Here is a 49,800-nt window from a genome sequence, read left to right as displayed (position 1 = left end):
CCGTTGACGTAAAGCCTGATTGTACTCAGACCAGTTCGTTGTTTTGTATCGGCTTTTTGATTCTGTATTCATCTAACATGTATGGGGATGAAATTTATTTATGCAACAAAGCCCCCACGATCGAGCGCAGAGAAGTTTGTACAAGATTTTGAATCGCCCAAGTATAGTTTTCGATACCATACACGGCTTTTTCAGGTGTGGTCAGATTGATATAAGCAACGGCATTCATCACTAACACTGCATTATCACGTGTGATCACTTCTTGTGATGGAATATCTAAGACAATATCTTTCGTCGTGATTTTATATGCAACTTCATCTACATATGGAATCACAAAATTGAGACCTGGATTCAACGTGGTATGGTATTTACCAAGACGTTGAACAATCCATTTATAACCTTGGGGAACAATTCGAACCCCTTTAAAAATGGTTATACCAACAAAAGCGAAGAGCGCTAAAACAACAATAGTACCGACAGACATTAGAAACCCTCTTTATGTTTATGAAGTGCTATGCGGTTGAACAACTAAATCATTACCCATGATATCAATAACACGAACACGATCTCCGACTTTTACAGGAGCTGTGCTTCGACAGTTCCACTCATCAGAGCCGAGTACAGGCATTGGAAAACGCACCACGATTTGACTGTGATCCAGTCCAGTTTGGATGACCATCCCCACTTGACCAATGGTTGCTTCACGGGATAAGCCCGCTTTGGTCTTATCAATTGAGAGTGGTTTTATAAATTTAAACCAAAGAATCGTACATAAAATCGATAAAATCCCCCAAGTGATCACTTGAGTGGTAAAGCCCATCATTGGGAAAAGCCAAAGTAAAATACACACCATCACTGCTGCTATACCAAACCATAGTGCAGCAAATGCAGGTAATACTAATTCTGAAAGAATTAACAAAATACCTAATACCAACCAGTGCCAAGGCTCAACTACAAATTCCATAGATTTGCTCGTATCGTTAAACGGTAAATAGAGGTGAAAAAATATTCACCTCTAGCACTGTAACAGATGATTATCTTTATGAATATATAAAGATAATGAATGTGTTTTAGAATTTTGGCCGAGGGGCAGGTTTAAATGCTGCAGGGGATTTTTTGAAGTTAGTAATTGCAGCTCGGATCGCTGTGATCTTGGCTTGAGCCGCTTTTTCACCTTCTAAGATAGCTTGGTTACTTGATTTTAGATCGAGTACACCGAGATGACCGACTTTCGGCTGAATCACGACAGTAGCTTGATTAAGTTCTTCGTTAATACTTTGCTGACCCATGATATTAATCGTCTGATCTAGTAATCCCCACATATTCATTGGTTTATCACCTGTAGGACGCGCAGAAATATCAACCGCGATTACGATATCAGCACCCATATCTTTCGCTGTTTTTACAGGAATAGGGCTGACTAAACCACCGTCGACATATTTGGTACCACCGATGACCGTTGGCACAAAGACATTTGGAATACTACATGATGCACGTACAGCTTGACCTGCATTGCCTTTAATAAATTCAGCTTTCTTGCCGTTGTCTAAACGAGTTGCTACAGCAGCAAAACGTATTGGGAATTTCTCAATCGGTTTGTTGGCAACTTGACTGTTGACATAATTCTGAAGTTTTTGCCCCATGATAAAACCTTGGCTATTTAAGGTGAGATCACGGATGTCAGACTCTTGTAGTTTTAATGCAAGACTTTGCATCTGATAAGGCGTTTGCCCACTTGCATAAATGCTACCAACAAAGCTGCCAGCACTGGTGCCGGTCACAATTTTAGCTTTAATGCCATGTGACTCAAGGACTTTGATGACGCCAATATGTGAAAAGCCTTTAGCACCGCCACCGCCTAATGCTAGAGCAATCACGGGCTCACGTGCTTTTAAGGTTGAAGTTGGTGGCGTTTTTTTTGCAACTTGATCACAACCAAATAATGTCAAGCTAACAAGTGCTAAACAGGAGAGTTGAGCAATTTTCATATCAAAAGGAGATAAAATCGACGAAAAGATGGGCACATCTCAGCAGATTTGCCCTCGATTTTCTAGTTTTTTTTCACAAGTTTTTGTAATGGCTCTGCTAACCAATTTGGATTTTTGGGAGAAAAATGTCCTTGGTAAAAACCCATAATTTTTTCAAGATCTTGTTGATAATGACCTGTTGGCGTAAAGGCACCTAAGCAGTAAATCGTTTTGTGGTCATAATCAAAAGAAAACATCACAATCGGAATGCCTGCTGCATGTGCAATATGGTAGAAACCACTTTTCATTTTTTCGGCTTTTTTACGCGTACCTTCAGGTGCCATTCCGACCCAGATTCGATCGCACTTTTGAATTTCCGCAACGACCTGTTCAGTCAAACCATTGGTACTGTCACGATGCACAGGGATTAATCCCGCCCAGTTGAGAAGGGGCTTAAATGGAGGCTTAAATAGTGTATCTTTGCCTAGAACCGTAATCTTGAGCCCCAAACCGCCAATCGCAAGAAAACCGTACCACCCATCAATATTAGACGTATGTGGTGAGATAATAGCGACTGCTTTGGGTAAGTTTGGAATTTCACCAACCACTTTCCAACCTTGACTTAGAAAGAGTTTCTTACACAATGCACGGCTATAACTGGTTCCTCTTTGTGGTACTAGAGGCGGTAATTCAGGAAAATGTTGTGACATAGGTTCAGAAAAATAATGACAACTTTAATCATCTTAAACTCTCACTATCTGCATCGCATTGGCAAAAAATGAGATTTTAATGTGTCGGTTTTGAGAGGATTAGATAGTTGAACTTACAAAGAAATACTTTAGGAACAGCCTTACATGCCTAATCTTCGTCAAATCTATTTATTGCTATTTTCGTTGTATTGGGCACAAGGATTACCTGTCGGTTTTATGACACATGCTTTACCTGTGATTTTAAGATCTCAAGGTGTATCTCTGGCACATATTGGCGGTTTTGGATTATTGATGTTGCCGTGGTCGATCAAAATCTTTTGGGCTGCATATGTTGATCGTTATGCAATCTCGAATTTAGGTCACTATCGCAGTTGGATTATTCCTACTCAATTCGCTAGTGTCATTATTTTGGTGATATTGTCCTTTTTTCCAATTCATGCACTTGATCAACCTCTGTATTTATTAATCTTCTTTACTTTGCTGTTATGTTTAAATCTTACAGGTGCGACACAAGATATTGCGACGGATGCTTTAGCTGTTAATTTACTTAAAAATGATCAATTACACTGGGGTAATACCTTTCAAGTGATTGGTTCTAGGTTAGGGTTTATCATCGGTGGTGGTGTCGTACTTTGGTGCTTGGATTGGTTATATTGGCAAAAAACATTTTTATTGTTGGCGGTTTTAGTATTCCTGAATACCATTCCTATTTTATTTCATAAAGAACCTGAACGAATTAAATCGATAAATTCAAATAACAGCTCAAATCATTCAAAAATTAAGTCGATTAAACGATATCTTCATTATTTTAGCTCGTCTCCACAGTTAAAAGCATGGTTGCTAGTATTAATCACTTTTAAGATTGTTGATGGATTGACAGGGCCTATATTAAAACCACTTGCTGTTGATTTAGGTTTAACTTTTTCTCAAATTGGAGTTTATATTACAATTTTAGGTGCTGTGGCTGCATTGTTAGGTGCAGCAATTGCAGGGGTGTTGTTGAAATATCTGTCTAAGGCTTATGCCTTGATTATATTTTCTATGTTAAAAATTCTAAGTCTATTTTTCTATGTTTATTTGGGTTATGTATTTGAACATCATAAAAAAATTGATTCTTCTATAATATATGTAATCAATGCCTTTGAAGATGCATGTTCCGCGATGTTGTTGGTGGTCATGCTCAGCTTAATTATGAGTTACAGCCGTAAACACTTTGCGGGAACTGACTTTACTTTGCAGGTTTCAGTTATGGCGACAGTCAGTGGTTTATTATATTTACTAAGTGGATTACTTGGTGATTTGCTTGGATATTACTATTATTTATCTGCAATTTTTCTAATATCATTCATTTGTTTGCTACCAATTTTTAATTGGAAGAAATATGTAAATATTAATCAAGGTTGATTGCAAATTTATAAAGCTTGGATATTAAACTGTAATATTTTAAGGTAACAATCTAAGGCTTTTCGATAAATGTATATCTTCATTCAATTGTTTTTTAGCTCTATTTCTTGAGTTTAAAATGTGATGAATAATATTGTAAATCACTGACTAATAAATATTTTTTGGCGTGGATATAATAAAAAAGATAAGGTGTTAGTCTCGGCTAAAAATTAAACTTTAGTCGAAAATGGAATAAATAAATAAGATTTTAATCGTTTTGTCATATAAAGTTAATGTGTAGGATTTGTTACAAATTTAACTAGGATGGCAAAAATGAAAATCAAAATTGTAACAGCAGCAGTATTAGGTTTACTTGCAACCTCTACTTTTGCAGCACCAACAATCTACGGTGAAATCGACGCGAGTGTTGATTATTTACCAGAAAAAAATGCGACAAAATCAAACAAAGATGTTTGGGAAATTAGTTCGAACAGCACCTTTATCGGATTCAAAGGTGATGAGAAATTAACAGAGCGTTTAAGTGCTGTTTATGCTGCTGAATGGGGATTCAGTGCAGATGGTGACAGCAGTGATTGGACTCAACGTAACCGTTTTGTTGGCTTAAAAGACAGCAAGTTGGGTACAGTTAAAATTGGTAAACATGATACACCAGTCAAGCAACTCTCTAGTGTTGTAGATACTTTCAACAACTATGTTGCTAACAAAGCAGATGTAACAGGGATTTTTACTGGCGAAAACCGTATTGATAATGTAGTGATCTATGAGTCACCTGCAGTCAAAGTTCTTGATGGTGCATTTAAATTTAATGCTTTACTGGCAACAGGTGAGGCGACTGGAATTAAGCAAAGCAGTGGAGGTGCCAAAGTTGAAGGTCAGGGCTTAGGTGATGCTTGGTCAGCTTCGGTAACTTATGAAAACCCACTTTTTGTTGCGGGTCTCGGTTATGACAAAGCGATCCCAAGTACGTTCTTAGGTAAAGGTATTTTAAATGCATCTGATCCTGAAATTGCAGGCGGATCAGTGTTTGCTGCGGCAAATACAGTTCGTGCGATTGGCCGATTAAATCCAATTGAAGGTTTAGCGCTTAAAGCACTTTATCAAAGTTCAGAAGTTGAAGAAACTTCTTATGCTGATGCGGGTGATGCAACTAAATGGGCTGCAAAAGCTAAAAATATTGATGATGCACAAGGTTGGTTAGTCGGTGCTGAATATAACATTCCACAGTCTAAAAACTGGACAGTGAAAGCTCAATACAGCCAAAACGATACCAGTTTCAAAGACAACAGTGCAGACTTCAAAGCTAAACAAGTCATCGCAGGTGCGGATTATGCATTTAGTAAGCAAGTAAAAACCTATGGTTATGCTGGCTATTTAACGCTTGAGCAAGCGGATAAAAAAGACAAGCAACCTGTAGGTGGCCTAGGATTAGAATTCAAATTCTAATCTTATCTTTCTCAAAGCACTCAAAAGTTATTTGTTTTGAGTGCTTTTTTATTATTTGAATGAATTATTAAGATTTAAATAATATATGAATATTGAAAATGATTATTGTTAACTCAATTATTGTTTTAAGTTTTTGAAAAAAATAATAATATAGATAAAATTTATTAAAATTGGTTGCTGAAAAATTAATCATTTAAGTCATTTTTAAGTTTCAGCTCCTATCTTAATGTCACCCAAAATTATCATTTCTATCTATTGTGACGATGACTATGCTGCTGAAAAAACTAAGGGCAAAGCCTATTTCGCTACTCACGTTTAACCTATTGCTTTCAATTTGGTTAGGACTTTTCTTAAATTTTGCCTTTTATGAAAAGCTTCAGTTGCTTACACCTTATACAGGTATTAAAGCAGGGCTATTCGTAGCCGCTTCAGCTGTCGTCGTTGTGTCAGCCTATTTCTTTCTTTTTCAACTTTTGAACTGGAAGTGGACAGCCAAGCCTGTTGCAATTGCCATGGTATTTATTGGTGGATTTGCTTCATATGCTGTCAGCACACTAGGGGTGTTAATTACTTCTGATCAGATTCAGAATTTGATGCAAACAGATATCGCTGAAGCAAGAGATACGTGGTCCATACATTTGGTCACTTGGACACTGGGCATGACAGTATTACCAATCATTGCCATATTGATCGTAAAACTGAAATCTGAACCGATCTTGAAACAGTTGTTGAAGAAGGTCATGGCGACGATCGTATCACTAGCGATGGTGGGTGGGTTGTTGTTTGTGTTTTACGTGGATTTTGCGGCAATCTTCCGTGAAAACCGTGATTTAAAAGGAATGATCTCTCCACAAAATATGATTGCTTCTTTTGTGTCTTATTATAAAAAGAAAGCGCCTAAAGAAAATTTACCATTGGTCACTTATGGGACTGATGCAAAACTTGTAAAAGAAAATTCTGCTCGTCCGAAATTGATGGTTTTGGTGGTAGGTGAGACAGCTCGTGCTGAAAACTTTTCTTTAAATGGTTATGCGAAAAATACTAACCCGAAATTATCAAAGCAAGACATTATTAACTTCTCTCAAGTGAGTTCATGTGGTACAGCAACGGCGGTTTCAGTGCCATGTATGTTCTCTGGTATGCCTCGTAAAGATTATGATGAAGGGCTTGCCAGTCATCGAGAAGGTTTACTTGATATCGCACAACGTGCTGGCTATAAAGTCACTTGGATTGATAATAACTCTGGATGCAAGGGCGCTTGTGACCGCGTTGAGCAGTTTAAAATACCTGAACCTATCCAGCAGAAATGGTGTGAAGAAGGTGAATGTTTTGACGATCTTTTAATTGATAGTTTGAAAACATATATCGCAACTATTCCTAAAAATGACACGCAACCTCGATTGATCGTTTTACATCAAATGGGTAGTCATGGACCTGCGTATTACAAACGTGTTCCGCCACAGTTCAAAGTCTTTAAACCAACTTGTGATACCAATGCCATCCAAGGATGTAGTCAAGATGCACTGATTAATAGTTATGACAATACCTTGTTGTACACTGACTATGTGTTAGATTCATTGATTGAAACATTAAAAAATACAACGCAGTATGAGACAGGTTTGTGGTATTTATCAGATCATGGTGAATCAACTGGTGAAAGTGGTATGTATCTACATGGCGCACCATATGCGATTGCACCAAGTCAGCAAACACATGTACCGATGTTGATGTGGTTCTCTGATGCGTGGAAGCAACAAGCCAGTCGTCAAGTCCAGTGTTTAACACAGCAAAAAACTAAAGCATTAAGCCAAGACAATTTATTCCCAACTTTATTGAGCTTGCTGAATGTCAAAACGAAAGTAATTGAGCCACAAAATGACATGCTGTCTGCATGTTCAAATTCCTAAGAATGAGGAAATCATGACTAAAATCTTGATGATCGAAGATGACTTTATGATCGCAGAGTCAACCTTGACTCTATTGCGCTATCATCAGTTTGAAGTGGAGTGGGTCAATAATGGTGTGGATGGTTTAACGATGTTGACCAAACAACCATTTGACTTAGTACTGCTAGATCTAGGATTGCCTCTGATGGATGGCATGCAAATCTTAAGACAGATTCGTCAGCGATCTTCTATACCTGTTTTAATTATCTCTGCGCGTGATCAACTCCAAAATCGAGTGGATGGACTGAATCAAGGTGCTGACGATTATTTGATTAAGCCTTATGAATTCGACGAATTACTCGCACGTATTCATGCTTTGTTACGACGTGGCGGTGCTGAGAATGCACAATATAAACAACAAACTCAATTGCTCAAAAGTGGTGATTTAGTTCTAGATGTGGAACAACATTTAGCGACCTTTAAAGGGCAGCAGATTGAATTATCCAATCGTGAGTGGGCGATTTTGATTCCATTAGTCAGTCATCCCAACAAGATTTTTTCTAAAGCAAATCTAGAAGATAAGTTGTATGATTTTGACAGTGAAGTCACGAGTAATACCATCGAAGTCTATGTCCATCATTTACGAGCTAAGTTGGGTAAAGACTTTATTCGTACTATTCGTGGATTGGGCTATAGATTAGGACAAGCATAAGTATTATGAAGTTATCCAAGCAATATTCCCTCAAGAAAAGATTAATCTGGGGGACATCAGTTTTCAGTTTATTGCTTGGATGTTTATTGATTTTCACTGCTTATAAGATCGCTTTACATGAAGTTGATGAGATCCTCGATACGCAAATGCAATATATGGCTGAACGGTCTACTACTCAGCCTTTAACCACCATCACCAGTAAAATCGAATTGCATCGGACTTATCACGAGGAAGATTTACTGGTCGATATTTGGGCGTACAAAGATCAAAGTCACTTATGGCATCAAACGCATCTATTGATTCCACCAGTGAAGCAAGCTGGTTTTTATACGCAAGAAACACCACAAGGAAAATGGCGTGTTTATGTCATTCCGTTAAAAGATTATCAAATTCAGGTTAGCCAACAAGAGCAGGTACGCAAGAACTTCGCTTGGGAGTTGGCAGGCAGTATGTTTGTGCCATATGTGTTGTTACTGCCTTTCGCAATTATTATCTTAGCATTCATTATTAGTCTCAGTTTAAGACCTTTAGAAGACTTCAAGGCTGAATTGCGCAGTCGAGATTCGGATGGTTTAGCACCGATTGATAGCCAAGATTATCCGCAAGAGTTGATTCCAACCATTGAAGAAATGAATCATTTGTTTGGACGAATCCAACAGGCACAAGCTGAACAAAAGCAATTTATTGCAGATGCTGCACATGAACTCAGAACACCTGTAACGGCATTAAATCTACAAACCAAGATTTTAATGAGTCAATTCCCTGAACACGAAGCCTTAATTAATCTAAGTAAAGGATTGGCGAGGATTCAGCATCTGGTGACGCAATTACTGGCATTGGCTAAACAAGACGTAGGTTTGAATTTGATTGAGCCAAATACGGAGTTTCGCCTGAATGATGTTGCACTCAATTGCGTCGAGCAATTGGTCAACTTAGCCATGCAAAAAGAAATAGATTTGGGTTTTGAGCGTAATGATGTGATTGAAATGAATAGTTTGGAGTCAACGATTCATTCGATTATTTTTAACCTGATCGATAATGCGATTAAGTATACGCCTAATCAAGGCATCATTAATATTTCAGTCTATAGTGACCAAGACAATTTTGCATGTGTGCAAATTGAAGACAGTGGTGTTGGCATCGACCCTGAAAACTACGATAAAGTATTAAAACGTTTCTATCGTGTGCATCACCACTTAGAAGTGGGTAGCGGCTTAGGACTTTCCATCGTTGATAAAGCTATTCAACGTTTAGGCGGTACGCTGCAACTGTCTCGTAGTATTGATTTGGGTGGCTTATCCGTTTTAGTACGCTTACCAAAAATCTTAAATCATCACTGAGTCACTTTGATTTAAGCGTTGCTTTCTGCATGCTCTCGAAGATAACGCAGAAACAACACACATTTTTGGATGCGTTTACCATCATTACCGACGCGATTTACGTTGAGTCTGAGCACCCAGTTTAAGCGTTTTCCAACTTTACAAATGTTTTTATACACTTGTGGTTCAGCGAGTAGAGCTTGGTAAAGGATATAGCTTGCATCCTTCAGCTGTTCAAATTCGAAATGATAGGCCGTTGAGAAAATATATAAAATCCAATCACGGACAAAACAATCGTGCAAGCTGAGCACGGATGCAGGATCAGTTTCGAAATCAATAAAACTAAAATGTCTTTCTTGATGGACTAAAATATTACGTGCAAAAGCTTCGCTTAAATAACCACCTTGCAAATGAACATATTGAACTGCTTGAATCGCTTGGGTAAATAAAGTGGTTTTAGCTGCTAAATCATCTTTGCAGTATGCAAGTGCTTGATCTAATTGTTTAACTTTACTTTGATGTTGAGCGCCAATATCTTCCAGTAAAATCCCTTTGTCAGAATGAGCAAGCACATTAGGTGTTGATACACCGAGTTGTTTGAGCTGTTGAATACGCTGATATTCACATCGAATCGCCGCCGCGCCACCTTGATTCGGGACAGGCATAATGGCACCGAGATTGAAAATCTTGGCAAGCCATTTCAATGGCGTATATAACCATAGACCATGACGTTCAGATGCTTTTTTTAACCATACTTTACCAGTATCGAGCTTATAAGCCTGAATAGATGCTTGTTGGGTTTTTAAGGTATTGTCTAAAAAAGTCTGAAAGTCATCCATTCGCAGCAAACTATAATTAGGTGATTGTATAAGGGTGTTTGATTGCTCACTTTACCACATCAGGCAAAACTTTCGGAGTATCAATTATGTTCGAGTGTATGAGATGGCGTTGGTAGGTTAAAGCATATACAACAAGATTGATTGCAAAGCAGATCCACGCTGTCCATAAATTATGGCTGAGAAAATGAGCACCACGCATCATCTGCGCCCATCCCATCGCAAAACCAAGTAGGATACCTGCAAATAGATAAAACCATCCTCGTTTTTGTTCATCGAGTCGATAGACAAAATAACCTGTTACCAGTGCAAAGCCTGTACTAGCATGTCCACCAGGAAAACAATGTCCTGCTGTAGCAGAAAAATCCCATGTGAAGCCTGTGGTTGTTGCAGTCGTCATTGCCCAAGGACAAGCATGAGCAGCATTTGCTTTGATTAGCCCGATCACACAAGTACATAACATGCTGACCCAAAACATATAGCCATATTTCCAGCGCTTTGCTTTGAGTTTTTCAACTTTGAAAGATGCTATCCATAATAAGAAAAAACTAATGTAGACCAGCGTTAAAACCTTTTTGACATAGGTGTGATTGAGCTTTGCTAGATACCAATCGCCTTTTAGCGCAAAATCACCAAATGTACCCACCCAAGGTTGGATTAAGTACATATCTATGCTGCCCCCTACAGGAAAGACCCACCACAAAATAAAAAAACTGATTAAAAGTAAGAAACTTGTCAGCAGAAAAAATGGCGTTTTAATAATCATAGAATCAAACGTCGAAAAGTAAACAATCTATGATTTATTAAACTGTTTTAATCTTAAACAGCTCTTAAAATTGACATAAAAAAAGCGGCGTTTCCGCCGCATAAAACATTAAAACTTAAAACATTGATTCTTCAGAATTCGCTGAAATCTTATGAATCGAAAGGTCAGCACCACGATACTCATCTTCTTGAGATAAACGGATGCCCATAGTGACTTTTAAAATGCCATATACGACAAAACCACCTACCAATGCGATGGCAACACCTAAGCCAGTTCCGATGATTTGAGAAATAATCGATACTCCACCCAAACCGCCAAGCGCTTGCTGGCCAAAGATACCTGCTGCAATACCCCCAAAAGCACCACAGACACCATGTAATGGCCAAACACCCAAGACATCGTCGACTTTGAGTTTGTTTTGCGTGTAAGTAAATAGATAAACGAACATGCCACCAGCAGCCCCACCGATAACCAATGCACCGATAGGATGCACGATGTCAGAGCCAGCACAGATCGCTACTAAACCAGCCAAAGGACCATTGTGCAAGAAGCCTGGGTCATTTTTACCCATAAAGTTAGCTGCCAAAGTACCGCCAACCATCGCCATCAATGAGTTGATCGCAACTAAGCCAGAGATAGCATCAACACGTTGAGCACTCATTACGTTGAAGCCAAACCAACCTACGATCAAAATCCATGAACCTAAAGCAAGGAATGGAATAGATGAAGGAGGGTGAGCACTTACACGACCGTCATTTTTATAACGACCATTACGCGCACCTAACAAGATTACCGCAGCTAAGGCAATCCAGCCACCCATCGCGTGTACAACAACAGAACCAGCGAAATCATGGAAAGTTGCACCAAAAGAGCTTTCAAGCCATTTTTGGAAACCATAGTTTCCATTCCAAATCATTCCCTCAAAGAACGGGTAGATCAGGGCAACTAAAAGTAAAGTTGCGATCGCTTGTGAGCGCATTTTGGCACGTTCAGCAATTCCCCCAGAGACAATCGCTGGAATGGCAGCAGCAAAGGTTAATAAGAAGAAGCAACGCATCAGGTTATAACCATGATCAGCAGCTAAAACTTCACCTGCATGAAAAAAGTTTTGTCCGTAGGCAATCCAATAACCAACAAAGAAGTAGGCAATTGCGGAAATGGCAAAGTCAGTCAGAATTTTACTGAGTGCATTGACTTGGTTTTTGTGACGAACGGTGCCTAGCTCTAAAAATGCAAAGCCTGCGTGCATTGCCAAAACCAGTACTGCACCGAGCAGTAAGAAAAATAGATCTACGTTTTGCATAGTGGTGCTCAAAAAAAAGTGCTAAATTTTATTTTGGTGCAAGTATTTGATTCGTTTTTTGCACCAAAATAGATTTAGTAAATCTAAAAACTAGAGCAATCTTAAAAATGCTCATTTCTCTGTATTTTGATAAGCAAAAAACGCACCAATTTAGAAATTAAATTGTAATTTTGATGAAAAGTGGTGCATTTTTATTAAAAATAGCACAGAAATTTAAAGGTGTAGACCTAAATAGCAGCATTTCAGCGGATGTTATTTGTTTTTAATTACTTTTAGTGTAGGGCATTCTACTTGCTAATCATCATGCAAAAGACAAGCTGCTACTTTCCAATAGTGATTGTTGCTACAATTTTTATTTTTCAGGTGGATGAATATGTCCTTTGATCTCAAAGTTAGTTTCAAACAAAGGTCTGAACCATCTGCACAGCAGAAAAAGCTGAATCGCCTGATTGATCAAATAGAACAGCAAAAAATCAGCCTTGCTGCATGGCAGAATGCACAAGCTGAGATTCAACAGCACACACGGCAAAAGCTGATGCCTGTGTATAGCGAGCTGCATGAAATCCTGTTTCAGCAGTTAGATCAGCTTTGGATGCTGTTACAACAGCATGAGTTTTCCAAAGCGGATATGCAGCAACTCGATGAGAAAATCGCACAACTTGCCCGTATGTTGAAACGTTCACAAATGTTGAATGAAGTACAGCTCTCACTTGTGAAGCAGATCGATACTTTTTATCAGCAACATGCCCAGCAATCCGTTAAAAAGAATAAAAAAGTACAGTCAGCCAAGTTTGAACTTCATGAAAGCTCTAACCAAAGTTCAGAATTTGAACAAGATGACTTTGAGCAGTATGCTGCCGAGCAACAACAGGCACGAGAACAAGCTAAGCAACTGAGGCAGCAACAGAAACGTGAACAAGCTGAGCAGATGGCAACGCAGTCGCTGAAAACGGTTTATTTAAAAATTGCTGCCATGATTCACCCCGACCGTGAGCAAGATGAAACCAAGAAAGAAGAAAAAACTGAGTTGTTCCAACAGGCGAGTCAGGCTTATGAACAGCAGGATTTGTTTTATTTGCTCAAACTCCAGTTACAGCTTGAACAGAATAAAGGTATTGGGACTAAAGAGCTTAGTACCGAGCAAGTGAAGTTTTATAAACTGGCGTTGGATGCACAAAGTCAGCAGCTTGAAAGTCAAATCGAAGAAATTTTAGATTCTTTTCAGTTGGCAAAGAAAGTCAAAGCCGAGCATCTTCATATTAATGATGTTTATAAAGCGATAGATGCGGATTGTGCTGAGTTAAAGCAGCAGTTGAAGTGGGAAAAGGAACGATTAAAGCATATGAAAAAAGTGAGTGGGGTGGAGATGTTGTTAGTGCATGGGGTTTTGTAAGTCTTTAAAAGAACCTCTCCCTAACCCTCTCCTGAAAGGAGAGGGAACATCCACTAAAATATTTGCTTTCATGAAATTGGATGCTACTCCCTCTCCCTCAGGGAGAGGGCTGGGGTGAGGGTAATTAGAATGGAAAATAAAAAATGAAACTAGACCCACAATTATTAGAATTCGCAAAAACCATGCGTAGTAATGCGACAGATGCCGAAAATCTGATGTGGCAATTGCTTCGCGCTAAACGATTTATGAATCTGAAATTCCGCCGTCAGCATGTGATTGCACCATATATTGTAGATTTTTACTGTCATGAATTAGGTTTGGTCATTGAGTTAGATGGTAGTCAGCACGGTACTGATGAGGGAAAAGAATATGATGCTGAAAGAACCAAGTTTTTAGAGGCTTTGGATTTAAAAGTGGTGCGGTATTGGAATCATGATGCATTAGGTTGTACGGATGTGGTTTTGGAGGATTTATGGCGGAGATGTGCTGAATTGAAAAATACCTCACCCTAACCCTCTCCTAAGAGGAGAGGGAACTCAATTGCGAAATTCACTCAGGCATTAAATCAAATGACACTCTCTCTTCTGGGGATGAGGGCTTGAATTATAAAAAATTATTTTAGTTATTTAGATAACCTTTAGGTGACAAGTAAATGTATTATCATAAAAATTTATGTTATGTAGATAAAAATGGAAAATCTTTTCTTAGAATTGAAAGACCTTAGTCCTCAAGAAATTTTAGAACTTTTGAATAAAAGAAAATTAAACGGTAGTTCAAAAAAAGGCGAAATTTGGGAAATCACAAATGAGATCAAACCAATTGATTTATTTTGCTATTTATCAGCAAAATATGGTGATCCCAATGGAATTTTAACAATATTAAAAAATGATGATTCAGATAATTTAATTCATTGGGATTGGATGTTAGATTCCCCTAAAGGACTAGTTCATATTCAAGGACATAATTTCAGAACAGAAATACATGTCAGTGGTGAAGTTATCGAGTCAGGACTAAATAAGTTCGACTTCATTAGCCAAATCAAAGCAGATTTTAAAAATTATGGACAAGGCATATCCATAACTAAAAAGTCATTGGAAAAATGGACTGAATTTATTAATCCATATTATCGTATTAAGTCTACGATTGAACAAAGTTTTATAAAGTTAAATGAGCTGAATTTAGACTTAGAGCAAGATCGTATAGATTTAAAGATCACTCAAAATCAATTGGAGTTTGAGGAAGTTAAAGAAAGATGGACACAAACACTTCAAAAATATGATTTTGCAGTTGGGCAAGTTTTTGGTTTAAGAGCTATGTTGCCTGTTATGGCAGAATCTTTTGTAAATTTCTTATTATTTATATTAGTTAAGTCTGAAATTAAATCAAATGACAGACTCTATCAAACTACTCTTAGACAGCCTATAGATATTAGAGTTCAATCATTACATTTAAATTGTAATGGATTTTCATCTAATGTTGATTATACAACAGAGGAGTGTAAAAAGTTTCATACTCTGATGAATGAAAGAAATGATCTGCTTCATGGTAACGTAAATATCAATAAGCAGGCATTTGGAAATGTATATTTTGATAAAAAAATGCCTATTTTTGATCAATATGAAGATTTTTGGGAAAAAAGTATAGGCGTATCAATTCGAACAATGAATATTACGTCTATTTATGATGAATATGAAGTTGTGAAAAATTTTATAAATTATATTTTGAGCAAATTAGATATAAAAATTAGACCACAAATAGAACATCTTCTAGATACTGCTAGATTAGGATTCAATGAAAAAACTAAACGTGTTGGAATACTATTTCCTCCTTATTTAGTAGATATGAGAGTTCCGTTAGCTAAAAAGAAAAAGAGCTGAATAATCAGCTCTTTTTATGTGATGGCTTAAAGCGCTGCAATTTGCTCCATACTTGCTTTAATTTTGCTTAACTGATCAGCAAACTCAGCCAATTTAACCTTTTCACCTTCAACTACAGCTGCTGGTGCTTTAGCGACAAAACCTTCGTTGGCAAGTTTAGTTGCGATTTGGTCATGCTGCTTTTGAACCTTATCCAAGTCCTTCTGCAAACGACCCAATTCAGCTTTAGGATCAATCAAGCCTTTCATTGGTACAAATACAGATGCATGGCTTACAACGCTAGAGCATGAAAGAGGTGGCTCTTGCTCATTGGTCAAGAACTCAATGCTTTCAACTTTTGCGAGTGCTTTGAACAACGCTTCGATACGGATGATTTGCTCACGTTCTGCATCAGAAATATTCTTAAGCAATACGGGTAATAAACGTGCATTACCTAAGCCCATTTCACCACGAATATTACGCACCGCACCGATCAAACCTTGTAACCACTGCATATCTGCTTCCGCTTGATCATTGATCTTCGCTTGTTCAGGAACAGGGTATTGCGCAGTCATAATCGTCGCACCACCTTTGCCTAACATCGGCGCAAGGGTTTGCCAGATTTCTTCTGTCAAATACGGCATTAACGGATGAGCCAAACGTAAAGATGCTTCCATTACCGCAAGAAGTACACGGCGAACTTCAGCTTTACGCTCTTCAGATACATTCGCATCATTCAGAACAGGCTTGGTTAACTCCACGTACCAGTCGCAGTATTCATTCCAAATAAAGTCATAGATCGCTTGTGCTGCAAGGTCTAAACGATATGTTGCAAATGCTTGATGTACCGCAGCTTCAGCTTTTTGCAAACGGCTGATGATCCATTGTTCTGGAAGTTCCCAAAGATCAGGACGTGCTTCTTGACCAACAGTTTGACCTTCAACATTCATCAGAACGAAACGAGTAGCGTTCCAGATTTTGTTACAGAAGTTACGGTAGCCTTCAACACGTTTTAAGTCGAACTTGATGTCACGTCCCGTGTTTGCAAGCGCACAGAAGGTGAAACGTACTGCGTCCGTACCATAAGCATTGATGCCTTCTGGGAATTCTTTGCGCGTTGATTTCTCAATCTTCGCAGCATCTTTTGGATTCATTAAGCCAGTGGTACGTTTCGAAACAAGGCTTTCTAAATCAATACCGTCGATCAAATCTAATGGGTCAAGGACGTTACCCTTAGACTTCGACATTTTCTGACCTTCACCATCACGTACTAAGCCGTGAACGTAAACCGTCTTGAATGGAACTTGTGATGAACCATCTTCATTCTTCATGAAGTGCATGGTCATCATGATCATACGTGCAACCCAGAAGAAGATAATGTCAAAACCAGTCACCAACACATCTGTTGGATGGAAGGTTTTAAGGAAATCATTTGCTGCATCTTTTTGTGCGTCGCCAGTCCAACCTAAAGTTGAGAATGTCCACAGTGCAGATGAGAACCATGTGTCCAAAACGTCTTCGTCTTGTTTCAGTTCTACGTTAGCAGCGATGTTGTTTTTGCTACGAACTTCTTCTTCGTTGCGACCCACGTAAATGTTGCCTTCTGCATCATACCAAGCAGGGATACGGTGACCCCACCAGAGTTGACGAGAGATACACCAATCTTGAATATCACGCATCCAAGACATATACATGTTGGTGTATTGCTCAGGAACAAATTTGATACGACCATCTTGAACCGCTTCAATTGCAGGCTCAGCAAGTGGTGCAATTTTCACATACCATTGGTCTGTCAATAATGGCTCAACGATCACACCTGAACGGTCACCGCGTGGTGCTTTTAAGTCATACGGTTGGATTTGATCTAACCAGCCTTCAGCTTCTGCTTGTTCAACCAATTTCTTACGTGCTGCAAAACGCTCTAAACCGATATAGTCAGCAGGTGCAGGAAGCAGTTGTGAAATTTGCTCGCCTGCTTTAGCGATGTATTCAAACTCTGCCAAAACTTCTGCATTTTTGTTGAAGATATTGATAATCGCTAGACCACAACGTTTACCTACTTCATAGTCATTGAAGTCATGCGCAGGCGTGATTTTTACACAGCCTGTACCGAAGTCTTTTTCAACGTATTCATCTGCAACAACTGGAACTAAACGACCTGTGATCGGTAGAACAATGTTTTTACCGATAAGGTGTGCATAGCGTTCATCTTCAGGATGTACCGCTACGGCTGTATCACCCAATAATGTTTCAGGACGTGTCGTTGCAACCACAAGGTAGTCATTGCCATCTTTGGTTTTAAGCGATTTGTCTTGAAAGAAATATTTAAAGTGCCACAACGAGCCTTTTTCTTCTTTGCTTTCAACTTCAAGATCAGACAGGGCAGTTTGTAGTTTTGGATCCCAATTCACCAAACGTTTACCACGATAGATCAAACCATCTTCGTGAAGTTTAACAAACACTTCTTTCACAGCATTGGATAAACCTTCATCCATCGTGAAGCGTTCACGTGACCAATCGACTGATGAGCCTAAACGACGGATTTGACGTGTAATTGTTCCGCCTGATTGTTCTTTCCATTCCCAAACTTTGTCGATGAACTTTTCACGACCTAAGTCATGGCGGTTAATCCCTTGTAGACCAAGTTGACGCTCCACAACCATCTGCGTTGCAATTCCCGCATGGTCGGTTCCAGGTTGCCATAAGGTATTTTTACCCATCATACGGTTATAACGAGTCAGTGCATCCATGATGGCATTGTTAAAGCCATGACCCATGTGCAAGCTACCCGTAACGTTTGGTGGTGGAATCATGATACAGAATGATTCACCTTGACCTGATGGTTTGAAATAACCGTTTTGTTCCCAGATTTGATACCACTTCTTTTCGATCTCGGTTGGATCGTAAGTTGTTGCGATATTTTGAGCAGATTGAGCGTCAGTCATAGTACAGAAGATCAAAATAGAATAAAAAATTGCATCTATTGTAGCAAAAAATCCTCGCTTCTGTAGGCATTTCGGTCATGCGGATCTGTTTCAAAACTAAGCAGATGCATTCTTATTTAGATCGATCCATCCAAGTGATCAACTTGTTATGTGTCATCATGGATTAGACTTACTTTTTCAGCTTAAAAATAAATTGTATGTCTCCGAATGAGAGTAGATATGATGCAGTACGTGCTTAATTCAGAAAGCCGACGAAATGCGTTGGTTTTTTTAGACAAAAACGTTAAATTTATGTGTACTGGATCACATAAATAAAAAATGTAGATGCATAAAACAACAATATAAAAATGCGAACATAATAGGGATAACGGGTATGAGCTATTCAATTTTGTTGAAAATTGACCAAGGTACACATGGACGATTCGAAGCTATTCGTCAGCAGTTAAATCTAGGGATCAAAGAAAGTCAGTCACGTGTATTGGGTGAGGTTCTTTCAGAAATTGCATGTGATATCGTCGAGCAAGTTTTTTCTGTGTTATTGATTCAAAATCGTCAACCAACATTGCTTTCACAAAAATACACTGCTGAATCTGAGAAGGTGATTCAGCAAATTATTGCTGCTGTGCGTAAATATATGCCGTGGTCAATCGCATTATTTAGCAATGAACGTTTATGTCCTTTTGTGAATTATTTTTCGGATATGATCAAATATCACGATGAACAGGTCTATGTATCCTATCCAATTGATCGTGGGTTGGTTCAACAGGTACATTCGTTAGCCAATCGACTTCATAATAATGAAATTCATGACATGGTTGATGTTTTTCAGACCTTGATTCAAATCGTGGATTCAGGGGTGACGAATCTTGTTCGAGAGCCAAAGAAATGTTTGAATTTCAACATGATGATTGATAAAACTTTAAATGGTGTTATCAATATGACCGCACATTTGAGTTATAAGCGATTGGAAAAAATGAGTGATCAAGTCGATAGCAGTGCAGCATCAGATTGTGTGAATCACTTTTTGGCATTTATGCATGTCGATAGCGAACAGAATATGCTAAATTCAGCGAGTACAAAGCCAAAAATGATATAAAAACAGATTGATGGATAAAAAAGAGGCTTCTAAATAGCCTCTTTTTTTATTAAGAAGTCTAAGAATTAGGGTTATTAGAATGAATACCGCTGTTTATCTTAATATTCACACAGATACTTATGCTCGATTTGCTCATATTCGAGATCAACTCTTGCAGGGAAGCAAGGAAAGTCAGGCAAATGCTTTGGGGAATGTGTTGTCTGAAATGGCCTGTGAGGTGATCGAACAGGTATTTATGGTGTTGTTGCAGGAAAATCAACATTATTCACAAACAGGTGAATCTGAAAAAGTAATTCAGCAAATCTTGGAAGCAATACGTAAATACATGCCATGGTCAGTTTCTTTCTTTGGTAATGATCGCTTAGTTCCTTTGGTTGAATATCTGTCGAAAACTTTTCAGCTTGAAGATCAATGGATCTATATGACTTATCCAATTAGTCAACAGCTCGAAAACCAAATCAAAGCATCTAGTCAGAAGTTAGCACAAGGGGATCAGGCTGAAATTTCCAATGCCTTGAAATTATTAACTGATGTAATTGATGTTGGTGTAACACACTTAATTCGTGAGCCGAAAAAGTGTTTGAAATTTAATTTTGTGGTCGATAAAACTTTAAATGGTGTGATCAATATGACCACGCATTTGGGATATAAGCGTCTTGAGAAACTTGGGACTCAACTTGATCAGGATGTAGCGTCTAAATATGTTGATTATTTTCTGAATTTCATGCGACACCAAGCATAGAGGAAACCGATATGGCGAAGTTAAAAAGTCTTGCGGATAAAGTAGTTTGGATTACAGGTGCTTCATCAGGTCTAGGTAAAGCTTTAGCACGAGAGTGCGCACTTCAAGGTGCTCAAGTGGTACTGACCTCACGTCGCTATGATGAATTGGAGTCTGTTCGTGTTGGCTTACTCAAGCCTGAACAACATCTTTCGATTGCAGCAGACATTACGGATGAATCACAAGTACGTCATGCCTATGAACAAGTTCTCGCGTGTAAAGGACGTATTGATTGGTTGATCAATAATGCAGGTTTAAGTCAACGTGCATTGATTCAAGATACGACTATGCAAACTGAACGTGCGATCATGGAAGTAGATTATTTTTCACAAGTATTTTTTACCAAAACTGTGTTACCAACCCTGTTAAAGCAAAAATCTGGACGGGTTGTTTTTGTATCGAGCGTTGCGGGTCTATTAGGTACCCAATATCGAGCAAGTTATTCTGCGGCGAAAGCAGCGATTCACATGTGGGCTAATAGTTTACGTGCTGAGGTTGCGAAAGAAGGTGTGGAAGTTTCTGTTGTCTTCCCTGGTTTTGTGAAAACCAATGTTTCGTTTAATGCTTTAAATGGTGAAGGTAAACCACAAGGACATCAGGATGAAGCGATTGAAAATGGACTTGAAGCCGATGTATTTGCTGAAAGGGTGGTGAGTTCATTAATGGCAGGTGATGAATATATTGTTGTTGGCGGGAAAAAAGAACAACTCGGAGTATTGGTCTCTCGCTTATCACCAAGCTTGTTATATAAAATGATTCGTAAAACACGAGTTAAATGATAGTGCAAACACCTAAGAAAGCCGTTTTTAATTGGAGTGGCGGAAAAGATTCTGCCCTCGCACTTTATACTGTCTTACAGCAAAAACAATTCGAAGTGGTTGCTTTGTTGACCACAGTCAATGAAGAAACGGAATTGTCATCTATGCATGCGATTCCATTTTCATTATTGATGAAACAAGCTGAAAGTATAGGTATTCCACTTTACCCTGTATTTTTACCCAAGAACCTACCTGTTTATGAGCAGCGCATGTTAGATGCTGCTCAGCATTTCAAGGCGCAGGGGGTAGAACACTTTATTTTTGGTGATATTTATCTCAGTGACGTGCGCAAATATCGAGAAGACCGTTTACATCCTTTAGGAATTGAAGTGGTCGAGCCAATCTGGAATCTTGATTCAACTGAAGTGATGCAAAACTTTTTGGATTCAGGCATTAGAACTAAAATCATCGTCACAGATGCCAGTAAATTGGATCGTTCTTTTATTGGTCAAGATATAGATGCAGCATTGATAGAACGGATGCCTGAGGATGTCGATATCTGCGGAGAAAATGGCGAATACCATACTTTTGCTTATGCTGGAAAATTGTTCAAACAACCCGTTGAATTTGAGATTGTAGAAACTCGTCAAATGTCTTATGACTTTAAATTAGAGAATGGGGAAGAAAAAACCTATCACTATTGGCAAGCGATTTTTGCAGAGTAACTGAGTTGTCCTGATGCAGCATGTGCAACAGGACATAAGTCTTCAAGATGGCTGATAGATCGCTGTTCCATATGCAAACACTTCAACCATCCCACCTTGCATACCGAGTTCAGTCGTGCTGAGACGAACCCCCATGATATGGCTAGCACCGATTGCATGTGCTTCTTGTTTGAGTCGAATGATTGCTTCACGGCGTGCTCGTTCAACAATACTTTCATAACTGGTCAGACGACCACCTAGAAAATTTCTAATCGTCGCAAGCACATATTTAAAGTAGTCATGTGAAATGACGACATTGCTACTTACCAGTTGTCCATTTGATTGAGTTTCGACGAATCGATTGCTATCAATGCGAATATGAGCAAATTGTTTTTCTTTTTCATCTAATTCACGCAGATGTTTTTGTTCGATATGACGACCAAATCCCCAACCTACAGTGAACAGAATTAAGAAAAGAACGATTTGTAAAATTAAACCATCCATATATTTGCCTATGCACTAAATGGGTCTGGAAGTGTGGGTGCTTTAGGATGAACAATAACCGCAGTGCCGTAAACAAAAAGTTCTGATGCACCTTGTGCGATATTTGATGTCGAGAAACGAATACCGACGATAGCATTTGCACCCAAAGCACGTGCTTTATCGATCATACGTTGTGTCGCTTCTTGGCGAGATTCTTCAAGCAACTCTGTATAGCCAGTTAGTTCACCGCCGACAATATTTTTTAATCCTGCCATAAGATCTCGACCAACATGTTTACTGCGTACCGTACTGCCGTAAACGACATCTAGCTGACGTAAAATCTCGTGACCAGGAACTGATTCTAAACTGCTTAATAACATAGCGTTTTTCTAAGTCTTTAATATTTCAGTATTGAAGATAAGAAATATTCTGCATGCATGCAATAAAAAAGCTCACCGAAGTGAGCTTTTTTATGACAAAGTTTTTTATTATTGAGCGCTATTTTTTTCAGCGCTAGATGGTTGGCGTGCAATCGTCTCAGTTGAAGACGCTTTGAGTCCTCCACCTAAGGTTTTATAAAGCTCAACCTGATTATTTAAATCAGCTTGTTGCAATAATAATAAGCCTTGTTCTGCTGAATATGCTGAACGCTGAGCATCTAACACCGTTAAGTAGCTATCAATACCAGCACGGAAACGAGCATTAGATAGTTTATAAGTGGTGTTGGTGGCATCAACTAAGCGGCGTTGAGCACTCAAACGATCACCAATATTGGCACGAGTTGCTAAAGCATCATTCACTTCACGGAATGCAGATTGGACTGACTTTTCATAATTTGAAAGAGCAATCTTCTGATCTGTTTCAGAAATTTTGACATTCGCACGACGTGTACCCCAATCAAAGATTGGCATATCGATGCTCGGACCAATTGACCAAAGTGCGTTACCAGATTTAAACAAATCACTTAAATCCGTTGATGCATAACCTGCTGAACCCGTCAAACTAATCGTTGGGAATAGTCGTGCTTTCGCAGCACCTATATTTGCACCCGCAGCACTCAGTTGATACTCAGCCACTTTGACGTCAGGACGATTATTCAACAAGTCACTTGGTAAGCCTGCTGTCAACACATTCTTTTGTGTGATACGAGCAACTTGTTGTTTTGGTAACAGGTTCTCAGGAACTGGTTGACCGACCAATAAATTCAACAAGTTTTGAGCTTGTGCAATCTGGGTTTTGTAGTTAGCTACATCGTTACGTGCAGTTTCAACTGAAATCTGAGCTTGACGCACAGGAATTTCACTATCAATTCCGACATCGAAACGCTTTTTGTTCAAGTTAAATGACTCTTGCTGTGCTTTGAGCGTTTGCTCTGCAAGTTTGAGTTGTGCACTGGCGAATGAATAATTCAACCATGCTTGTGTCACTTGTCCAATTAAGCTGATCTGAGTCGCATCACGTGAACTTTGTGTCGCAAGATAACTATCTAAAGCAGCGTCTTTCAAGCTACGAACTCGACCCCAGAAATCTAACTCGTAAGCCGTTAAACCTAAGCCAACTTGGTAAGTCGAGTAGGGGTTGTTTGGATCACGAGATGGCGTGACTTGGCGAACCGCACTACCACTTGCCCCAATCGTTGGTAATTGGTTGTTTTCTGAAATTTGGTACTGCTGTTGCGCTTTTTGAATATTCAACGCCGCTGTACGCAAGTCACGGTTATTGGCAAGTGACATATCAATCACTTGTAATAAACGAGGGTCCGCAAAGAAGTCTTTGTAGCCTTGTTCTGCGATAGAAGTTCCAGAAGCATTACTATATGACGCAAAGCTTTCAGGAATCGCTGTGTTCACAACAGGCTCTGGCCCACGCATGCTTTGGCAGGCAGCCAAAGACAGCGCGAGTGCAGAGATTGCAATGCCACGACTGGAAATAGACCAAACAGTTTGCATCACGATCAATGCTCCTGAGTATTTAAAGTTTTAGGTTTGTACTTAATGATACTACGAATCCACACGAAGAATACAGGGATGAAGAAGATACCTAAAAGTGTTGAAGAAATTACGCCACCCAGTACACCATAACCAACAGAATGTTGACTACCTGCACCCGCACCACTTGCAAGGGCTAATGGTAAAACACCAAATCCGAATGCAAGTGTAGTCATGATAATCGGACGTAAACGCATTTTTGCAGCATGTAATGTTGCTTCAAATAACTCTTCGCCTTTTTCTTGCAGCTCTTTTGCAAACTCTACGATCAAGATCGCATTTTTTGCAGAAAGACCAATCACGGCTACGATTGCGACTTGGAAATAAATGTTAAAGGATAAGTTTGGATCACCTTTAATCACCATTCCTAACCATGTCATCGTGAAAGCACCAATAATACCTAGTGGTACAACCAACAATACCGAAATTGGAATCGCCCAGCTTTCATACAATGCTGAAAGACACAGGAAAACGATTAATAATGAAAGAATGAGTAATGGAACTGTTTGGTTACCAGAATCACGCTCTTCCAAAGATAAGCCTGTCCATTCATAGTCGAAACCTTGTAAGCCCATCGATGGTAACTTACCAATGATTTCTTCCATTGCTAACATCGCGTCACCTGAGCTGACACCTGGTGCAGGAGAACCCTGAATGTTCACAGAAGATACGCCGTTGTAACGTTCTAAACGTGGTGAACCATACGTCCATTCACCTTTAGCAAAAGCTGAGAATGGAACCATTTCACCTTTGTTATTACGTACATACCATTTGTTTAGGTCTTCAGGCATCATGCGGGTATCTGCTTCACCTTGAACATAAACTTTTTTCACACGACCACGATCAACGAAGTCATTGATATAAGAACCACCCCAAGCCATGCTCATGGTGCTGTTAATATCACTAATACTCACACCCATTGCACCAGCTTGCGCTTGGTCAACTGTGATTTTGTACTGAGGAGTATCCTCTTGACCATTCGGACGTACACCTGCAAGACGTTTGTCCTGTGATGCCATACCTAAAATAGCGTTACGAGCAGCGATCAGTTTTTCATGACCTTGACCACTTACATCTTTCAACTGAATATCAAAACCAGATGATACGCCCAATTCAGGCATTGCAGGAAGCTGTAATGGCATGATGTAAGATGCATCTTTTACGATCATGTTCAATGCCATACCACGTTGAATGATGGCACCAATTTGTGATTCAGGTGTTGTACGCTCGCTCCAGTCTTTCAATTTGATAAAAGCAAGACCAGCATTTTGACCAACCCCTGTAAATGAGAATCCAGACACAGTAAAGATCGACTCTACATGCTCTTTTTCCTTATTTAAGAAGTAATCAGTCATAGTGGTGATGACTTTATCTGTTCTTTCAAGACTTGCACTCGGTGGTAATTGAACAAGTGTCATAACTACACCTTGGTCTTCTTCAGGTAAGAAAGACGAAGGCAACATCTTGTATAAACCAACTAAAGCAGCAATAACAACGATATAAATGACTCCAGAGAACAACTTATGATGGGTCATACGGTTGACACCACCTTGATATTTCTCTGAAAGTTTTTCGAACCCACTATTAAAACCACGGAAGAAACGCGCAAAGATACTGTTGCTTTGTTCTTTGTTTGGATCGTGTTGTTTTAATAACGTTGCACAAAGGGCGGGGGTAAATGTTAACGCAACGATCAAAGATAAAATCATTGCCGTTACTAAAGTGATAGAGAATTGACGGTAAATTACACCAGTTGTCCCCCCGAAGAAGGCCATTGGTACGAATACCGCCGTTAATACACTAGTGATACCAATCAAAGCACCAGAAATTTGACCCATCGACTTTTCAGTAGCAGGTACAGGTTCAAGGTGTTCTTCTTGCATCACACGTTCGACGTTCTCGACGACTACAATCGCATCATCGACCAACAGACCAATCGCAAGTACCATCGCAAACATGGTGAGCGTGTTGATTGAGAAGCCGAAAATATTGATCACCGCAAAAGTTCCCAATACAACTACAGGGACTGCAAGTGTCGGAATGATCGTTGCACGCCAGTTCTGTAAGAACAGGAACATGACGATAAATACAAGAACAACAGCTTCAATCAGTGTGTGTACTACACTTTCAATCGAAAGCTTAATGAATGGTGTCGTATCGTAAGCAAGTTTATCTTTTAAACCACTTGGATAGTTAACACGTAATTCTGATAAACGTTTTTCAACTGCAGCAGCTGTATCTAGCGCATTTGCACCCGTCGCAAGTTTAATCGCGACACCACCTGCAGGATTACCATTGAACTTAGAGTCAAACTGATAGTTGTCAGAACCTAACTCAACGCGTGCAACATCACTTAAACGCACTTGTGCGCCATCAGCCGCATTTTTTAGGAAAATGTTTTTAAACTGCTCTGGAGTCTGCAACATACTTTGTGCATTTACCGTCGCATTTAAAACTTGTCCTTGAACTGCTGGAGCACCACCTAATTGACCTACGGCAACTTGAGCATTTTGTGAACGTATAGCTGCTGCAACATCTGAAGGTGTGAGATTAAAACTAGTAAGTTTTGCTGGATCTAACCAAATACGCATTGCATAAGAACCACCAAAGACAGTCACTTCACCTACACCTGCAACACGACTTAGTGGCTCAGAGATGTTTGAATTGACGTAATCTTTAATATCTGATGCTGACAAGCTGCCATCAGGTGAGTAGAAAGCAACGACCTGCATAAAGCTTGCACCAGACTTGGTCACTCTCACACCTTGACGTTGAACATCTTCTGGTAAAAGAGCAGTTGCTGATTGCAATTTATTTTGAACTTGAACTTGAGCGATATCAGGATCAATGCCTTGTTCGAAGTTTAAGTTGATCGATGCTTGACCATTACCCGCACTGTTTGAAGAGATATAACGTAAACCATCCAAACCATTCATTTGCTGTTCAATGATTTGAGTAACCGTATTCTCAACAGTCTGAGCTGAAGCACCTGGATATGTTGCAGAAATTGTCACCGTGGGCGGTGCAATTGTTGGGTATTGTGCAACTGGCATTTTGGTGAGGGTGAGAATACCCGCCAGCATAATAACCAGTGCAATCACCCATGCAAAAATTGGGCGATGAATAAAAAATTGAGCCATGCAATCTACCCCTTAAACTTGTGAAGTAGCTTTTTGTTCAGTTTTTGAAGAGTCAGCTTGTTTTTGTTCATTTGCTTTAGGGGCAGCATTTTGACCTTGTGATGCTTGAGGTTGGTAAGGCTTAGCCTTAACTTCTTGACCTTCTTTTACCTTTGCAACACCATCCACAATAACTTTATCACCAGCTTTTAAACCATCAGTAATAATCCAGTCTTGACCTTGAACCCCTGCTGTCGTCACTGGTCGAGTCTCTACAGCACCTTTCGCATTTACGACCATAGCAATTGCTTGCCCTGTAGGTAAGCGAGTTACAGCTGCTTGTGGAATCAGATATGCATTAGGTAGAACTGCTTGAGAAATTTTTGCAGTTGCGTACATACCAGGTAATAACAAGTGATTTGGATTTGGGAAAACGGCACGTAAAGTCACTGATCCTGTTTCAGGGTTAACACTTGCACCAGAGAATGCGAGTTGTCCTTCGATAGGATAATCTGAACCATCTTCAAGTGTGAGTTTGACGCGAGTATTATTACTACTATCTAAACTACCTTTACTCAACTGCTGACGTAAACGGAGCATTTCAGCACTTGATTGATTGATATCTACATAGATTGGATCAAGTTGTTGGATTGTCACCAACGGATCTGCTTGGTTTGCAGTAACTAAAGCACCTGAAGTTACCGAAGAACGACTAGATTGCCCTGAGATAGGTGCGCGAACAGTTGAATAACCTAAAGTAATTTCAGCATTTTTCAATGCTGCCTGAGCTGCAGCTACATCTGCTTCAGCCAATTTTACTTGAGCATTAATATCATCATATTCTTGTTTAGAAACGGCGTTAGTACCAACCAATTGGCGATAACGATTTTCTTTCACACGCAATGCATTTAAATTAGCTTGCTGACGCAATAAAGCTGCACGAGCATTGTCAGCAGTTGCACGGTTGGTATTAGCATTTATTTGATAAAGCGCTTGACCTGCTTCGACATAACTGCCTTCAGCAAATAAACGCTTTAAAATAACGCCACCCGTTTGTGGACGAACTTCTGATATTTGATACGCAGAAGTGCGCCCAGAAAGTTCAACATTTTGTTCAACACTTTGTGGTTGAGCAACGATAACACCAACTTCTGGAGGCGGCATTTTTTGAGCAGCAGCAGCTTGCTGTTCATCTTTAGGGTCTTTGCTACAACCAACAAGCGCAATGCTTGTTGCTAATGCGCAAGCAGTGAGGGCAGGTGCCCAAAGCTTAGCCGACATCATTGTTCCACCTCAATTTAGATTTTTTATCTAAAAACAAATTGTTGCTGAAATTGCTTTGATACAGCCAAAACCAAAGCAACGAAGTCAAAATCAACCCAATACCCCAACCAGCCAATACATCAGTTGGGTAATGAACCCCTGCATAAACTCTAGATATCCCCATGATTATTAACCATAAAACAGATACTAAAACGATACTGGAACGATATTTGTGCTGTTGTGATAGCAACAGAACTAAACTCGATAGGGTTGCAGCATACAGGCTATGGGCACTTGGGAAGGATGCTCCATAACTTTGAACTAAATGATAAAACGCCAATGGTCTTGGTCGATCAATGCCCCATTTCAGAAGCCAACCAATCACAATGCTACCGATCACGCTCAGGGCGACAAATATGGCCTTTTTATAGTTTTTCTTTCGAATTTGATGGATACAAAAAAACGACGTTAAAACCAGTAAAAAGGGCATGCCTCCTAGGCGAGAAAACAGAACGGCTACGTGGTTAAGCGCAAACGAACGGTGTTCAAATAGCATTTGAACACCTCTAAGGTCTAAATTTGATATGCTTGGAGAAAACAGCCCAATCACACCGATTATCAAAAAAATGCAACCAATACAAAGCAGTAGGTACGGCATGCGAACCTCATTATTTGCTTAACCATTGTTCAGGGTTATATAATGTTTGAAAGTGTACTTGCGAGTACACTTTTGGTCAAGTCTTGAAATTTTATGATAATTTCATTTTCAGATTTTTTTAAGGTTCAGTAAAAAAACATAACAAAAATTGATTAATGTCTCACTTTTTGTTCACTTGATGCATCATCATCTACTTCGATTGGTTGTTTAGGTGGCCAAAAGAAATCACTTGGTCGTGTTAAGAAGTGGGTGAGTACCAATTTTGCTAATGGTTTCCATTGTGCGAAACGTACTCGACGAGCGCGCAAAGCAACAATAATAGTCAAAGTAAAGCTAACAAATAAGTTGGTTAAACCAATGAGCATGACTCCAAGGAACGATACAAGGATTAAACCAATATCAGGTGATCCGCTAATAGTCATTAAGCCTTGTATAAAATTTGCAGATGCAAAGGCAATGTGACGAATATCTAGTGGTAAGCCTAGAATAAAACCAATCGTCTCCATACTTCCAAGCATGATACCGAACAAGAAGTTACCAGCTAAAGCACCTAAGTTGGTTTCGATATAATTAGCAAACTTATCCAGTCTTTCTTGTCCCATTAAACGTTTCAAACGGAGATGCTGTTTTAAACGAGGACCTACCTTTCTATATACGGCTAGGTTATCGAAATAGCCTGCAAGTAAACCTGATAAAAATAAGCACACACCAGCAATTGCTGCATGTGGAACGGCCAAAGAAGTGAATGGATTTAAGGAGTGCAGTGTTTTACTTGCTTTTACAGGTGAAAGCAAAGGTTCATGTAAGTTGTATTGCCATAAGAAAGTAATAAGTGCAGCTACTGGAATCGCAATCGAGATATTGCCGAGGATAGCCACAAATTGAGTACGAATAATATTAATAATTAAAGCTGCGAGTTCTGCAATTTGTGCGGTTTTACTGCCTTTTTGATGTTGTACTGTTGCTGCGAGAGCAGCAGCTGTCATTGCTGGTTGTTTAGTTGCAACTGTGAAATGCAGCACATGAATCAGCATAAAACCCAACGCATAGTTCATGCTATATAGGAATGCATGTCCAAATGGAGCCAAGACCAAACGCGCTGTTAGTATTTTTAAGGTTGCCATGGTCGCAATAATTGCACCTGCACCCGCAGCAGCCTTATACATTCCCCAAAAGCCAGCTTTGTCAGTACTTACATAATGTTCGCCTGTCTTACTTGCATTCTCAGTAACCTGTAACGCAATTAACTCACTGGTAGAACTGAGTAAGTGACGCACACTTTTTTCATCATAATCCGCTTGAGTTAGATCTGTGATTAACTCACCCAATGATCGGTATCGAATTTCATTTTTGCTGACCAATAAACTAAGCAATAATTCAATTCGATCAAGTGCTTGTTCCAAAAGCGAGAGTAAATAAGTCAAACTGATGCTTACACCAATACGCTTGGTTGCTCTGCGGATTTTGAGTACAACTTCGCGACATTGATCCAGCATAACAAATGCTTGTGATGCATCAGGAGGCGGGAGAACTACAATGCTATCTTGATCTTCGATCTGCTTTTTATACTTCTCAATAAATTCGACAATTTCTCGGTTTTGAACCAGAAAAGGAGATTCGTATTCAATAATGTCAGGTAAGGCATTAATAAACTCAGGATATAAGCCAATGCCACTGATTCGATATGAAAGAACAGTAATCGCTTTTATTAATTCATTTTTAGAATAGAGTTTTTCTTTACTATTGCTATGACTTTCACTGATTAGGCTAAATAAACGAATCCAATCTTGCGTATCAATTAAAGCTAACCAATCGCTATCAGTTTCTTGGTGAAAAACTTTACCAACCAATGTTCTGAGTTGCTGACCATCTTCAATTAATGGAAGAAAATGAGCGCCTAATCTTTGGCTTAACTGGTTCCAAAAGCCATCCAAAGAGAGAATGCCACTGTCGGCATACAAACTAATTTGTTTATATTGGCTAATCAGACGTAATAAAAAGTTTTGAAGCAAAATGGAGGATGCAGGAGTGAGTAATAAAATCCTAACCAATGCATCAATACGTGATTTTACTTCATTTGCATCGTTAGGATCAGCTGGTCGTAGACGATTGACCAGTTCAATAATTAGGTTTTCGTCAAGAGCAGCTTGAGGTAGTTCAAGCTGTTCCTGCATTTTTAAAAATAAATCAGATAAATTTAAATGCATAGGCAATTAGAACATCATTGGAGTCGGTGTAAGGCCATTAAGGTCAAATTGATCAGTGCTTGTCGATATTCATTATCAGGTAAGGCTTTTAAAGCCTCTAATGCGCCATCCGTTTCTTGTTGGGCACGCTTTTGGCAATATTCGATTGCGCCCGAGTTATGCACGATTTGAATAACTTTATCTAGATGCTCGATACCACCAGTGGCGATACTACGACGGATAATCTCATGTTCTTCACCTGTCGAATGAGCTAATGCTGAAATTAACGGTAAAGTAGGTTTACCTTCCATCAAATCATCACCAATATTTTTACCTAATGTTTCAGCATCAGATGTGTAATCCAAAATATCATCAATAATTTGAAAGGCATTTCCAAAATGACCAGCGAAGCGACGAAGAGGTTCACGGTACTCTTCTGTACCTGCCAAAATAGCGGCGCCTTCAGTAGCAAGTTCAAACAAACGAGATGTTTTACCATGAATAATGCGTAAATATGTTTCTTCGGTTGTTTCGGGTTGATGCTGAGATTGAAGTTGTAAAACTTCACCTTCAGCAATTTCACATGTGCCCGTAGAGAAATCTTTTAATAGCGTAATGTTATTTAAATCAACCAATAGATCAAATGAACGTGCTATTAAGAAATCCCCCACCAAAACAGCAGTTTGATTGTTCCACGTTGCATTTGCGGTTGGGCGACCACGGCGGAGGTTTGATTCATCGACTACATCATCATGCACTAAAGTTGCGGTATGAAGCATTTCAATGATGGCAGCTAAATGTTGTGCTTGCTGCATATTTGCCAATCCACAAGCTTTTGCAGCCAGTAAGCACATGATTGGACGCATACGCTTCCCACCAGCTTCTACGACGTGTTTGCTTACAGACATGACTAAGCCAACTTTAGAGCTAATTCCTTCATTGATCAGGTAATCCATCGCAGCAAAATCTGTCGCAACAGGGGAAAGAACGTCTTGCTTAAAATCGATAACCATATGAAGAAAAACCTCGTATAGGTGGGTAGTGCGCTAAGTGTATCAATTAATCTGTTGCTAAACAGTTATACAGGCTGTGTAATCCGTCATTTAAAACATTATGATGAGTTTTTTGGTCTTAATTTAGACAGAAAAAAGAGCTTGCCCACCAAACATCATTACTTTACTTATGACTTTGTAAAAACACAGTTTGTTATTGTCGCAATTTGTTTTTAAAAATGTATTGCAAATCACAGAAAGAATCAATCAAAACTGTAGAACTTCAATCTAATTGATTTTATTAGAAAATCTAAAAATTGATTGAATCTATTTGCATTTGTATAAAATGACTTGTTGTTTGATCAAATTTCACTTAAAATTTGTCCCCTTATATAACCCCAGTGGCGTTCGTCTTAAGATCGATATGTCCCTTTATCGGCACGACGACACGGGCAAGTTGGAGTACATTATGTACGCAGTAATCCAAAGCGGTGGTAAACAGCACCGTGTTGTTGAGGGTGAAACCCTTAAAGTAGAATTATTGAAAGCTGAAACTGGCGCGACTATTACGTTTGATGACGTATTAATGGTTGTTAACGGTGACAACATTCAAATCGGTGCTCCAGTTGTAGCTGGCGCAAAAGTAACTGCAGAAGTAGTTGGCCATGGTCGTCACGACAAAATCCGCATCATCAAAATGCGTCGTCGTAAACACTACCGTAAGCAACAAGGTCACCGTCAATGGTTTACCGAGTTGAAAATTACTGGTATCGCAGGCTAACACGAGGAGTAAATAGACATGGCAACTAAAAAAGCCGGTGGATCGACGAAGAACGGTCGTGATTCGAATCCTAAGATGTTAGGTGTTAAAGTTTACGGTGGTCAAACTGTAACTGCTGGTAACATCATCGTTCGTCAACGTGGTACAGAGTTCCACGCTGGTGCAAATGTTGGTATGGGCCGTGACCATACTTTATTTGCTACTGCTGACGGCGTAGTAAAATTTGAAGTGAAAGGTCAATTTGGCCGTCGCTATGTAACTGTTGAAGCGTAAGTTTTAATAGTTCAGAAAAACCCGCTTTTAGCGGGTTTTTTTATCGGTATACATTTTATAAGGTGTTTAATTAGAATAGTGTCCGAATTTTCCTGTCTTAATATCATCATAAGCCTGTAAAATTTCATCATAACTATTCATGACGAAAGGACCTTGTCCATTAATTGGTTCGTTTAAGGGTTGTGCTGATAAAAATAATAAATCACAGTTTTCTAGAGCGTTGATTTGAACGCCAGTTCCTAAGCTCGACATGACAGCCATCGCTTGTTCTTCGAGAGATTCTTCATCAGAAGAAAACTGTACTTTACCTTTACGCAAATAGATCAAGGTTGTCGTACCCTCGGCAGCAGGTAATGTAATTTGTTGGTCTTTCACAAGATGTATGTCAAAGACATTCATCGCAGTAAATGTTTTTGCGATTCCAGTTGTTTGATTTAACTCACCAGCAACTACGCGAATATAGCTAGTTTGATCATCGAGAATAATTTTAGGGATATCTTCATTTAATAAACTTTGATAGCGAGGGGCAGACATTTTGTCTTTGGCAGGTAAATTTACCCAGAGTTGTACCATTTCAAAGGGACCACCACTTTCACGAAACTCGGAACTAAACTGTTCTATGTGCTGTATTCCAGAGGCAGCAGTCATCCATTGAACATCACCTCGTTTGATCAAGCCACCGCCACCTGTGGAGTCTTTATGTTGTAATTCACCTGCAAATACAAAGGTCACGGTTTCAAAACCGCGATGTGGATGTTCATTTACGCCTTTCTTTTTGCTTTTAGCTTCGAGTTTTCCTGGTCCTAAATGATCAAGCAGTAGAAAGGGCGATGTTGTATTACCAAGTTCATGGTAAGAGAATACTGAAAGCGCAGGGTAAAAGTCGCCAATAGCGAATCGAGTGTCATTTCGATGGATGAATGCAAGACTTTTCATAGTTTATGCTTATTTTATAAATTCTAGTAAGACTATCAAAAAGTTGATTCAGGTCTAGTCTATTCTTTATTAATAATTTCTATATCAAAAAATTTAGTTACATGATTGATTTTAAAATCTTGTCAAATTGTGGATTTGCATCCTTACAATTTCTACATAAAGACCGCATCTTCATACATAATGCTGAACTTTGCGACACGAAATACACAAAACCTGTGCTTTTCTTCATTTTTTTAATGATCAAAAACAGTAAGATGTCGTCATAACAGTAGAAATCTGATAGAAGGTTCATTTTATGAATTTCGTAAAAAAAATGGCATATGCTGCAACAATTGGTGCAATGACACTGGCTCCAGTTGTGAGTACACAGTTATCTGCTGCACCAACAGCAGCATCTGCTCAGCAAGCAACCTCAAGTTTGGTGAAGCAGTTATCTGGCTTGCAACGTTTAACAGCAGATTTTGAACAAACTACAAAAGTTACGAACAGTAAGCCGAGCAAAAATAAAAGCTTAACTGCACAACATATGAATCAAACTTTCAAAGGTACAATGAAAGTAGAACGTCCTGGAAAGTTTTATTGGGAAACGACTAGCCCAGCGAAGCAGACCATTGTGACCACAGGTAAGCTTGTTTGGATTTATGATCCAGATTTACAACAAGCTGTTCGTCAGAGTTTAGATGATCAAATTGCCAATACACCAGCATTATTGTTATCAGGCAATACCAATCAGATCATGCAGTCTTATCGTGTGACGCAGCCTGACCGCACTAAACTATATTACACTTTGTATCCAAAACAAGAGGACAGTGCTTTCCAAAGCATGACCATTAGTTTTGGTGCAAATAAAGCACCAAACCTTATGATTTTACAGGATTCTTTAGGTCAAACGACTTATGTACGATTCAGTAACATTAAAGTCAATCCAAAGATCCCTGCATCAGTATTTAATTTTGCACCACCTAAAGGTACAGATATTATTGATCAGTAATCAGTTAAAAAAAGCCGCATATTTGCGGCTTTTTCTTGTCTGAAAGATACATTTTTAAATTTTATATCCTTACAAGGCTTTGTATAGTGAAGAAAAACATCAGAGACTTGCATGACGATGAATACTTCACAATTATCAAAACTTATTCCAATTCTTATAGTTGTTGCTTTAGTCGGATGCCAACCTAAACAAGAGTCATCCAAAGAAACTGCAAAATTAGACATACCATTAATTCAAGCAAAAGTAATTCCAGTTAAGCTTCCCAAGCAAAAAGTTTGTTTGGAGGATGGTTGTACCAATTATGATTTGCAAACCGTCGAAACCAATCAAAAATGGATCGATGAATATTTTGTCAATCGTATGAAAAAAGCTGAGCCGAATGCTTTTGCTAATCTTCCTGATCAGAAAGTTAAAGTTCCTGCAGATGAACCTTCATTGAGTGAGAGTAGTACATACATTCGTTTTATAGGACAAAATTATAATTTAGCGACATTTGCGATTCAGTCGTATTCATATTCTGCGGGCGCAGCACATGGTATGTCACATCAAGAGTTTGTGAATTTTGATCTTTCTAATAAAAAACATATCACTGTCAGTGAATTGATTAAACCTGAGATGAATACCAAACTGCGTGACGAACTATATGTGTCTAATCAGAACTGGTTAGAAGATCATAATATTAAAAAACAAGATTTACAGCTCAGTGACAATTATTACTATGGAGTGAATGGTATTGTTTTTGTCTATCCTTTATATGAGCTTGCATCTTATGCTGAAGGAATGAGTGAGTTAACGTTGCCCTATTATGCAGCGAAACAGTTTATTAAAGCTGAATATTTACCAAGTTTACCAAAAGAACCAAATTAATTGATTTTCAGCATCTCAACATGTGTAGGTGCTGAGTCTTTGTTGTCTATCGCTGTATTTTTTTGGGTTAAAGCCTTACACTATAGCCAGTTTTTTCTCTATTCATGATTGATTATGATTGACCCAAAATTACTCAGAAATAATATTGAAGCAGTGAACGCTGCTTTAGCAAAACGTGGTGTTCAGCTTAATGCGCAAGAATGGGCTGATTTAGAAGTTCGCCGTAAAGAATTGCAGTCAAAAGCTGAGAATTTACAAGCTGAACGCAATGCGGGTGCTAAACAAGTTGGTCAAATCAAAAAGTCTGGTGGAGATGCTTCCGAAATCATGGCACGTATGTCTGCCATTGGTGACGAAATCAAAGCTGCTGAAGTTGCTTTGGCAGAACTTCAAACTGAGTTAGAACAAAAATCACTGGCGATTCCAAACTTGCCTGATGAATCTGTACCTGAAGGTAAAGATGAAAGTGACAATTTAGAAATCTTGAAATGGGGTACACCACGCCAGTTTGATTTCGAAATTAAAGATCACACTGATCTCGGTGAATGGATGGGTGGTCTTGAATTTGAGACTGCAACAAAACTAACAGGTTCTCGCTTCAGCGTGTTGAAAGGTCCATTGGCTCGTTTGCAACGTGCCTTGACTCAATTCATGCTAGATACACATACGCTTAAAAATGGTTATACCGAAGCTTATGTACCTTACTTAGTAAATGCAGATACTTTACGTGGTACAGGACAATTACCTAAGTTTGAAGAGGATTTATTCAAGCTTCAAGGTGAAAAGGAATACTACCTGATTCCTACTGCCGAAGTGCCGATTACTAACTTTGTGCGCGATGAAATCATTGATACAGATCGTTTACCGTTAAAATATGCTGCACATACACCATGTTTCCGTAGTGAGGCTGGTTCTTATGGTCGTGATACCCGTGGTTTAATTCGTCAGCATCAATTCGATAAGGTCGAAATGGTGCAAATTGTTAAGCCTGAGCACTCTATGCAGGCACTTGAAGAATTAACTGCACATGCAGAGGGCATTTTACAGGCACTTGGTCTGCCATACCGTAAGATTTTGCTCTGCGGTGGTGATATGGGCTTTGGCGCAACTAAGACTTATGACCTCGAAGTGTGGGTACCGAGCCAAAATACCTATCGTGAAATCTCTAGTTGTTCAAATATGGGTGATTTCCAAGCGCGTCGTATGAAAGCGCGTTATCGTGTAGATCAGAAGAAGATCGAATTGGTGCATACATTGAATGGTTCAGGTCTTGCGGTGGGTCGTACCTTGCTTGCGGTAATGGAAAATTATCAACGTGCAGATGGTTCAATCGAGATTCCAGAAGTTTTACGTCCATATATGGGCGGCGTAAGCTTCATTGATTAAAACATGCATCGATTTTGTGCATAGTTTTTGCTTTAGTTCAATCAGATAGAAAATATAGAAGAGGCTAGATGTGGAAATATTTCCAATCTCTTTAAAGTTGCAACAGCAACGTTGTCTGATTGTAGGCGGTGGGCGTATTGCCTATCGTAAAGCAAGTTTATTGATCAAAGCAGGTGCAATCATTGATGTGGTTGCACCTGAGATCGAACCTGATTTGATGATTTTAGTTGAGAAATCAACGGGTCAGTATATCCAAGAAAGCTTCTCAGAATCTGTACTTGATACTCGCTATCGTTTAGTGATTGCTGCGACAGACCAAGCGGATGTAAATAAAGCCGTATTTGATCATTGTGAGCAGCGCAATATTTTAGTCAATAGTGTTGATGACATACCTAATTGCCGTTTCATGGTACCTGCAATCATTGATCGTTCACCTTTAGTGATTTCTGTTGCGTCTAATGGGGCATCGCCAGTATTGTCTCGACAGTTGCGTACACAGATTGAAACTATTGTGCCGCACGGGATGGGTAAACTCGCTGAGTTTTCTGGACAATGCCGTAAGCAAGTTAAAGAAAAAATTTCTAACCCAGATGAGCGACGTATCTTTTGGGAAAATTTATATGCAAGTCCTCTAAAAGAACAAGTTTTCAATGACAATCTTGAGCTTGCAAACCAACTGATCCAGCAAGCTCTAACTGAATGGTCTGCACCTAAAGGTGAAGTATATCTCGTTGGTGCGGGACCTGGTGACCCAGAGTTATTGACATTAAAAGCGTTGCGTTTGATGCAACAAGCGGATGTTGTGATCTATGATCGTTTGGTTTCAGGTCCGATTTTAGATTTGTGTCGTCGTGATGCTGAAAAAATTTATGTGGGTAAGGCACGTTCAAATCACTCTGTTCCGCAAGAAGGCATTAATGCTTTGTTAGTTGAATATGCACAACAAGGTAAGCGTGTTTGCCGTCTAAAGGGTGGTGATCCATTTATTTTTGGGCGTGGTGGTGAAGAGATTCAAGAATTGGTTGAAGCCAATGTGACATTCCAAGTGGTGCCAGGGATTACTGCGGCTTCAGGTTGCTCCGCTTATGCAGGGATTCCGTTAACTCATCGTGATTATGCGCAAAGTGTGCGGTTTTTAACAGGACATTTAAAAGAAGGTTCACCTGAGTTGCCTTGGAGTGAATTGGTCTATGAAAACCAAACTTTAGTTCTGTACATGGGCTTGGTCGGATTAGAACGCATTTGTGAGCAACTCATTGCACATGGTCAACGTCCAACGATGCCTGTTGCATTGATTTCTAAAGGTACAACGCCTGAACAAAAAGTTGTTGTTGGAACTTTGGCTGATATTGCAACAAAGGTATCTGAACATCATATCGTAGCACCGACTTTAACTATTATTGGTGAAGTTGTGAGCCTACGAGAACAGTTAAAATGGCAATAAATCTTTCCTAATCCCACTTTAAAAAGAGAGTGAGTTCCTCTCTTTTTCAAAGGGTGACTAGGAGGGATTATGAAAAGTAGAGAAAATTTGTGATTCATGTGGTCCTATACGAACCTGAGATTCCAGCAAATACAGGTAATATCATTCGTTTATGCGCTAATACAGGTGCTCAGCTACATTTAGTCAAACCTTTAGGTTTTGAGCTAGATGATAAAAAATTGAAGCGCGCAGGTTTGGACTATCATGAATGGGCAAGAATGTTGATATGGGACAATATTGAGTTGTGTCTTGTTGATCTCAAATCTAAAGGTGTTGAGCATGTCTTTCCACTGACGACCAAGGGCAGTGCGACACCACATACAGTTGATCTCAATCGTCCAGTTGCTTTATTGATGGGACCTGAAACTAGAGGTTTGCCTGAGCATGTCCGAATGATGTTCCCACAAGAGCAGTGGATAAGATTACCAATGGCTGAAAACTCAAGAAGTTTAAATCTATCTAATGCAACTGCTGTTATTGTCTATGAAGCTTGGCGTCAACAAGGATTTAAAGTTCTAGTCTAGTTTAATTTATTGCTCAAGTGCTAAAACGACTTAAAGTGATTTACTTTAAGTCGTTTTCTTGTTTGGGGCTTGAATCAAATTTTTGTTGAGCCGATATCACTTTTTCAATATTCATTTCAGCCCAATCTTTTAACTGAAATGCCATTTTGGCAACTTCATGTCCTAATGATGTTAATGAATAATCAACACGTATTGGAGAGGTATTTTGGACATGTCTTTGGATAAATCCATCTCTCTCTAGCATTTTTAGTTTTTGAGACAGTACTTTAGGTGAAATACCTTGAATATTTTTCTTTAAAAGATTGAAGTGCTGAGTTTCGTCTGCGAGGACATTGATAATCAGTAAAACCCATTTGTCAGCAATTTTTTCAAAAAATAACCGAGCAGGGCAATGTTGTTGATAAATATTATATTTTAAAGCGGTATTCATCTTTTTAACCCAGTATTTAATGCGAATAGCAACATAGTTACCAATTGGTAACTAATTGACACCTAGTTTCTAAAATATATCATTAAATCGAACTTTTTTGAAATTATAAGGACTCTCTCATGTCAAACATTGCTGTGGTTTATTATTCTGGTTATGGACATACGAAAGTTATTGCTGAAACATTTGCTCAAAGCATACAAGCAGATTTAATCGAAATTGATCAAAATGGTGATATTTCAGAACAAGATTGGCAGCTGCTAAATCAAGCACAGGGGATCGTTTTTGGTACACCAACATATATGGGAGCAGCGCCTTGGCAATTTAAGAAATTCGCTGATGCATCTTCTAAAATCTGGTTTACACAGGGCTGGAAAGATAAAGTTTTTGCAGGTTTTACCAATAGTGCAAGTTTAAATGGTGATAAACAAGTTACCTTAATCCATTTACAAACTTTAGCCTCTCAACATGGTGGAATTTGGGTAAGTTTAGGCTTATTACCAGCAAATACTAAAACAGCAACCCGTGAGGATGTGAACAATTTAGGTGGTTCTGTTGGTTTATTATTACAAACTCCATCAGATGCAGGTGTTGATGAAATTCCTTCAGGTGATTTGGAAACAGCTAAGCTCTATGCAAAACGAGTTAAAGATATTGTTGAAAAAATTCATGCATCTTAATAGATGATAATAAAAAAGGCGCATGAAGCGCCTTTTTTTATGATGTTGATTAAAGTTTATCATCAAACTCATTATGCTGAGGTGCAGAATATTTGAAGCCTTTAGTTTTATAACCAAGGTATAACACACCAAACATAGCCCACCATAAGCCATATTTTAGTGAGGTATCTTCAATTTCTAACCACAATGCAAAGATACTGATGAATCCCATTAAAGGAATCACAACGAAGTTTAAAATATCTTTAAGATTTTTAGTTCGTCCATCACGTAATGCATAACGAGAAATAACCGATAAATTGACAAACGTAAATGCAGTTAAAGCACCAAAGCTGATCAATGAAATAACGGTATCAAGGCTCATAAATCCAGCACATAGCGCGACTGCACCTACGATCATGATGTTGTATGACGGCGTAAAGTTCTTTGGACTAATATGACCAAAGATTTTTTTATTAATCACGCCATCACGACCCATCACATACATCAAGCGCGATACCCCTGCATGCGCAGAAATACCAGATGCCATTACTGTCACGATTGCAAAAGCAAGAACATAAGACTGGAACAATGAGCCACCAACTAAGAGCAAAATGTCAGGCTGTGTTGCTGCGACATCTTGGAAGTAAGTTTTAGGATCATTTGGAAAGTAAATTTGCATAAAATATGTGCTGATGATAAACACGATCCCTGCAAATAGAGCAGTCAAGAAAATAGCTTTTGGAAGCGTTTTTTCGGTATCTTTGGTTTCTTCTGCAAGTGAACTTAAAGAGTCAAACCCTGTAAACGAGAAACAAAGTAAGGTTGCACCAGTAATTAATGCGCCAACTGAGGTTAACTCGTTCCAAAATGGTTCAAGACTCCAAAGCTGATAGCGAGTTTCTGCTGTTATTGGTCCTTCTGCGTTAAGTCCCATTTGTAATTTGCTATAAACCAAATAGGTAAATACAGCAATCACAATCAGCTGGACTAAAACAATCATGCTGTTGAAATTAGCAACAAACTTGGCGCCACGTAAGTTTACGCCAGTCATGAACGCAGTCAAAACAATAACCCAAACCCAATGATTTACACCTGGAAATAATGCTTCAAGATAAATCACTGCAAGGATAATATTGACCATTGGTGAGAGTAAATAATCTAACCAAGATGACCAACCTACCATAAAACCAACATTGGGATGAATGGATTTTTGCGCGTAGGTATATGCCGAACCAGACGATGGATAGCGGCGAATCATGTGACCATAGCTCAAAGATGTGAACAAAATTGCAATTAAGGCCACTATGTATGAGGTAGGAACATGATGATGACTTTCTTCTGATACTAGACCAAAAGTGTCAAACAAAGTCATAGGTTGAATATAAGCTAAACCAATAATGATAATGTGCCAGAGACCTAGCGTTTTTTGCAGTTTAGCTGCCGATTGAGTCCCAGAGATATTTGTCAACGGCGTTATCCTCATAATCGTTGATCAAGGATCAGCTATGGTTTAAGGATCATTTGAGACGAAATGATCCCCCCTACAGAAAAAAGAAGTCCGCCAATCTATCCTAAATTGGTATTCATTGTCAGTACTTTTATGCTTTTTTTAGCAATTTTTTTGCCAATTGTGGAGAAAAAAAGATGAATAAAAGTTCACCTAAATTTTAAAAGCCCCGATCACTTTATATGATCAGGGCTTTTTCTGCATGATTTATGATCTAAATCAATTAATTACCAAGCTTTTTGCAAGATAGCACGTAGATCTTTTAAGCTTGCTTCTTTTGGATTGAAAATGATTGAACCATCATTCAGCGCTTTTTCTGCAACATCATCAAGTTGAGCTTCAGTGACTTTACCAGTTTCACGCAAATTGCGAGGTAACTTAGTTAAGCTGAATAAACGATCACGCATCGTTAGTATTGTAGCAATCGCTTTATCTGCACGTTGATTTGCAGGGGTTTGAGCATAAATGTCAGCGCCTGCTAATGGAAGCAATAATTCACCAATCTTATTGCCATTTACTTCTTTATTGTATTCAAGCACATATGGCAAGAACAAGTTCATACATAGACCGTGAGGCAGATGAGCTACTGCACCTAAAGCATGACCTAGAGAGTGAACTAAACCAACCATTGAGTTCGAGAATGCAATACCAGCCATTGTTGATGCTTGTGCAAGCTCTAAACGACCTTGTGGTTCACTAGGATTATCTAGAACTTTAAACAAGTTTTCGCTGATTTTTTTGATAGCAGCACTTGCATAAGCATCACTTAAAGGGTTAGCAGCCAAGCACGTATAGGCTTCAACAGCATGTGTCATCGCATCCATTGCAGTCATAGCTGTAAGATGCGGTGGTAAGGTCTGAGTCATACGTGGATCAAGGATCGCAGCATGTGGCATTAGATAATATGACGTAAATGGGATTTTTACGTTCTTTTCTAAGTCAGAAACAACAGCAACCATTGTTACTTCTGAACCCGTGCCAGATGTCGTTGGAATCACGAAGAACGGTTTCAATGGTTTTGATAGGTTATGTGCACCTGAGTATTGTAGTAAATCATTACCACCTTCAGATACCAGAATGTTAGTAGCTTTAGAGGTATCAATAACTGAACCACCACCAATTGCAATAATCGCATCACATTTTTGTTTGCGATAAAGTTCTGCTGCTAAACGAACAACTTCTAAGCTTGAATCTGGTGGTACATCATCAAAAATTGCACCAATAACAGCATCAGTCGTACTGAAAGCAGCTTCAATTGGATTTAATAAGCCATTTGCGCGAACACCCTTGTCAGTAATGATCATTGGGCGTTTTGCACCTAAAGTTGCAAGTTCAAAAGGGATATGCTCTAACGCGGCATTACCAGCAATTACTTTTACAGGGCAGAAAAATTCGTAATAAGGCTTAGCCATGTTAAGCACTCCGTTGGAAATATGATTTAGCGACTTTAAGGTAAATATTTTTAGCACCCGTGAATTTTTCTTTTAATGTCAATTCGGCTGGGTAGCGTTTTACTGCGAGTGAAGCAATTAACTTAGGTAAGATCAGTGCTTCCATTTTATTTAAGCAACGGACAAGGCGAATGGCACTTGATACATCACCATCTGCAATCATTCGGTCATTTGCGAAGGCTTGAGCTGTGCTTTCTTGGAAAGAAAAAACTAAGAAGGCATGAGTCAGATGCTTAAATGTAATGGTTAAATCAGGCTTACCTTTATAATTTGGTAATAGCTCTAATTGTTTTTCTTCTGTTACCCGAGCGATAAATGCAGGACCATTAGGAAAAACATTCATCGAGAGTATAAAGCCCACAGGAAATTTAGAAACTTCCTCTTGAACTTCACTGTCCACTTGGCTTGCCATTACTAAACCACGACCAACAACGTCCATCATGAGTTTTACGTAGGCAAATTGCAAAGTGGGCTTCACTGCTTTGGTCGAAATCACTTGCGTATCCCTTGTTAAAATTATGCAAAAGCAAATTTAGAGTATTTACTCTAATTTATTTCTCTAGATTTTAAAAGTAATTTATTCAGATTTGACTTCAAGGTCATTAAACAAATCTGCATTTTTAAAATATTCAACGAAATCATTACAGAGCTGCTCGAAATTTGGATAATCTTCAAGCAAGTCTTGTAAGCGTACCATTTCTAAACCTGCGTATCCACAAGGATTAATGGTTTGAAAACCACTTAGGTCACAATCAATATTTAGCGCAAGCCCGTGATAACTCCTTCCTTTTCTAATTTTAAAACCTAAAGACCCAATCTTACGTCCATCAACATAGACTCCTGGGGCATCTGGTTTGGCATAAGCATTGATATCGTATTTCTTGAGTAAATCGATCATCGCTTGTTCAGCGAAGCTAACTAAAGTTCTGACATGCCATTTCAAACGATTAAGATCAAACAGGAAGTAGGCAACCAATTGTCCTTTACCATGCCACGTCACTTGACCACCACGATCTGTATGCACAACAGGAAGTTGAGTATGCATGAGAATATGTTCTGGTTTACCTGCTTGTCCTTGAGTTAGAACATCTTGATGTTGGAGTAGCCAAAGCTCATCAGGTGTTGTTTCATCACGATGAGTTGTAAAATCTTTCATCGCTTCAAATCGTATCGTGTAATCTTGTAGATCCTGAAAACATCGAATGATTAAGGATGGTTTATCAAGGTTCGTCACAATAAACTTCCTTTGATTGAATAAATACTTTTTTGCGGAAAATCTGCTCTAACTGGTCGTTTGTCGTTTCATGTGAATTTGCGCAATTCGACCATTCACGAATGAGTTGAATTTGAGCATATTGAACTGCATTTTTGCTTTTCAATTTAATATCAAAATCTTTGCTGCGTTTCATGAGAAATTGTGGATCATTACCTAATTTTAACTCTAATTGATTTTCACGTTGCAGAGAAAGTTTGGCATTGTTAATCAGTGATAGCTTATCTTGTGCATTTAAAGCCTTGGCTTGGTTTAAACATTGTGGTGCAAAAGTCGAAGTGAGTAACTTCGTAGGCAGTGTAAATGCGAGAGCTGTCAAATAATTATGTTGGTATTCCTGATCTAGATTTTGAATAAGATCATTTTTGAGTTGCTGAAATTCTTTAATAGGCAAGGGGTGTAGATTATTTAATGCTTTCTTCTGTACTTTGTATTCTTCTTGAATTGCAATTAAATTGATCTTAGCAATGTCATCTGGGTGGAAGGCATAAGATTTACTATTTAATTGTGTCGAATGACGTGATTGCATCATTTTAATCGTGTCATTTAATTGTTTAACTGTAAATTTATTGGTGTCATAAATTCCTTTATATTCACACAGCTCATTTTGCCATGAAAAAGTTGCTATTTTCGCATCACTGATAGATGGGATAAATACCGTAAATAATGATAGTAAAATTCGTTGCGTTTTCATCAGCTATTTCGCAATCATAAATCGAAAAAGAAAGAATAATATAGAAGTGTTATGAATGGTTTAACTGATCAGAGGTTTTATTTGCATACATAAAAAATCCAAAACACTTTCGTATTTTGGATTCCTTGATTATAGCGCTGTCTTAATTAATGGACAGGCAGCAAGATCAGCATATAGTGCATGAACTTGTTCTAATTCTTCAAAGCGTAATTGCGCAGTTAAAGAATGATATTTACCTGTGCGAGATGCTTGAACAGTAACTGTTTCACCATCAAACTCAGGGAAGTGCTTCTGCAAAATATCAACAACAGCCACTCGAAGTTCATCCCCTGCATTACCAATCAATTTGATTGGATAGTCCATTGGGAAAACCCAAAGATGTTCTTGCAATTCACGAGAAGGAGTGCGGTCTAACATGAGCAACCTCTTAATTTGAAACGCCTGCATCAGTGCAGGCGCTTATGATCTAATACATTAATGGGGACAAAGCACTAGACTTCAACCCCTAAATCAAAGCCTACAGAATGCGCTGTTAGAGCTTTGATTTTTGAGTAAAACACACTCAATATTAGTCGTTTTCCAAGAATGAACGTAAGTGTTCAGAACGAGAAGGGTGGCGAAGTTTACGTAACGCTTTCGCTTCAATCTGACGGATACGCTCACGCGTTACATCAAACTGCTTACCTACTTCTTCTAAAGTATGGTCAGTTGGCATATCAATACCAAAACGCATCTTCAAAACTTTTGCTTCACGTTCAGTTAAGTTTTCAAGTACTTCACGAGTCGCTTCTTTTAAGCCTTCCGAGGTCGCAGCATCCACTGGTGAAGTGATGTTTGAATCCTCAATGAAGTCACCAAGATGCGAATCTTCATCATCACCGATTGGTGTTTCCATCGAAATCGGTTCTTTGGCGATTTTAAGTACTTTACGAACTTTAACTTCGTCCATTTCTAAACGTTCGCCTAATTCTTCAGGTGTTGGTTCGCGACCCATTTCTTGAAGAAGTTGACGAGATACACGGTTGATCTTGTTGATCGTCTCAATCATGTGTACTGGGATACGAATAGTTCGCGCTTGATCGGCAATAGAACGAGTAATTGCCTGACGAATCCACCACGTAGCGTAAGTCGAGAATTTATAACCACGACGGTATTCAAACTTATCTACGGCTTTCATCAAACCGATGTTACCTTCTTGAATGAGATCAAGGAATTGTAAACCACGGTTCGTGTATTTTTTCGCAATCGAAATTACCAAACGTAAGTTGGCTTCAACCATTTCTTTTTTAGCACGACGGGCTTTTGCTTCACCTACTGCCATACGTTTAGAAATATCTTTAATTTCTTTAACGTTTAGATCTAGTTCTTTTTCGATGTCAGCAATCTTTTGTTGGAATGCAAGTACATCTGGGCGAACTTTTTCAAGGTGTGGTTTGATTTCAGCAGGTGCCTTAGCAATCTGTTCATCTAACCAAGCCGGATTTGATTCTTGCTCTGGGAACGTTGTACGGAACTGATTGCGATCCATACGACCACGACGTACAGCATAACGCATGATCTCACGTTCATTTGCACGAATTTGATCATGTGTGCCACGAATCATTTCTGAAATAATGTCAAATAAACGTGGAGTAAATTTGAACATCATGAACACAGCTGCTAGAGATTCAAGCGCTGCTTTCGCTTCTTCACTGCTACGACCGTGTTTTTCAATAATCGCTTTTGTGTCATTCCAGGCAGATTCTAATTCTGTAAAACGAACTTTTGCGACTTCTGGATCAGGACCTGAATCACCTTCAGAATCATCATCACCTTCAGACTCTTCATCTTCATCATCATCGTCGAGTTTTACATCTTTTGCTGGTGCTGCTGGAGTTTCAGCATCCTCAAGCACAGCTTCTTCTTCCAGTACTTCTGGAATATCATCATCTGTTTCTGGATCTAAATAGCCAGAAAGAATATCGGCAAGACGACGCTCGCCAGTTAAAAAATCATTATATTCTTGTAAAACGACTTCAACAGCATTTGGCCAGTAAGCGATCGAGTGTAAAACATCACGGATACCTTCTTCGATACGTTTTGCAATACTGATTTCGCCTTCGCGAGTAAGAAGTTCAACTGTACCCATTTCGCGCATATACATACGAACAGGGTCAGTCGTACGACCAGGCTCACTTTCAACTGAAGCCAATACTGCAGCAGCTTCTTCTTCTGCAACTTCATCAGCAGCCTCAGTCGATTCGCCAAACATCGCATCGTCAGTTTCTGGCGCACGTTCATGCACAGGAATACCAACGTCTTGAAGCATCTGAATGATGTCTTCAATCTGTTCGCTTTCTGTAATCGAGTCCGGGAGATGATCGTTAACCTCAGCGTAAGTTAAGTAACCTTGTTCTTTGCCTCGGCTAATCAGAGCCGCTACTTGAGAAGTAGGGGAATGCATATCGCTCATCTTTGCTTACTCTTTGTTGAATCTGTGGCGGTGAAAAACCGTGCATGATAGCACAATTCACGTCGAATGTTTTGGATTTGATCCGTTTGTATTAAATAAAAAAATAGGTTTGATTTCACGGTAGTTTGTTGGATATGGGGTTGAGTATTATTTTTTCAAGCAGCAAGTCCATTGAAAGTGATTATATTTCATTGTTGTTGCACTCCATCTATAAATACACAAAAAAAGCGCTGAAAAAAAGTACAAATCACCGATTTATAGCAAAAAAATTAAATAAAACTTGACAAGGTATTTGAAGAAAGATAAATAGCGGCTAGACCCATTTATATTTTTCATTGTTAGAGGTAGTGTTAGTGTCTTCTACAGATTTTGAATTAGATGATGATAACTACGGCGATGATGATGTTGGTTTTGATGAGTCATCAGGAAAAATCAGCGCCAAAGAATCATTAGAAAAGCGCCGTTTGATTGATGATCTATTGGCTCAACGTCGTTTAGAACGAGAATTAAAAGATTTTGATTATGATTTCGACGACGATGATCTCGACGACGAAGACTGAGCAAAATTTCTGAGACTTTAAGTCTTAAAATGTTATGCTGTTGACGAAATATTTTTAAAATTTGGATAAAGAATGAGTACGTTAGATTTAGACTTATTGAGTAATTATCTTGACGGTGATCAAAACGAATACGGTCTGGATTTTGCAGCGACTCATGGTTTTCTGTGTGCAATAGCCGTAGGTCCAAAGTTTGATCGTTGGTTAGAAGAACTTTTTGATAATAATCAAAAGAAAGTTCCTAGCGAAATCGTTGAACAAGTTAAGTTATGGTTAGAGTCTCTAAGACAAGACTTGGCAAACGAAAACGGAATCGAATTTCCTTTTGAAATCGAAGAAGCAGACGTTGAATCAAGTTTGGGTGATTGGAGTGTAGGTTTCGTTGATGCAATGTTCTTGAACGAGGATGCTTGGTTTACACCTGAGTTTGAAGAGCAACTTGTAGACTTAACTTTACCAATAATGGTCTTCAGCGGTATTGATGAAGAAGATCCTCAGATGGAGTCTTTCCGTCGTAATGGTCAATTGATGGATGAGTTAGCAGAAGAAATTCCAGATAATCTGAACGAAATCTATCTCATGTATCATACTCCAGCCTAATATGTTGTATTTATCAGCTTATTAAGTTGATGAAATTTGATATAAAAAACGTCCAATAATGGGCGTTTTTTATATCTTTAAATTTATATTTTGATCGATTAGATTGAATGTTTTATATTTGAGAAAAGATTAAACTGACACTTAATAAGCCCAGCAACTAATTAATTCTTGGTTCTAAACATCTCAATTAAGACGCTTTTTATTCTCAAGTCATTTAAGGCATTGCTTTGCATACCGGCTTTGTTGCACAAATAGACAAAAGGTAGAGTTGTTCTAATCTTCAGATATTTATGCAACAGCCACCGTTTTAGCTGTACCAAGTTGAGTAAATTTATTCAAAATATCGACTCTTATTTGCAAGTCAACCACCT

Annotated in this window: 46 protein-coding genes and 1 pseudogene; 22 read left to right on the top strand and 25 right to left on the bottom strand. The window is 38.9% G+C overall.

The window, feature by feature from the left end; genetic code table 11:
- Positions 1–106 precede the first annotated feature (106 nt).
- From ACSC97_RS07410 to ACSC97_RS07395, 4 genes and pseudogenes are all read right to left on the bottom strand, one after another.
- Positions 107–484, bottom strand: a pseudogene (locus ACSC97_RS07410) (SPFH domain-containing protein); the annotation flags it as partial.
- An 18-nt stretch (positions 485–502) separates the two neighbouring features.
- On the bottom strand, positions 503–964 hold the full coding sequence (locus tag ACSC97_RS07405; protein WP_004908503.1) for an NfeD family protein: 462 nt from the start codon (positions 962–964) through the stop codon (positions 503–505).
- A 106-nt stretch (positions 965–1,070) separates the two neighbouring features.
- Positions 1,071–1,988, bottom strand: a complete 918-nt coding sequence (locus ACSC97_RS07400) for a patatin-like phospholipase family protein (RefSeq protein ID WP_005402178.1) — start codon at positions 1,986–1,988, stop codon at positions 1,071–1,073.
- Positions 1,989–2,050: 62 nt separating this feature from the next.
- Positions 2,051–2,677, bottom strand: a complete 627-nt coding sequence (locus tag ACSC97_RS07395) for a lysophospholipid acyltransferase family protein (protein ID WP_004908496.1) — start codon at positions 2,675–2,677, stop codon at positions 2,051–2,053.
- 144 nt (positions 2,678–2,821) lie between these two features.
- Between ACSC97_RS07395 and ACSC97_RS07390 the strand changes: the two genes are divergently transcribed.
- The 5 genes from ACSC97_RS07390 to ACSC97_RS07370 all read left to right on the top strand — a co-directional run bounded on the left by ACSC97_RS07390 (position 2,822) and on the right by ACSC97_RS07370 (position 9,462).
- Entirely contained in the window at positions 2,822–4,081 is a 1,260-nt protein-coding gene (locus tag ACSC97_RS07390; protein ID WP_436660150.1) for an MFS transporter, read from the top strand.
- 312 nt (positions 4,082–4,393) lie between these two features.
- Complete coding sequence (locus ACSC97_RS07385) at positions 4,394–5,524, top strand: porin (protein ID WP_004908491.1); 1,131 nt, start codon at positions 4,394–4,396, stop codon at positions 5,522–5,524.
- 269 nt (positions 5,525–5,793) lie between these two features.
- The gene (locus ACSC97_RS07380) at positions 5,794–7,431 is read left to right on the top strand and encodes a phosphoethanolamine transferase (protein WP_436660147.1); all 1,638 of its coding nucleotides are present in this window, start codon (positions 5,794–5,796) and stop codon (positions 7,429–7,431) included.
- 13 nt (positions 7,432–7,444) lie between these two features.
- Positions 7,445–8,122, top strand: a complete 678-nt coding sequence (locus ACSC97_RS07375; RefSeq protein WP_004950703.1) for a DNA-binding response regulator PmrA — start codon at positions 7,445–7,447, stop codon at positions 8,120–8,122.
- A 5-nt stretch (positions 8,123–8,127) separates the two neighbouring features.
- Complete coding sequence (locus tag ACSC97_RS07370) at positions 8,128–9,462, top strand: sensor histidine kinase (protein WP_125298508.1); 1,335 nt, start codon at positions 8,128–8,130, stop codon at positions 9,460–9,462.
- Positions 9,463–9,473: 11 nt separating this feature from the next.
- On the opposite strand, the gene ACSC97_RS07365 is transcribed toward ACSC97_RS07370, so the two are convergent.
- The 3 genes from ACSC97_RS07365 to ACSC97_RS07355 all read right to left on the bottom strand — a co-directional run bounded on the left by ACSC97_RS07365 (position 9,474) and on the right by ACSC97_RS07355 (position 12,346).
- Complete coding sequence (locus tag ACSC97_RS07365) at positions 9,474–10,280, bottom strand: serine/threonine protein kinase (protein ID WP_436660144.1); 807 nt, start codon at positions 10,278–10,280, stop codon at positions 9,474–9,476.
- Between the two features lie 46 nt (positions 10,281–10,326).
- Positions 10,327–11,043: a phosphatase PAP2 family protein gene (locus ACSC97_RS07360; RefSeq protein WP_436660142.1), complete on the bottom strand. Its 717-nt coding sequence runs from the start codon at positions 11,041–11,043 to the stop codon at positions 10,327–10,329.
- A 115-nt stretch (positions 11,044–11,158) separates the two neighbouring features.
- Positions 11,159–12,346: an ammonium transporter gene (locus tag ACSC97_RS07355; protein ID WP_004908475.1), complete on the bottom strand. Its 1,188-nt coding sequence runs from the start codon at positions 12,344–12,346 to the stop codon at positions 11,159–11,161.
- A gap of 373 nt (positions 12,347–12,719) precedes the next feature.
- Between ACSC97_RS07355 and ACSC97_RS07350 the strand changes: the two genes are divergently transcribed.
- From ACSC97_RS07350 to ACSC97_RS07340, 3 genes are all read left to right on the top strand, one after another.
- The gene (locus ACSC97_RS07350) at positions 12,720–13,739 is read left to right on the top strand and encodes a molecular chaperone DnaJ (protein ID WP_168154249.1); all 1,020 of its coding nucleotides are present in this window, start codon (positions 12,720–12,722) and stop codon (positions 13,737–13,739) included.
- 143 nt (positions 13,740–13,882) lie between these two features.
- Entirely contained in the window at positions 13,883–14,251 is a 369-nt protein-coding gene (locus ACSC97_RS07345; protein WP_368567011.1) for an endonuclease domain-containing protein, read from the top strand.
- Positions 14,252–14,428: 177 nt separating this feature from the next.
- The gene (locus ACSC97_RS07340; protein ID WP_436660139.1) at positions 14,429–15,616 is read left to right on the top strand and encodes a hypothetical protein; all 1,188 of its coding nucleotides are present in this window, start codon (positions 14,429–14,431) and stop codon (positions 15,614–15,616) included.
- A gap of 26 nt (positions 15,617–15,642) precedes the next feature.
- Here ACSC97_RS07340 and ACSC97_RS07335 read toward each other — a convergent pair whose 3' ends face one another.
- Positions 15,643–18,540: a valine--tRNA ligase gene (locus ACSC97_RS07335; protein WP_436660137.1), complete on the bottom strand. Its 2,898-nt coding sequence runs from the start codon at positions 18,538–18,540 to the stop codon at positions 15,643–15,645.
- Positions 18,541–18,913: 373 nt separating this feature from the next.
- Between ACSC97_RS07335 and ACSC97_RS07330 the strand changes: the two genes are divergently transcribed.
- The 4 genes from ACSC97_RS07330 to ACSC97_RS07315 all read left to right on the top strand — a co-directional run bounded on the left by ACSC97_RS07330 (position 18,914) and on the right by ACSC97_RS07315 (position 21,900).
- Positions 18,914–19,636, top strand: coding sequence for a hypothetical protein (locus ACSC97_RS07330; RefSeq protein ID WP_004950727.1), 723 nt, complete (start codon positions 18,914–18,916; stop codon positions 19,634–19,636).
- A 79-nt stretch (positions 19,637–19,715) separates the two neighbouring features.
- A complete protein-coding gene (locus tag ACSC97_RS07325) occupies positions 19,716–20,378 on the top strand; it encodes a hypothetical protein (protein WP_436660135.1) in 663 nt (220 codons plus the stop codon).
- Between the two features lie 11 nt (positions 20,379–20,389).
- Positions 20,390–21,196, top strand: a complete 807-nt coding sequence (locus tag ACSC97_RS07320) for an SDR family NAD(P)-dependent oxidoreductase (RefSeq protein ID WP_099949046.1) — start codon at positions 20,390–20,392, stop codon at positions 21,194–21,196.
- Complete coding sequence (locus tag ACSC97_RS07315) at positions 21,193–21,900, top strand: ATP-binding protein (RefSeq protein WP_151690593.1); 708 nt, start codon at positions 21,193–21,195, stop codon at positions 21,898–21,900. Before ACSC97_RS07320 ends, ACSC97_RS07315 begins: the two co-directional genes overlap by 4 nt.
- Before the next feature lie 42 nt (positions 21,901–21,942).
- Here ACSC97_RS07315 and ACSC97_RS07310 read toward each other — a convergent pair whose 3' ends face one another.
- From ACSC97_RS07310 to sdsA, 8 genes are all read right to left on the bottom strand, one after another.
- Entirely contained in the window at positions 21,943–22,383 is a 441-nt protein-coding gene (locus tag ACSC97_RS07310; protein ID WP_004950737.1) for a YbjQ family protein, read from the bottom strand.
- A gap of 8 nt (positions 22,384–22,391) precedes the next feature.
- Entirely contained in the window at positions 22,392–22,742 is a 351-nt protein-coding gene (locus ACSC97_RS07305; RefSeq protein ID WP_151690594.1) for a YbjQ family protein, read from the bottom strand.
- 108 nt (positions 22,743–22,850) lie between these two features.
- On the bottom strand, positions 22,851–24,311 hold the full coding sequence (gene adeK, locus ACSC97_RS07300; RefSeq protein ID WP_004963657.1) for a multidrug efflux RND transporter AdeIJK outer membrane channel subunit AdeK: 1,461 nt from the start codon (positions 24,309–24,311) through the stop codon (positions 22,851–22,853).
- 5 nt (positions 24,312–24,316) lie between these two features.
- A complete protein-coding gene (gene adeJ / locus ACSC97_RS07295; RefSeq protein WP_436660132.1) occupies positions 24,317–27,490 on the bottom strand; it encodes a multidrug efflux RND transporter permease subunit AdeJ in 3,174 nt (1,057 codons plus the stop codon).
- 12 nt (positions 27,491–27,502) lie between these two features.
- A complete protein-coding gene (locus ACSC97_RS07290) occupies positions 27,503–28,753 on the bottom strand; it encodes an efflux RND transporter periplasmic adaptor subunit (RefSeq protein WP_436660130.1) in 1,251 nt (416 codons plus the stop codon).
- Positions 28,740–29,390: a phosphatase PAP2 family protein gene (locus tag ACSC97_RS07285; RefSeq protein ID WP_130575008.1), complete on the bottom strand. Its 651-nt coding sequence runs from the start codon at positions 29,388–29,390 to the stop codon at positions 28,740–28,742. The genes ACSC97_RS07290 and ACSC97_RS07285 overlap by 14 nt, the downstream gene beginning before the upstream one ends.
- A 152-nt stretch (positions 29,391–29,542) precedes the next feature.
- A complete protein-coding gene (locus ACSC97_RS07280; RefSeq protein WP_436660153.1) occupies positions 29,543–31,597 on the bottom strand; it encodes a site-specific recombinase in 2,055 nt (684 codons plus the stop codon).
- 14 nt (positions 31,598–31,611) lie between these two features.
- Positions 31,612–32,589, bottom strand: coding sequence for an All-trans-nonaprenyl-diphosphate synthase (gene sdsA, locus ACSC97_RS07275; RefSeq protein WP_004950751.1), 978 nt, complete (start codon positions 32,587–32,589; stop codon positions 31,612–31,614).
- Between the two features lie 448 nt (positions 32,590–33,037).
- Between sdsA and rplU the strand changes: the two genes are divergently transcribed.
- Together rplU and rpmA are read left to right on the top strand one after the other, a co-directional pair.
- Positions 33,038–33,349: a 50S ribosomal protein L21 gene (rplU, locus tag ACSC97_RS07270; RefSeq protein ID WP_004652230.1), complete on the top strand. Its 312-nt coding sequence runs from the start codon at positions 33,038–33,040 to the stop codon at positions 33,347–33,349.
- An 18-nt stretch (positions 33,350–33,367) separates the two neighbouring features.
- Entirely contained in the window at positions 33,368–33,622 is a 255-nt protein-coding gene (gene rpmA, locus ACSC97_RS07265) for a 50S ribosomal protein L27 (protein ID WP_004640422.1), read from the top strand.
- 66 nt (positions 33,623–33,688) lie between these two features.
- On the opposite strand, the gene ACSC97_RS07260 is transcribed toward rpmA, so the two are convergent.
- On the bottom strand, positions 33,689–34,558 hold the full coding sequence (locus tag ACSC97_RS07260) for a pirin family protein (RefSeq protein ID WP_436660126.1): 870 nt from the start codon (positions 34,556–34,558) through the stop codon (positions 33,689–33,691).
- Positions 34,559–34,853: 295 nt separating this feature from the next.
- Here ACSC97_RS07260 and lolA point away from each other — a divergent pair, with 295 nt between their 5' ends.
- The 5 genes from lolA to ACSC97_RS07235 all read left to right on the top strand — a co-directional run bounded on the left by lolA (position 34,854) and on the right by ACSC97_RS07235 (position 39,809).
- Entirely contained in the window at positions 34,854–35,549 is a 696-nt protein-coding gene (gene lolA / locus ACSC97_RS07255) for an outer membrane lipoprotein chaperone LolA (protein WP_004908434.1), read from the top strand.
- A 111-nt stretch (positions 35,550–35,660) separates the two neighbouring features.
- Positions 35,661–36,416 (top strand): RsiV family protein, encoded by a 756-nt coding sequence (locus ACSC97_RS07250; protein WP_436660123.1) that lies wholly within the window; start codon positions 35,661–35,663, stop codon positions 36,414–36,416.
- 114 nt (positions 36,417–36,530) lie between these two features.
- On the top strand, positions 36,531–37,802 hold the full coding sequence (gene serS, locus ACSC97_RS07245; RefSeq protein ID WP_243483127.1) for a serine--tRNA ligase: 1,272 nt from the start codon (positions 36,531–36,533) through the stop codon (positions 37,800–37,802).
- Positions 37,803–37,872: 70 nt separating this feature from the next.
- Positions 37,873–39,246, top strand: a complete 1,374-nt coding sequence (cysG, locus tag ACSC97_RS07240) for a siroheme synthase CysG (RefSeq protein ID WP_436660121.1) — start codon at positions 37,873–37,875, stop codon at positions 39,244–39,246.
- An 89-nt stretch (positions 39,247–39,335) separates the two neighbouring features.
- Positions 39,336–39,809: a tRNA (cytidine(34)-2'-O)-methyltransferase gene (locus ACSC97_RS07235; RefSeq protein ID WP_436660119.1), complete on the top strand. Its 474-nt coding sequence runs from the start codon at positions 39,336–39,338 to the stop codon at positions 39,807–39,809.
- Between the two features lie 40 nt (positions 39,810–39,849).
- Here the strand turns inward: ACSC97_RS07235 and ACSC97_RS07230 are convergent, their stop codons facing one another.
- Positions 39,850–40,239, bottom strand: a complete 390-nt coding sequence (locus ACSC97_RS07230; RefSeq protein WP_234856964.1) for a winged helix-turn-helix transcriptional regulator — start codon at positions 40,237–40,239, stop codon at positions 39,850–39,852.
- 119 nt (positions 40,240–40,358) lie between these two features.
- On the opposite strand from ACSC97_RS07230, the gene ACSC97_RS07225 reads away from it, so the two are divergent.
- Complete coding sequence (locus tag ACSC97_RS07225; RefSeq protein ID WP_436660117.1) at positions 40,359–40,916, top strand: flavodoxin family protein; 558 nt, start codon at positions 40,359–40,361, stop codon at positions 40,914–40,916.
- 49 nt (positions 40,917–40,965) lie between these two features.
- Here the strand turns inward: ACSC97_RS07225 and ACSC97_RS07220 are convergent, their stop codons facing one another.
- From ACSC97_RS07220 to rpoD, 7 genes are all read right to left on the bottom strand, one after another.
- Positions 40,966–42,378 (bottom strand): APC family permease, encoded by a 1,413-nt coding sequence (locus ACSC97_RS07220; RefSeq protein ID WP_436660115.1) that lies wholly within the window; start codon positions 42,376–42,378, stop codon positions 40,966–40,968.
- A gap of 251 nt (positions 42,379–42,629) precedes the next feature.
- Positions 42,630–43,814: an iron-containing alcohol dehydrogenase gene (locus ACSC97_RS07215; protein ID WP_004908412.1), complete on the bottom strand. Its 1,185-nt coding sequence runs from the start codon at positions 43,812–43,814 to the stop codon at positions 42,630–42,632.
- A gap of 1 nt (position 43,815) precedes the next feature.
- Positions 43,816–44,349 (bottom strand): hypothetical protein, encoded by a 534-nt coding sequence (locus tag ACSC97_RS07210; protein ID WP_004908410.1) that lies wholly within the window; start codon positions 44,347–44,349, stop codon positions 43,816–43,818.
- Between the two features lie 81 nt (positions 44,350–44,430).
- Positions 44,431–45,087: a lipoyl(octanoyl) transferase LipB gene (gene lipB / locus ACSC97_RS07205; RefSeq protein WP_436660112.1), complete on the bottom strand. Its 657-nt coding sequence runs from the start codon at positions 45,085–45,087 to the stop codon at positions 44,431–44,433.
- Positions 45,074–45,820 carry a hypothetical protein gene (locus ACSC97_RS07200; RefSeq protein ID WP_436660110.1) on the bottom strand — a complete coding sequence of 249 codons (747 nt, stop codon included), beginning with the start codon at positions 45,818–45,820 and terminating at the stop codon, positions 45,074–45,076. Before ACSC97_RS07200 ends, lipB begins: the two co-directional genes overlap by 14 nt.
- Positions 45,821–45,949: 129 nt before the next feature.
- Positions 45,950–46,237 (bottom strand): YbeD family protein, encoded by a 288-nt coding sequence (locus ACSC97_RS07195; RefSeq protein WP_004950773.1) that lies wholly within the window; start codon positions 46,235–46,237, stop codon positions 45,950–45,952.
- 151 nt (positions 46,238–46,388) lie between these two features.
- Entirely contained in the window at positions 46,389–48,272 is a 1,884-nt protein-coding gene (rpoD, locus tag ACSC97_RS07190; protein ID WP_004908401.1) for an RNA polymerase sigma factor RpoD, read from the bottom strand.
- A 353-nt stretch (positions 48,273–48,625) separates the two neighbouring features.
- Here rpoD and ACSC97_RS07185 point away from each other — a divergent pair, with 353 nt between their 5' ends.
- Together ACSC97_RS07185 and ACSC97_RS07180 are read left to right on the top strand one after the other, a co-directional pair.
- Entirely contained in the window at positions 48,626–48,832 is a 207-nt protein-coding gene (locus ACSC97_RS07185; protein WP_004908399.1) for a PA3496 family putative envelope integrity protein, read from the top strand.
- Positions 48,833–48,904: 72 nt separating this feature from the next.
- The gene (locus ACSC97_RS07180; protein WP_004908396.1) at positions 48,905–49,429 is read left to right on the top strand and encodes a YecA family protein; all 525 of its coding nucleotides are present in this window, start codon (positions 48,905–48,907) and stop codon (positions 49,427–49,429) included.
- Positions 49,430–49,800 lie beyond the last annotated feature (371 nt).

The organism is Acinetobacter sp. P1(2025), from assembly GCF_051390655.1.
In the GTDB taxonomy this organism is placed as follows: Bacteria; Pseudomonadota; Gammaproteobacteria; order Pseudomonadales; family Moraxellaceae; genus Acinetobacter; species Acinetobacter junii.
The sequence above is the reverse complement of the archived record's forward strand: the minus strand, read 5'-3'. Positions and strand labels throughout refer to the sequence as shown.

What these genes read in the sequence shown, in the direction of transcription:
- ACSC97_RS07405 (WP_004908503.1), bottom strand. Translation starts at nt 964, where the DNA reads ATGGAATTTGTAGTTGAGCCTTGGCACTGGTTGGTATTAGGTATTTTG.
- ACSC97_RS07400 (WP_005402178.1), bottom strand. Translation starts at nt 1,988, where the DNA reads ATGAAAATTGCTCAACTCTCCTGTTTAGCACTTGTTAGCTTGACATTA.
- ACSC97_RS07395 (WP_004908496.1), bottom strand. Translation starts at nt 2,677, where the DNA reads ATGTCACAACATTTTCCTGAATTACCGCCTCTAGTACCACAAAGAGGA.
- ACSC97_RS07390 (WP_436660150.1), top strand. Translation starts at nt 2,822, where the DNA reads ATGCCTAATCTTCGTCAAATCTATTTATTGCTATTTTCGTTGTATTGG.
- ACSC97_RS07385 (WP_004908491.1), top strand. Translation starts at nt 4,394, where the DNA reads ATGAAAATCAAAATTGTAACAGCAGCAGTATTAGGTTTACTTGCAACC.
- ACSC97_RS07380 (WP_436660147.1), top strand. Translation starts at nt 5,794, where the DNA reads ATGCTGCTGAAAAAACTAAGGGCAAAGCCTATTTCGCTACTCACGTTT.
- ACSC97_RS07375 (WP_004950703.1), top strand. Translation starts at nt 7,445, where the DNA reads ATGACTAAAATCTTGATGATCGAAGATGACTTTATGATCGCAGAGTCA.
- ACSC97_RS07370 (WP_125298508.1), top strand. Translation starts at nt 8,128, where the DNA reads ATGAAGTTATCCAAGCAATATTCCCTCAAGAAAAGATTAATCTGGGGG.
- ACSC97_RS07365 (WP_436660144.1), bottom strand. Translation starts at nt 10,280, where the DNA reads ATGGATGACTTTCAGACTTTTTTAGACAATACCTTAAAAACCCAACAA.
- ACSC97_RS07360 (WP_436660142.1), bottom strand. Translation starts at nt 11,043, where the DNA reads ATGATTATTAAAACGCCATTTTTTCTGCTGACAAGTTTCTTACTTTTA.
- ACSC97_RS07355 (WP_004908475.1), bottom strand. Translation starts at nt 12,346, where the DNA reads ATGCAAAACGTAGATCTATTTTTCTTACTGCTCGGTGCAGTACTGGTT.
- ACSC97_RS07350 (WP_168154249.1), top strand. Translation starts at nt 12,720, where the DNA reads ATGTCCTTTGATCTCAAAGTTAGTTTCAAACAAAGGTCTGAACCATCT.
- ACSC97_RS07345 (WP_368567011.1), top strand. Translation starts at nt 13,883, where the DNA reads ATGAAACTAGACCCACAATTATTAGAATTCGCAAAAACCATGCGTAGT.
- ACSC97_RS07340 (WP_436660139.1), top strand. Translation starts at nt 14,429, where the DNA reads ATGGAAAATCTTTTCTTAGAATTGAAAGACCTTAGTCCTCAAGAAATT.
- ACSC97_RS07335 (WP_436660137.1), bottom strand. Translation starts at nt 18,540, where the DNA reads ATGACTGACGCTCAATCTGCTCAAAATATCGCAACAACTTACGATCCA.
- ACSC97_RS07330 (WP_004950727.1), top strand. Translation starts at nt 18,914, where the DNA reads ATGAGCTATTCAATTTTGTTGAAAATTGACCAAGGTACACATGGACGA.
- ACSC97_RS07325 (WP_436660135.1), top strand. Translation starts at nt 19,716, where the DNA reads ATGAATACCGCTGTTTATCTTAATATTCACACAGATACTTATGCTCGA.
- ACSC97_RS07320 (WP_099949046.1), top strand. Translation starts at nt 20,390, where the DNA reads ATGGCGAAGTTAAAAAGTCTTGCGGATAAAGTAGTTTGGATTACAGGT.
- ACSC97_RS07315 (WP_151690593.1), top strand. Translation starts at nt 21,193, where the DNA reads ATGATAGTGCAAACACCTAAGAAAGCCGTTTTTAATTGGAGTGGCGGA.
- ACSC97_RS07310 (WP_004950737.1), bottom strand. Translation starts at nt 22,383, where the DNA reads ATGGATGGTTTAATTTTACAAATCGTTCTTTTCTTAATTCTGTTCACT.
- ACSC97_RS07305 (WP_151690594.1), bottom strand. Translation starts at nt 22,742, where the DNA reads ATGTTATTAAGCAGTTTAGAATCAGTTCCTGGTCACGAGATTTTACGT.
- adeK (WP_004963657.1), bottom strand. Translation starts at nt 24,311, where the DNA reads ATGCAAACTGTTTGGTCTATTTCCAGTCGTGGCATTGCAATCTCTGCA.
- adeJ (WP_436660132.1), bottom strand. Translation starts at nt 27,490, where the DNA reads ATGGCTCAATTTTTTATTCATCGCCCAATTTTTGCATGGGTGATTGCA.
- ACSC97_RS07290 (WP_436660130.1), bottom strand. Translation starts at nt 28,753, where the DNA reads ATGATGTCGGCTAAGCTTTGGGCACCTGCCCTCACTGCTTGCGCATTA.
- ACSC97_RS07285 (WP_130575008.1), bottom strand. Translation starts at nt 29,390, where the DNA reads ATGCCGTACCTACTGCTTTGTATTGGTTGCATTTTTTTGATAATCGGT.
- ACSC97_RS07280 (WP_436660153.1), bottom strand. Translation starts at nt 31,597, where the DNA reads ATGCATTTAAATTTATCTGATTTATTTTTAAAAATGCAGGAACAGCTT.
- sdsA (WP_004950751.1), bottom strand. Translation starts at nt 32,589, where the DNA reads ATGGTTATCGATTTTAAGCAAGACGTTCTTTCCCCTGTTGCGACAGAT.
- rplU (WP_004652230.1), top strand. Translation starts at nt 33,038, where the DNA reads ATGTACGCAGTAATCCAAAGCGGTGGTAAACAGCACCGTGTTGTTGAG.
- rpmA (WP_004640422.1), top strand. Translation starts at nt 33,368, where the DNA reads ATGGCAACTAAAAAAGCCGGTGGATCGACGAAGAACGGTCGTGATTCG.
- ACSC97_RS07260 (WP_436660126.1), bottom strand. Translation starts at nt 34,558, where the DNA reads ATGAAAAGTCTTGCATTCATCCATCGAAATGACACTCGATTCGCTATT.
- lolA (WP_004908434.1), top strand. Translation starts at nt 34,854, where the DNA reads ATGAATTTCGTAAAAAAAATGGCATATGCTGCAACAATTGGTGCAATG.
- ACSC97_RS07250 (WP_436660123.1), top strand. Translation starts at nt 35,661, where the DNA reads ATGACGATGAATACTTCACAATTATCAAAACTTATTCCAATTCTTATA.
- serS (WP_243483127.1), top strand. Translation starts at nt 36,531, where the DNA reads ATGATTGACCCAAAATTACTCAGAAATAATATTGAAGCAGTGAACGCT.
- ACSC97_RS07230 (WP_234856964.1), bottom strand. Translation starts at nt 40,239, where the DNA reads ATGAATACCGCTTTAAAATATAATATTTATCAACAACATTGCCCTGCT.
- ACSC97_RS07225 (WP_436660117.1), top strand. Translation starts at nt 40,359, where the DNA reads ATGTCAAACATTGCTGTGGTTTATTATTCTGGTTATGGACATACGAAA.
- ACSC97_RS07220 (WP_436660115.1), bottom strand. Translation starts at nt 42,378, where the DNA reads ATGAGGATAACGCCGTTGACAAATATCTCTGGGACTCAATCGGCAGCT.
- ACSC97_RS07215 (WP_004908412.1), bottom strand. Translation starts at nt 43,814, where the DNA reads ATGGCTAAGCCTTATTACGAATTTTTCTGCCCTGTAAAAGTAATTGCT.
- ACSC97_RS07200 (WP_436660110.1), bottom strand. Translation starts at nt 45,820, where the DNA reads ATGAAAACGCAACGAATTTTACTATCATTATTTACGGTATTTATCCCA.
- ACSC97_RS07195 (WP_004950773.1), bottom strand. Translation starts at nt 46,237, where the DNA reads ATGTTAGACCGCACTCCTTCTCGTGAATTGCAAGAACATCTTTGGGTT.
- rpoD (WP_004908401.1), bottom strand. Translation starts at nt 48,272, where the DNA reads ATGAGCGATATGCATTCCCCTACTTCTCAAGTAGCGGCTCTGATTAGC.
- ACSC97_RS07180 (WP_004908396.1), top strand. Translation starts at nt 48,905, where the DNA reads ATGAGTACGTTAGATTTAGACTTATTGAGTAATTATCTTGACGGTGAT.